Genomic DNA, 42,632 nt, shown 5'->3' with positions numbered 1-42,632 from the left:
CGTGCCGCCATCGGTGGTGCCGCCTCGATCGCTCATCGGACCTCCCGGTGCTGTGGCTACCCGCTACGAGTCAAGCAGGTACCCACCGCTGCCGCATGCCTACACCGGCAGCGGCGGCCCCGTTCCGGAGGCCGCCGCCGTGTCGTGGTTGTCAGACGCACTCGCGGCAGATCAGCTCGCCGTTGCGCTCGACCGCCAGCTGGCTACGGTGGTGGACCAGGAAGCAGCGGGCGCACCTGAACTCGTCCTGCTGCATCGGAAGCACCTTGACCGTGAGCTCCTCGTCGGCCAGATCGGCACCGGGCAGCTCGAAGCTCTCGGCCACCTCGGCCTCGTCGACATCCACCGCGCCCGACTGTGAGTCGACGCGCCGTGCCTTGAGCTCTTCCAGGCTGTCCTCGCCGAGGTCGACCTCGTCGCGACGCGGGGCGTCGTAGTCGGTGGCCATCGGTTTCACTCTCCCATATCGATGTTGTCGCTTCCGGTTGTAACGCCGGACGACGCTGTTTCGGTTCCGCTGGCCGGCCACCACTTGTGTCGGGCACCCGACCCGAGGACCGAACGGGTCGAGCTCGCTGGGGCGACTCCCCTGCGAGCGCGGAACCTTACCCCCCCTTGGGCGAGGCATGTATACCGCCCTTGCGGCTGAGATGTACGCCCCCGCACGCGAAGTTGTTCCCAATGTGATTCAGGCGACACGAAGATAGGGGTAGTAGTACCCGGTTCGCGGTCGCCGCGCCGGCATGTCGGGCTGTTTCCACGCGACGGCCGGACAACCGTTAACCTCAGCGGCGTATTCGACGGCCGGCGGCCTGAGCGATCGTTCCTGGCCGTCACCACCCACCTGAGGTCCGGGGAGTGCCCTGATGAGTTTTGCGCGCGTGCGAGCACTCGTCGTCGTCGGCCTGTTGGCGGTCACCGCCCTGGTCTTCGTCGTCGTCGCCGTGGTCCGCGACAGCCAGGGCAACGCGGGCACCGCGGCGGGTTGCCCCGAGGGTTGGCCGCTGGCGGATCTGACCCTGCGCGAGCGCAAGGACGTCAAGATCAACGTATTCAACGCCACGGATCAGCCCGGCCTCGCCCAATCCGTCGCCGACGAGTTCAGCAACCGACAGTTCCAGGTCAAGAAGACCGGGAACGAGAAGAAGGTCGACAGCGTCGCGGTGCTGCGGTTCGGCCCGAAGGGCGTCGGTTCCGCGCACCTGCTCCAGGCGTACTTCCTCAACAACGCCGTGCCGGGCTACGACCCGAAGCGCACCGACGACACCGTGGACGTGGTGCTGGGCAACCGCTTCCAGCAGCTCGCCACCACGACCGAGGTCAACCAGTCCCTTGGCGACTCGGGCCCGCCGGTGGCGCCCAAGGGTTCCTGCCCGTCCCCACCCGCCAAGTGACGGCGTAACCGCGCCGGCGTCAGGGACCGCCGGACGCGTCCAGGGCGGCCAGCCGATCGTGCAGCGGCGCGAAGAGCGCGGGCGGGGCCGCGACCACCAGGTCCGGCCCGGGCGGTCGACCGGCCAGGCCGGCGACCCTCACCCCCGCCTCGGCGGCCACCAGCCCGCCCGCCGCCAGGTCCCAGGCCGCAAGACCCTTCTCGAAGTACGCGTCGAGGCGCCCCTCGGCGACCAGGCAGAGGTCCAGCGCGGCGGCGCCGAGCCGACGGATGTCGCGCACGTGTGCGATCAGCCCGGCCACCACCTGCGCCTGGTGCGCCCGGCGGGCGGCGTCGTAGCCGAAGCCGGTGCCGACCAGCGCCTGCCCCAGGTCGACCTCAGCCGAGCAGCGCAACCGCACGCCGTCGCGCCAGGCTCCACCGCCGGCCGTGGCGGTCCACTCCTCGCCGGTGCTCACGTTGCGCACGACGCCGGCGACCACCACCCCGTCCACCTCGGCGGCCAGCGAGACCGCCGAGTGCGGCAGCCCGTACAGGTAGTTCACCGTGCCGTCGATCGGGTCGACGATCCAGCGCACCCCGCTGCGCCCCGCGTCGGAGGTTCCCTCGCCGTACTCCTCGCCGAGCACCGAGTCGTCCGGGCGGAGCGTGGCCAGCGCGTCGAGGATCTGCCGCTCGACCGCCCGGTCGGCGGCGGTGACCACGTCGGTGACGGTGCTCTTGGTGGCGGCCACGACCACCCCCTCGGCGCGCATCCGGTACGCGGTGTCCGCCGCGTCCCGGGCGACCTCCAGCGCGATGGCCAGCAGCTCCGACGGCGGCGTAGCCGAGTTGGTCATGATTCGCCTCTTTCCGCACGCCGGGTGCAGGTGGATGGAACGGGCGACCCGGCTTCCGAAGATCATCGTTCCCCACGCCGTACGACGGCACCAGACCGGGATGTTTGGTGCGGGGCGTCGCCCTGCGAGGTCACCTGCCCCCCGCAGGCGCGGATTGACCGGCCAACCTCAGCAAATATGCCCCTTTAGGTTGGTAATGTCGCTTAAGTGCCTACCGCCCCGTCCGTGCTTCGCGCACAACCGTTGCCCAACCGCGACCTGGTGGGGCCGCCACCGGTCGGACCGCCGGTGGCCCCGGTGATCCCCGCACGCACCCTCGCCACCACCGCACCGACCTCGTACCCGCTGCTCAGGCGGCGGTTCGGACACGATCTGCGCACCGCCGGGCTCGACGACGGGCACCCTTCGCCGGCCGCGCGGCTATCATTACCGCGAAGCCCACATCTCCGCCGCGCCGACGGTCCCCACCGGCGGTACGCGGTGCGGAGCAGGATGATCGCCGCAGACGGCGTTACAATTCACCCCTGCCCACGCGGCACGGACCGCCGATCACCGGCCGGACCGTGACACGGGGGTCCCTCAACCACATCGCCCGGCACGGTAACCCTCGCTGCGCTGGACGAACACGCCGTGCCCGCTCTTCGCCTCCGGAAGGTCATTCGTGACAGAACCCCGCCAGCCCGGCGCCGACGTTCGCTCGCTCACCGACACCCTGATCGCCCACGCGCAGAGCGCCGGTGGCCAGCTCACGTCGGCCCAGCTCGCGCGCACCGTCGAGTCCGCCGAGGTGACTCCGGCCCAGGCCAAGAAGATCCTGCGGGCGCTCTCCGAGGCGGGAGTGACCGTCGTGGTGGACGGCTCGGCGAGCACCCGTCGCCGCGTCGCCGCGGCCCGCTCGACCACGCCGGCGTCCCGGGCCACCACCGCCAAGACCACCAAGAAGGCAGCCGCGCCGGCCCCCAAGCAGGCGCCTGCCGCGGACGACGCCCCGTCGACGCAGGCCCCGCGCAAGGTGGCCGCCCGCAAGGCGACCGGCACCGCCGCCGAGGCCGCCGCGGCGACGCCGGCGAAGGCGACCCGGTCGACCCGAGCCACCAAGGCGACGGTGGCAGCGGCTGCCGGAGCCAAGCCGACCAAGGCCGCCGGCAAGGCCAAGGGCGAGGGCGCCGAGGGCGAGATCGACCCGGAGGAGCTGGCCGCCGCGATCGAGGATGTGGTGGTCGAGGAGCCGGCCGAGCTGGCCCAGGCCGCCGAGACCGACGCCGCCGCCTCGGCGACCGACAACGACTTCGAGTGGGACGACGAGGAGTCCGAGGCCCTCAAGCAGGCGCGACGTGACGCCGAGCTGACCGCCTCCGCCGACTCCGTGCGGGCGTACCTGAAGCAGATCGGCAAGGTTCCGCTGCTCAACGCCGAGCAGGAGGTGGAGCTGGCCAAGCGGATCGAGGCCGGGCTCTACGCCGCGGAGCGGCTGCGGGCCGCCGACGAGGGCGAGGAGAAGCTCGTCCGGGAGATGGTCCGTGACCTGGGCTGGATCTCCCGGGACGGCGAGCGGGCCAAGAACCACCTCCTGGAGGCGAACCTCCGACTGGTGGTGTCGCTGGCCAAGCGCTACACCGGCCGGGGCATGGCGTTCCTCGACCTGATCCAGGAGGGCAACCTCGGCCTGATCCGGGCGGTCGAGAAGTTCGACTACACCAAGGGCTACAAGTTCTCCACGTACGCCACCTGGTGGATCCGGCAGGCCATCACCCGTGCCATGGCCGACCAGGCCCGCACCATCCGCATCCCGGTGCACATGGTCGAGGTCATCAACAAGCTCGGCCGCATACAGCGTGAGCTGCTCCAGGATCTGGGCCGCGAGCCCACTCCGGAGGAGCTGGCCAAGGAGATGGACATCACACCCGAGAAGGTGCTGGAGATCCAGCAGTACGCTCGGGAGCCCATCTCACTGGACCAGACCATCGGCGACGAGGGCGACAGCCAGCTCGGCGACTTCATCGAGGATTCCGAGGCCGTGGTTGCGGTCGACGCGGTTTCCTTCTCGCTCCTGCAGGACCAGCTCCAGCAGGTGCTGCAGACGCTCTCCGAGCGTGAGGCGGGTGTGGTACGCCTGCGCTTCGGCCTGACCGACGGTCAACCTCGGACGCTCGACGAGATCGGCCAGGTCTACGGGGTGACCCGGGAGCGGATCCGGCAGATCGAGTCCAAGACGATGTCGAAGCTGCGTCACCCGTCCCGGTCACAGGTTCTCAGGGATTACCTGGACTGAGCGGGTTTCGTCAACCCAACGTGTCGTTTTGACCACCTGGTGTGCAACACCAGATGGTGATCGTCCGGATGCACGAATGTGATCGTTGACGTGGCACCCTGGGTGCACGGCACACTGTCCCTTCCAGGTGTGACCTCGGTCCCCCGCGGGCACACAGGGAAGGCAGTGCCTAGTAAGGGTGTTGCACGATAGGTGAGCAACGACCGAAGAGATTGTTCATCGGTGACGACCAGAGGAGGAAGGCGATGACCCCGACCCTCACGCCGCCGCCCGAGACGGTGGCGCCCCCAGCCGCCGATGAACGGTGCGACCGCTGCAATGCTGCCGGGAAGCTCCGGATCACTCTGGCGGGTGGGAGCGAGCTGGTGTTCTGCGGGCACCACGCGAACAAGTACGCGGAGGATCTCGTGAAGATCACCGAGCGGTTCGCAACGGAGCCCGATTTCAGCTGGCGTGGCGCCGATCTGATGGCGAACTAAATCCGCAAACCGACATAGCCGGCCGGAGGCACCCAGAGGGTGTCTCCGGCCGGCTTTTTGGTCCAAACGTCCGTCGGACATCCGCGCCGCCTCGGGCAGGCGATCCTCAGCGGCGGCCAGGGGCGGTGATCCACTCGGTTTCAACGGAAGTCGGGCTGTCCGCCTCGCGCGGACACCGCGTTTTCCAGGAAACCGAGTTGATCAAGCAGCCAGCCCGGCCCGCAGCCAGCCCGGCCCGGCCCGCCGCCAGCCCAGCCCAGCCCGGCCCGGCCCGCCGCCAGCCCGGCGGCCGGCGCGCGCTAGAGGGTCTGCACGGTGGCGATGCGTTCCTCGAGCTGCTCGATGGTGGCCTGGGCGCTCGGCGGGCCGCCGCAGAGCCGGCGCAGCTCAGCGTGGATCTTGCCGTGCGGCTGGCCGGTGCGGTGGTGTCGGGCGGCCACGAGGGCGTTCAGTTGCCGCCGGAGCGCCACCCGACGCTGGGCGGCGCTCATGGGTGCCGGTGGCGCCGCGGTGGGCGCAGCGGCCGGCTCAGCGGCCCTGTCGGCCGTACGACGGCGCTGGGCGGCCAGCTGTGCGGCCTGCCGCTTGGTCAGCAGCAGCGACACCTGGTCGGCGGTGAGCAGGCCGGGCAGGCCGAGGTACTCCTCCTCCTCAGGGGTGCCGGCCTGGGCCGCGGTACCGAAGGACGCGCCGTCGAAGATCACCTGGTCCAGCTCGGCGGTGGCCGAGAGCGCCGCGAACCGCTTCTCCAACTCCCCGCTGGCCTGGTCGTCGCGCTGCGCACGTTCCAGCAGGTCGTCGTCGAAACCGTCGGCTTCCTTGGGTTTACCGAGGACGTGGTCGCGCTCGGTCTCCATCTCGCTGGCCAACCCGAGCAGGTGCGGCACGCTGGGCAGGAACACCGACGCGGTCTCCCCCGGCCGGCGGGCCCGCACGAACCGGCCGATCGCCTGGGCGAAGTAGAGCGGCGTACTGGCGCTGGTGGCGTAGACCCCGACCGCCAGTCGCGGGATGTCGACCCCCTCGGACACCATCCGCACCGCGACCAACCAGCGCTGCTCGGACGCCGCGAACGTCGCGATCCGGGCGGACGCGCCCTGGTCGTCGGAGAGCACCACGGCGGCCTTCTCGCCGGTCACCTGCTCGATCAGCTTGGCGTACGAGCGTGCGGTCTGCTGGTCGGTGGCGATGATCAGACCACCGGCGTCGGCCATGCCGGCGTTTCGCAGCACGGTGAGTCGGGCGTCGGCGGCCCGCAGTACCTGCGGCATCCAGTCACCGGCCGGGTCCAGGGCGGTACGCCACGCCTGCGCCACCAGGTCCTGGGTCATCGGCTCACCCAGGCGCGCCGCCAACTCCTCCCCCGCGTTCGTCCGCCAGCGGGTCTCCCCGGAGTACGCCAGGAAGAGCACCGGCCGGACCACCCCGTCGCGCAGCGCGTCGGAGTAGCCGTACACCGAGTCGGCGCGGGAACGCAGCAGCCCGTCCCCGCCCCGCTCGTAGCTGACGAACGGGATCGGGTTGTCGTCGGAGCGGAACGGCGTCCCGGTGAGCATCAGCCGGCGTACGGCGGGTTCGAAGGCGGCCTTCACCCCGTCGCCCCAGGACCGGGAGTCGCCGGCGTGGTGGATCTCGTCGAGGATGACCAGGGTGCGCCGGGTCATGGTGCGCCGCCGGTGCACCTGCGGCGCCATGCCCACCTGGGCGTAGGTGACGACCGCGCCGTGGAAGTCGGCAGCGGAGTGCAGGTCGGCGTTGCGGAAGGCGGCGTCGAGTTGGATGCCCACCCGCGCCGCGGCCTCGGACCACTGGTTCTTCAGGTGCTCGGTCGGCGCGACCACGGTGACCGCCTCGACGGTGCCGTCGCCGAGCAGTTCCGCGGCGATCCGCAGGGCGAAGGTGGTCTTGCCGGCGCCCGGCGTGGCGACCGCTGTGAAATCCTCGCTCCGCCGCCGCAGGTACTCCACCAGGGCCTTGCGCTGCCAGGCGCGAAGTGCCGGGAACGTCTCAAGCACCGGCGTCCGGGCTGCCACGCGAAGCTCCTCTCCGACCGCACGACGGCGGACCCCGGGCGAGGGCCACGAGTATCCGCCGCCCATGAAAACGCCTCCGCGCAGAAGCTGCCGCGAAGGCCGACTCAGCATAACCAGCGCGGGCGGTGCGGCCCAGGCGACGCCACGCTGGTCACATCTGTCGACCGCTCACCACTCCCGGTCGGTACGCGGATCCGCCCCGTCGGAGCGCGGCGGGCGCAGCCGGGCCACCGGCGCGGACCAGCGTCGACGCAGCGCGATCAGGCGCAGCCCGAAGACCAGGACGGCGGCGGCGGTGAGCGGTGCGGGTCCGGTCTGCCCGGTGGCGTACAACAGCACCACCAGGATCGCGCCGGCCAGCGCGGCCAGCGCGTAGATCTCCCGGCGCAGCACGACCGGGATCTCGGCGGTGAGCAGGTCCCGGCCGAGCCCGCCGCCGATCGCGGCGAGCATGCCGATCAGGCAGGCCCCGACCGCCGGCACCCGGGCGTCGAGCGCCTTGAGCGTGCCGGTGACGGTGAACAGCGCCAGACCGGCCGCGTCCAGCACCAGCACTGTCGTCCGCAGTCGGGTCAGCTGGGGGTGCAGCCAGAAGACGGCGAGCGCGGTGATCGCGGCGGTGGCCGCGTACCGCCAGTCGGCGAAGGCCAGCGGCGGCACCTCGTCGATGACCAGGTCCCGCAGGATTCCCCCGCCGAGGGCGGCCACGAAACCGACGAACGCGATGCCGAACAGGTCCAGTCGCTTGGCCACCGCCGCCGAAGCCCCGGACGCGGCGAAGACCGCCACCCCGGTCAGGTCGGCGATGAGCAGGGCGGTGGAGGTGGTCACCGCCGCAGGCTACGTCGCCGGCCGGAGCGCCGGCCGAGGTTCACTCGCGGTACGAGTCGTAGATCTCCTTGCACTTCGGGCAGACCGGGGAACCCGGCTTGGCCGCCTTGGTGACCGGGAAGGTCTCGCCGCACAGAGCGACGACGAAAGTGCCCATGACGGCGCTCTCGGCGATCTTCTCCTTGCGGACGTAGTGGAACATCTCGGGACCGGTGTCGGCGTCCTTCAGCTCTGGACGCTCGAGAACCTCTGTGCTCACGTCTGCACCTCCGACCGTCAAGTTTGGCAGGTCATCACGGCCGGGTCCACTTGAGGCCGGCCGAGGCACCACCCCGTACGGTGCCCGTGTGACTGACTTTCGCATCAGCTACGGCACCCCCGTCGCCGAAGCCCTGCGCGACGGCCGGCCCGTCGTCGCCCTGGAGAGCACCATCGTCTCGCACGGCCTGCCCCGACCGGAGAATCTGCGGGTGGCCCGGGAGATCGAGCGGACCGTTCGGGACGCCGGGGCCGTTCCAGCCACGATCGGGATGATCGCCGGCGAGCTGGTGGTCGGCCTGGACGACGCGCAGCTGACCCGGCTGGCCACGGTCGACGGCGTGACCAAGCTCTCCGTCCGCGACCTCGCGGTGGCCGCCGCGACCGGCGCTGACGGCGCGACGACGGTGGCCGCGACCAGCGCGGTGGCCGCCGCCGCCGGCATCGGCGTGTTCGCCACCGGCGGGCTGGGTGGGGTGCACCGGGAGGCCGCGCACACCTTCGACGAGTCGGCGGACCTGGTCACCCTGGCGCAGACCCCGATCGCCGTGGTCTGCGCCGGGGTCAAGTCGATCCTCGACGTGGGCGCGACGCTGGAGCGCCTGGAGACCCTCGGGGTGGCGGTGGTCGGTTACCGCACCCGCCGGTTCCCCGGTTTCTACCTCACCGACGCCGGCTTCGACCTGGACTGGTCGGTGGACTCGCCGGAGCAGGTCGCCGCCGTGCTCGCCGCCCGCGACGGGCACGCCGTGCACACCGGCGGGCTGCTCATCGCCAACCCGCTGCCGGTCGATGAGCAGCTCGACCCGGAGCTGCACGACCGGACGCTCACCGAGGGTCTGGCCCTGTTGGAGCGCGACGGGATCACCGGCAAGGCGGTCACGCCGTACCTGCTCGCGCACTTCCACTCGTCGACCGAGGGCGCGAGCCTGGCGGTGAACGTGCGGATCATCCTGCGCAACGCCGACCTGGCCGCGCGGATCGCGGTCGCCTCGGCGGCCCGCAGCACCGCCGTCCCGGCATGACCCGACCGCCCCGGGTGGTCGTCGTCGGGGACGTGATCACCGATGTGGTCGCCGTGCTGTCCGGGCCGCTCGCGGCCGGTTCGGACACCGGGGCCGAGATCAGTTTCGGCGGCGGCGGACAGGCGGCCAACACCGCCGCCTGGGTCGCCGCGCAGCGGGTGGACGTCACGCTCGTCGGCGCGGTGGGCGACGACGACGCCGGGCGGGACCGGGTGGCCGAACTCGACCGGGCGGGCGTCGACTGCGCGATCGAGCGGGTCGAGGGTGTCCCGACCGGCACGGTCATCGTGTTGGCCGCCGACGACGAGCGCACCATGGTCAGCCAGCGGGGCGCGAACCTGCGGCTGAGCGCCGCGCACGTCGAGCGGGCCCTCGCGGCGGCGCCCGACGCCGGGCATCTGCACCTGTCCGCGTACACCCTGCTGGACGCCGAGTCGCGCGGCGCCGGGCTGCGGGCGTTGGCCGCCGCCCGCGAGCGCGGGCTCACCATCAGCGTCGACGCGGCCTCCGCGGCGCCGCTGCGGCGGGTCGGTGCGGCGGCGTTCCTGAGTTGGGTACGCGACATCGACCTGCTCCTGGTCAACGCGGACGAGGCCACCGTGCTGGCCGGCGGGCTGGACCCGGCGGCGCAGGGGCGGGTGCTGTCGGCGACGGCTCGGCGGGTGGTGGTGAAGGGCGGTGCGGCCGGCGCGGTCTGGGTCGACCGCACCACGCCGGTCTGTGTGGCTCCGGCCCGCCGGGTCGCGGTGGTGGACGTCACGGGCGCGGGCGACGCCTTCGCGGCCGGTCTGCTCACCGCGTGGCTCGCGGGCGCCACCCCGGCCGCGGCGTTGAGCCGTGCCACCGATCTGGGCGCGCTGGCCGTGTCCACGGCCGGCGCGCGACCACCGGCGTAGCGCGGCCCGGACCGGACGGACCCTGGCCCGCTCGCGGGTCAGGGTTCGACGTCGATGACCTTGTGCGGGCGCTCCTCGGCGGTGAGGCTCATCGGCGGGGTGTCGTCCTGTTGGCGGGGGTGGAACCGGTTGGCCAGCCGGTGCTGCTCCTTCGGCGGCCGGTCGTTGGCCAGCAACACGGCCAGCCAGGGGATGAGCACCATGCCGAGGCCGCACAGCGGTAGCCACAGCCAGAGCAGTGGGGCGTTCGCACCGACCAGGATCGCGCCGACGACGATGCACAGCACGCGGATGCCCATCATCAGGACGTAGCGGCGCTGGCGACTGTTGAGCTGATCGTCCTGGCTGCGCGAGGCGTCGGTGATCAGAATCGGCTGGTACGCCTGACGCTTCACCATGGACCTCCTCGAGGGGTTACGCCTCATCCTGTCACCGCAGGCCCGTGATCAGCGAACTTCAACTGATCCCGACGCGTGTTACGTGCGTGGTACGCTCCCGGCGTGGGCAGCAGGTTCAGCTTCACCGACGAGGCGTTGGCCAACCTGAGGGTCTACGACGTCACACCCGGGGAAGTCTGGGAGGCGCTGCACAGCGCCCGACGGGTCATCCGCCATCTGGGTGACGACGTGATGGTGGTCTACGCCGCCGCCCGCCGGGGCCGCCGACTGGCCGTGCTGCTCGCCGAAGCCGATGGCACCGACAACGACTGGGACATCCTCTCCGCCCGCGAGCTGAGCGACGTCGAGTCCAAGCGCTACGACGAGGCCGTACGGAGAGACCGCCGATGAGGGGGGCCGTGACGATGCACCGTAACGACGCGACCAAGCAGTTCCACGGCGGCGACGACCGGATCGCCGACCTGATCGACGAGAGCCCGGCGGTGGACCTGCCCACCCCCGACACCGACGTGCCGATGGTGAGCCGCTCGGTGCGGCTGCCGCTGGACACCTACGAGCGGGTCCGCGCCGCCGCCGACGCCCGGGGCATCGGGGTCACCACGCTGATGCGCCAGTGGATCGAGGCCGGCCTGGCCGACCTGGACGACTCGGCGACCGTCTCGCTGGCCGACGTCCGTCGCGCGCTGGCCTCGCTGGCGCACCCCACCGCCGCCTGAGCGGCAGCCGCTCGGGTCAGCCGCCGGTGGCCTTCGCCTTGGCCGCCGCCTTCATCTGCTGCTTGAACTCCCGCACCCGGCGCAGCGAGTCGGCGTCGGTGACGTCGGCCACCGACCGGTACGCGCCGGGGTCGCCGTAGTCCCCGGCCGCCTTCCGCCAGTCCTGCGGGGTCACCCCGAAACGCTTGCCCAGCAGGGCCACGAAGATCTGCGCCTTCTGCTTGCCGAAGCCGGGCAGCGCGGCGACCCGGCGCAGCAGCTCCGGCCCGTCCGCGACCTCGGCCCAGAGCAGCGCCGCGTCACCGTCGTAGCGCTCCACCAGCACCTGGCAGACCTCCTGCACCCGAGCCGCCATGGCCTTCGGGAACCGGTGCAGCGCGGGCGGCTGGGCGAAGATCGCGACCAGCGCCTCCGGGTCGTACCCGGCCAGCTCCGTCGCGTCCAGGTCGTGACCGAGCCGCTGCGCCAGCACGTACGGCGAGGAGAACGCCTTCTCCATCGAGACTTGTTGATCAAGGACCATGCCGACCAGCAGGGCCAGCGGGCTGCGCTCCAGCAGCCGGTTGGCCTCCGGGTCGATGGGCAGTACGAGCGTCATGCGGACCATCCTGCCCGGCGCGCCGATCCGGGTGGACACCGACGCTCCGACATCTACCGGCGGGTGACGCTGACCCGGGAGACACCGGGAGGCAGGATGTCGGGGTGGACGAACACGACATGCTGCTCTCCCCCGCCGGCGTCGACGCGCTGCGCAGCGCGCTGACCCGGACCGGTTTCACCAGCCACGGCATCGCCGAGCGGCTCGGCGCGCAGGCGACCGCCGCGGTCGCCCGCAACGACTACCGGGCTGCGCTGCGCGCCACCGAGGACGGCGACCCGCTGGACACCCTCATCCGGGTGTTCATCTGCGACCAGACCGAGCCGGAGGCGGCGGTGGCCGCCGCGCTGGCACCGCTGAGCGTGGCTGAGGCCCTCGCCGGCGGGCTGGTCGAGCGGTACGGCGCCGGCCTGCGCGCCGGTGTCGACCTGGAGCCGTACGGGGAGGACTGGTGGGTGCTCGCCGACGTCCCGGCCAGCGCCCGCCCGGGTCGCCCGCTGCACGCCGAGCACGTCCTCGGCATCGGCGGGGCCACCCACACCCTGATCGGCGCGACCATGCGCCGGCCGGTCGACACCGCACTGGACCTGGGCACCGGCTCCGGCGTCCAGGCCCTGCACCTGGCCACCCACGCCAGCTCGGTGACCGCCACCGATCTCTCCGAGCGGGCGCTACGCTTCGCCGCGACCACCGCCGCCCTCAACGGTCAGGACTGGGAGCTGCTCCGCGGCGACCTGGTCGCCCCGGTGGCCGGCCGACGGTTCGACCTGGTGGTGAGCAACCCACCGTTCGTGGTCGGCCCGGGCACGACCACGCACGTCTACCGCGACTCCGGGCGGGTCGGTGACGCGATCGGCGCCGAGCTGGCCGCCGCCGCCCCGGGCCTGCTCACCGAGGGCGGCACCATGCAGTACCTGGCGAACTGGGTACACGTCGCCGGCGAGGAGTGGGACGAGCGGGTGGCCGGCTGGTTCGCCGGGACCGGCCTGGACGCCTGGGTGATCCAGCGCGAGGTGGCCGACCCGATGGCGTACGTCGACCTGTGGCTCACCGACGCCGGCGAGACCGCCGACCCGCAGCGGATGGCCGCCTGGCTGGACTGGTTCGACACGCACAAGGTGGAGGGCATCGGCTTCGGCATCGTGTCCCTGCGCCGGGGCGGACACGCCGACCCGGTGGTCCGGGTGGAGGACCTGCGCCAGCGGGTGCAGCCACCGCTGGGCGACCAGATCGCCGCCTGGTTCGACCGCCAGGACTTCCTCCGGGTACGCGACACCGAGGCGTTGCTCGCCGAGCGCTACCGGGCCGCCGAGGGCCTCCAGCTGCGACAGGAGGCCACCATGGGCGACGAGGGTTGGGGGGTGGACCGGCAGGTCCTGGCGATGCCGCACGGCCTGCGCTGGACCGAGGAGATCGACCCGCTGGTGCTGGCGCTGGTGGGTGGCGCGGACGGCCGGCTGCCGCTGCGTGACCAGCTCGCCCTGCTCGCCGCCGCACACGACGTGGAGCCCGACGAGATGGCCGAGGCCGCCGGCCCGATCGTGGCGCACCTGGTGGAGCGGGGCTTCATCGAGCCGGTGAGCGCCTGATGCGGGCGACGGATTCGACCGCGGCGGGTGTTGGGGCGGGCCCGGCGGTGAGCGCCTGATGCGTGCCGTGGTGCAGACCGTCGGGCAGGCCAGCGTGACGGTGGACGGTGAGGTGGTCGGCGCGATCGAGAACGGTCTGCTGGTCCTGCTCGGGGTGACCCACACCGACAGCGAGCAGACCGCCCAGACGATGGCCCGCAAGGTACACGAGGTGCGCATCCTGGACGGTGAGCGCTCCGCCGCAGACACCGGCGCGCCGATCCTGGTGGTCAGCCAGTTCACCCTCTACGGCGACGCGCGCAAGGGACGCCGCCCGAGCTGGACCGCCGCCGCCCCCGCCGAGGTGGCCGAGCCGCTGGTCACGGCGGTCGTGGAGGCGTTGCGCCAACGCGGCGCCAAGGTGGAGACCGGACGCTTCCGCAGCCACATGCTGGTCGAAAGCGTCAACATAGGCCCCCAAACCCTCCTCCTAGACCTCTAACCCACCCCACCCCACCCACCCCACCCGGTTGATCATGAGGTTGACGGGCCTTTTGAAGATCGAATCGCCGGCCAACCTCATGATCGGCGGGGTGGGGGTGGGTGGGTGGGGGTTAGGAGAAGAGGCCTCGGCGGGTCAGGGACTGGCGGAGCCAGTTGTCGAGCTCGGCGGTCCAGTCGGTGCGGTCGGCGGTGGCGTGGTCGACGGTGAACCGGCCGAACGCGTCCCGGCCCTCGGTGAAGACACCGCCGCGCTTGTCGACCTCCAGCACCACCTGCATCTGCTGCGCGTCGGCGATGAAGGTGACCTCCAACTGGTTGATCGAGCGGGCGTACTGCGGCGCCGGATTGAACTCGATCTCCTGGTAGAACGGCAACGTCTGGCGTACGCCGTAGATGTGACCACGCTCCACATCGGCGCGGGCGAACCGGAAGCCCAGTCGCAGCAGCGCGTCCAGCAGCCGCTCCTGCGCCGGCAGCGGGTGCACCGCCACGGCGTCCAGGTCACCCTTGTCGACCGCGCGAGCGACCTCCAGCTCCGTACGCAGGCCCATCGTCATCCCGTGCAGGTGCTGCCCGTACAGCTCGGTGACCGGTGTCTCCCACGGCACGTCGAAGCGGAACGGGATGTCGTAGCGCTGCCCCGACTCCAGCCGGAACGCGCCGGTGACCTGCTGGCGGTGGAACTCCTGAGTCGTGTCGTAGTCGTTGTCGCCACTCTCGACCTCGACCCGGGTGACCAGGCCGAGGGTGACGTGGTCGATGTCGACCTGATGGTCACCGCCCAACACCTGGATGCGGCCCTCCAGCTGGCCGCCGGGGCGGCAGTTCGGGTTGGCCAGCACCGTCTCCACCGACGGACCGCCGACGCCCATCGCCTTCATGAGCCGCTTGAAGACCACACCGTCCTCCTCTGTCGTTCCCGGCCGACCAGAGGTGGCCGGCCGTCCGCAACGTAGCCGGGCCGGGCAACCACACAGCGGGACGACACACCGCACCGCCGATCCGACCCAATTCCTGTCGGGTGCCCGATCGCCTCACTCCCGTTTTACGCCCCGCCCGCCAAGCTGTTGTCACACCGGCACCACTGGGCCGGGAACACGGCACAGATGTGGAAACGGGGAGACAGAGATGGTCCTGCAGATGACGGAACACCGGACGCGCCCGAGCACCACGATCGACACTGACGGGGCCTCCGAGACCCTTGCCGATCTGGACGCCACCGACGAGCGCGGCATCTCCACCGACCTGGTCCGGGCCTACCTCAACGGGATCGGCCGGACCAAGCTGCTGACCGCCGCGCAGGAGGTCGACCTGGCCCGACGCATCGAGGCCGGCCTGTTCGCCGACGAGAAGCTCGCCACCTGCACCCCCGTCTCCGCGGAGCTGCGAGCCGACCTGGAGTTGATCGTCGCGGAGGGTCGGGCGGCCAAGGACCACCTGTTGGAGGCGAACCTGCGGCTGGTGGTCAGCATCGCCAAGCGCTACACCGGCCGGGGCATGGCGTTTCTCGACCTGATCCAGGAGGGCAACCTCGGCCTGATCCGGGCGGTGGAGAAGTTCGACTACGCCAAGGGCTACAAGTTCTCCACGTACGCCACCTGGTGGATCCGACAGGCCATCACCCGTGCCATGGCCGACCAGGCCCGCACCATCCGCATCCCGGTGCACATGGTCGAGCAGGTCAACCGGATGGTCCGGGCCCGCCGCGAACTGGCGGTGACGCTGGGCCGCGAACCGACGGTCGCCGAGGTCGCCCGGGCGCTGGAGATCCCCGAGATCCAGGTCATCGAGCTGATCTCCTACGACCGGGAGCCGGTCAGCCTGGACCAGGCCGTCGGCGACGACGGTGAGAGCGCCCTCGGCGACTTCGTGGCCTCGGTGGACCCGCGCACCGAGCCGGGCGACGCCGCCGCCCAGGGTGAGCTGCGCAACGAGGTCAGCATCGTGCTCTCCACCCTGTCCCAGCGGGAGCAGGCGGTCATCCGCCTCCGGTTCGGCCTGGACGACGGTCGCCAGCGCACCCTGGACGAGGTGGGCCGCGAGTTCGGCCTGTCCCGGGAGCGGATCCGTCAGATCGAGAAGGTCACGCTGCTGAAGCTGCGCGCCCCGGAGCGGGCCCAGCGCCTGGAGGCGTACGCCTGCTGACGCACCCGGTTCCCACGCAAGGCCCCGGCGGTTCGCCGGGGCCTTGCGTGCTGTCGGGGTGTTTGACTGGGACACCGATCCGCGGCCGACGAGACGAGGAGAGCAACGATGAACTGGACGTTGGAAGTGGTGATCGTGCCGGTCTCCGATGTGGACCGGGCGAAGAAGTTCTACGCCGACCAGCTCGGCTTCACCGTGGACCACGACACGGTGATCAGCGACGAGGCGCGCATCGTCCAGCTGACCCCGCCCGGCTCCGGCTGCTCGATCGTGATCGGTAAGGGTGTCGTCCCGGAGATGCCGCCCGGCTCACTCAAGGGCCTGCAACTGGTGGTGCCCGACCTGCGGCGGGCCCACCAGGAACTGCTCGGGCGCGGCGTGGAGGTCAGCGACATCCAGGTGGTCGGTCAGAACCCCCGGCCGGTCCCGGACCCACTGGACAATGTCGGCTTCGTCTTCTTCGCCGACCCGGACGGCAACACCTGGGGCGTCCAGCAGATCTCCAGCCGCGCCTGACCGGGCACGCTCACAGCCGGCGGGGGCCGGTGTCCGGGCGGGCGACCACGCCGCCCACCCCCAACTGGGCGTGCAGGACCGAGAGGCCGTCCGGGCGGGCGAGCACCGGATTGAGGGTCAGCGACCGCACCCGGGGCTGTTCGTCGGCGAGCTGACCCACCCGGAGCAGCAGGTCGACCAGTGCCTCCCGGTCGACCGGCGCGGCACCCCGGTGCCCGCGCAGCAGCGGCGCGGCCCGGGGTTCGTCGACCAGCTCGGCCGCGTCCCGGTCGGTCAGCGGCACCGCCCGCCAGGCCCGATCGCCGAGCAGTTCGGTGGCGATCCCGCCGAGGCCGAACCCGACCACCGGCCCGAACGCGGGGTCTTCCACCACCTCCACCACGCAGGCCACCCCGGGCGCGACCATCGGCTGCACCAACGCGTCCGCGCCGAAGGTCGCCGCCAGGTCGGCGTACGCGCGACGGAGGTTCGGCTCGTCGGGCAGGTCGAGCCGGACCGCGCCGAGGTCCAGCCGGTGCCGCAGCCCGGGGGCGGCCGCCTTGAGCGCCACCGGGAAGCCCAGCCGCGCCGCCGCGTCGACCGCCGCGTCGACCGAGTCGACGGGCACCGAGGCCACCACGTCGATGCCGTACGCAGCCAGCAGCGCGTCCGGGTCGGTGGCGTCGGCCCGCAGCGCGGCCTGCGCGGCGGCGCGGTCGAGGCCGGGCAGCTCCGGTGCCACCCCGGGCGGACGACGAAGCCACTCGGCGTACCGGTGCGCGCGGGCGAGCGCGCGGACCGCCTCCTCCACGCCCCCGTACGCCGGCACCCCCGGCGGCAGCCGCCCGACCAGGAACGTCGCCACTGTCGGCTTGCCCAGCGCGAGGGCGTCCGGCAGCGCGGCGGTCACGTCGGCGTCCACGGCGGTGAGCTGGCCGGGAAGCGGCGGGGCGAAGACCACGACCAGGGCGTCCACCCGGTCGTCGGCGGCCGTCTCGGCGAGCGCGGCGGCGAACTCGGCGGCACCCGCGCTCGGCCCCACGTCGCGAGGGTAGCCGTCGGCGACGGTGAGGCCCTGCCCGACACAGGCGGTCGCGGCCAGCCCGGTGAGGGCGGAGGAGTTGCCGACCACACCGACCCGGCCGCCGGCCGGCAACGGCTGGTTGGCGAGCAGCACACCCACGTCGAGCAGCTCCGGCACAGTGTCCACCCGGATCACCCCGGACTGGGCGAAGAGCGCTGCCACCGCCACCTCGTCCGGACCGGCGGCGTCGCCGACCCCGGGCGGGCGGGCCGGCGAGGCGAGCGCGACGACCGGTTTGGCGCGGCCGATCCGCCGGGCCAGCCGGGCGAACTTGCGGGGGTTTCCGAAGGTCTCCAGGTAGAGCATGATCACGTCGGTGCCGGGGTCGTCCTGCCAGTACTGCAGGAGGTCGTTGCCGGAGACGTCGGCCCGGTTGCCGGCCGAGACGAAGCTGGACAGCCCGAGGCCCCGCCGGTCCGCCTCGGCGAGCAACGCCACCCCGAACGCACCGGACTGACTGAAGATGCCGACCCGACCGGCCGGCGGCAACGCCGGGGCGAGAGTGGCGTTGAGGCGTACCGTCGGGTCGGTGTTGGCCACGCCCAGACAGTTCGGGCCGACGACCCGCATGCCGGCGGCGTGCGCCGCGCGGACCAGGGCCCGCTGCGTGGCCGCGCCCTCCGGGCCGGCCTCGGCGAAGCCGGCCGAGATGACCACCAGGCCGTGCACCCCGGCGGCGGCGGCGTCGGCGACCACCGCGGTCGCCGCCTCCGGCGGGACCGCCACCACCGCCAGGTCCACCGGGACGCCCGCGTCAACCGCCGAGGGGTACGCGGGAAGGCCCGCCACCGTCGACGCGCTCGGATGCACCGGCACCACCGCACCGGTGAACCCGCCGTCGCGCAGGTGCCCGAGCACCGCCGCGCCGACGCCCTGGCCGGTGGCGCTGGCCCCGTAGACGACGATCCCGCGCGGGGCGAGCAGCCGGGCGATCGAGCGGGCCTCGGTCCGGTGTTCCCGGCCGCGCTGCACCTCCAGACTGGCCTCGGTGGGCGCGATGGGGAAGCTCAGGTGGACCACGCCGTCGGCGTACTCGCGCTGGACCTGGTAGCCGAAGTCGGCGAAGACCCGCAGCATCGTCCCGTTGGCCGGCAGCACCTCCGCGACGAAGCTCATGATGTCGTTGCGGCGGGCCGCGTCGGCCAGGTGTTCCATCAGCACCGAGCCGATGCCGCGACCCTGGTAGGCGTCCTCCACCACGAAGGCCACCTCCGCCTCGGGGGCCTGCGGGCCGAGCCGCTCGTACCGGCCCACCGCGACGATCTGGTCGGCGGCCAGCACCACGAACGCCTCCCGGTCGTGGTGGTCGACGGTGACGAAGCGGATCAGATCCCGTTCCGGGATGCGCGGGTACGGCGAGAAGTATCGCAGGTAGCGGGTGCGCTCGGAGAACCGGCTGTGCATCGCCACGATGCCTGGCGCGTCAGCTGGCTCGATCGGTCGCAACTGGACGGTGCTGCCGTCGCTGAGCAGCACGTCGACCGGATGGCCCACGGTCGTCACCGGAACAGCCCTCCCCCGGCCCGGCTCAGTCCCGCGGATCGTGCGGGTCGAGCCCGAGCAACGGGAAGACCGTCTTGCGGGTGGCCGCGATCGCCCGGTCCACCGCGTTCGGCTCGCCGGTCGGCTGCCACGGCTCGTACGACGGATCGGCGTCGTCGGTCATCCGCAGCGGTACCTCCCGGCCCAGCCGCCGGGAGGCGACCAGGTCCCGCCACGCGGGTGGGGTGAGCGTGGCCGGGTCGATCGGATCACCGGTGGCCACCGCCAACAGGTGGGTCCAGGCCCGGGGCACCACCTCGACGAGGGCGTACCCGCCACCGCCGGTGGCCACCCACCGGCCGTCACACAACTCGTCGGCGAGTGCCCGCATCGCCAGGTAGGTGGCCCGTTGCCCGTCGACCGTCAGGTTCAGGTCGGCGAGCGGATCCAGTCGGTGCCCGTCGGCGCCGCACTGACTGACCAGCACCTGCGGGCGGAACGCGCGCAGCACCGACGGCACGATCGCGTGGAACGCCCGCTGCCACCCGCTGTCGTCGACACCCGGCGGCACCGGCATGTTGACGGCGGTGCCCTGCGCGCCCGGCCCACCGGTCTCGTCCGGGAAACCCGTGCCCGGGAACAGCGCCAACGGGGTCTCGTGCACGCTGACCGTGAGAACCCTGGGGTCGTCCCAGAAGATCTGCTGCACGCCGTCGCCGTGGTGCACGTCGACGTCCACGTACGCGACCCGCTCGGCGCCCAGGTCGAGCAGCCGGGCGATGGCCACCGCCGGGTCGTTGTAGACGCAGAAGCCGGCGGCGCGGGCGCGCATCGCGTGGTGCAGCCCCCCGGCCACGTTCACCGCCCGGCGGGCGTCGCCGCGCCAGACCGCCTCGGCGGCGGCCACCGTCGCGCCGGCGATGAGCGCGCTGGACTCGTGCATGCCCTCGAAGACCGGGTTGTCGGAGGTGCCCAGCCCGTAACCGGCGAAGAGCGGGTCACGCGGCGCGTTGCGTACCGCGGCGAGGTAGGCCGGGTCGTGCACCCGGGTGAGCAGGGCGTCGTCGGCGGGCTCCGGCTTGACCACCCGCACCCCGGGCCGAGTCAGGATGCCCAGCTCGCGGGCGAGCGCGAAGGTCAGCTCCACCCGGACCGGGTCGAGCGGATGGTCACCCATGTCGTAGGCGAGCAGCGACTCGTCCCACACCACCACCGTGTCGTCGGACATGAGCCCATCGTCGCACGAGGACGGGCGCCGGCCCACCGCACGCGCTGGTCAGTGGCCTGGTGTCGACCCGGAGGCGACCGGCCGGGCCGGGTCGGCAACCCAGTTGCTCCACGATCCAACGTAGAGCGCGGCGTCCGTTCGACCGGCCAGGTGCAACGCGAGCACCGCCTGCGCGGCGGTCACCCCCGAGCCGCAGTACGCCCCGACGGCCCGCCCCTCGGTCACCCCGGCGGCGGCGAACCGCTCGCTCAACACCTCGGCCGCCGGGAAGCGGCCGTCCGGCCCGACGTACTCCCCGGCGGGCAGGTTCGCCGCCCCCGGCACGTGCCCGGCCACCGGGTCGATCGGTTCGACCTCGCCCCGGTAACGCGGCGCCGCCCGTACGTCGAGCAGCACGGCGTCGTCAGCGGCGGCCAGCGCGGCGGCCTGCCCGGCGTCCAGCACCGGGAGCTCACCGGGGCGCACCACGACGTCACCGGGGTGTGGGGCGGGCGCGTCGGTGGAGACGGGCCGGCCGGCGGCGACCCAGGCCGGGTAGCCGCCGTGCAGCAGGCGCACCGGGCGGTGCCCCGCCCAGCGCAGCGTCCACCAGGCCCGCGCGGCCGCCAGGCCGTCGCCGCCGTCGTACACCACCACGGGGTGACCGGCGCGGACGCCGGCGGCCCGCAGCGCTGCCTGCAACGCGGCCGGGTCGGGTAGCGGGTGCCGACCGCCGGCGCCGGGGGCCCCGCAGAGCGCGGTGTCCAGGTCGACGAAGACCGCCCCGGGCAGGTGGCCGGCGAGGTAGTCGTCGCGGCCGGGTGGGCCGACGAGTCGCCAGCGCACGTCGAGCAGGGTGGGCGGATCGGCCTGGTCGAGCTCGGCGACGAGGTTGTCGACCTCGACCAACGGCTGCTGGGTACCGGACATGGCGACCATCCAACACCATTCGCGGAGACGGCACGCGGTTCGGCGGCGGTCGCCGGCCCCGCCCCCGAGGTAGCATCGTGCACCGGAGGGCCGCTGACCTTATGAAGTCTCACGACCTGGTCGACACGACCGAAATGTACCTGCGCACCATCCTTGAGCTGGAAGAGGAGGGGGTGCCGCCGCTGCGTGCCAGGATCGCCGAAAGGCTGCAGCAGAGTGGCCCCACCGTGAGCCAGACCGTCGCCCGGATGGAGCGTGACGGCCTGCTCACCGTCGAGGGAGACCGGCACCTGACGCTCACCGCCCAGGGGCGCGGCAGCGCGGTGTCGGTGATGCGCAAGCACCGCCTCGCCGAGCTGCTGCTGGTCAACGTCATCGGGATGCCGTACGAGGAGGCCCACGAAGAGGCCTGCCGCTGGGAGCACGTGATGAGCGACGCGGTGGAGAAGCGGGTGTACGACCTGCTCAACCGGCCGACCCGTTCCCCGTACGGCAACCCGATCCCCGGGCTTCAGGAGCTGGGTTCGCCGGCGGCGGAGACCACCGAGGCCGGCGAGGGCGAGCGCAACCTGGCCTTCCCGGGCCTCTCCGGGCCGGTCGTGGTGCGCCGGATCTGCGAGAGCGTGCAGAAGGACGCCGACGTGCTGCGCCAACTGCACGCCGCCGGTGTCGACCCGGGCGCCACGGTGACGGTGGCCCAGGAGCGTGACGGGGTGTCGATCGACCGCTCCGGTGACCGGGTGCGGCTGCCCCGCGAGGTCGCCTCCCGGGTCTTCGTCGCCGCCGGCTGATCGGGCGTGGGCCCGGGCGTCACAGCGCCCGGGTGTCCACCTTCTTGGCCAGTGCGACAAGGTCGCCGGTGAGCTTCTCCACCGCCGAGCGCTCACTGCCACGGGCCGCGGTCCAGCTCACCGTGGCGAGCCGTCCGTCGCTGGCCAGCCAGCCCACCTCGGCGACGGGGCCCCGCCCGCTGGCCGCGGCGGTGGTCCGCTTGTACGCCTGCTGACCCAGCCCGGTGATCTTCGCCGCCTTGTCCGGCACCAGGTCCGCGCCGAAGCTGGTCTTGTCGATAGTGGTCTCGGTCACGCTGAGGGTCAGCTCCGGCAGGGTCGCACCCGCCGCCCGGACCACACAACTGTGGGTGTCGCCCTGTTCGCTGGACGCCGCCACGTCGAAGCGCGTCTTCACCACCTGCTCGATCACCGTGAAGTCGAGCAGTCGGCAGGCGCCGCCCGAGGAGGCCGCCGCCACGTCCACAGCGATCGGCACCGGCGGGGGTGCCGTCACCGGTTGCGCCTCGTCGGCGCAGCCACTCAGCAGCAGCCCGGCCAACCCGGCGACCACGATCCGCCCGCGCACATCCCACCCTCTCGCCGACCGACGGCGGAAGGCGCCCGCCGGTTGTCCGTCGGACACCGTACGGGGTGTCCGTGTCGCGCGGAAGTCCCCGCAGGCGACTACCCGGACGGCGTGTCGTCCACGTACGGGCAGTGCCGGCAGCCGCGCCCGCAGCACGTGCCACGGCGGGCCAGGAAGTCGGCGCTCAGCACGAACAACCCGCTCGCCGGGTCGAGGTAACCGGCCTCCCCGGCGGCCAGCGCGGCGGCGTGCGCGGCGAGGATTCGGGCCCGGTCGGGGTGCTCCGGCGGCAGCCGGGACGGGTGCGGCTCGGTGAGCGGCCGGTCGGCCAGTGGTCGTCGCTCTCCGGTCACCGCAGCAGTCTAGGGACGGTTACCGCCCGGCCTCCGAGCTGGATACGCGACATGCCCGGCGTCGTCGCGCCTGTGGTTTCGTCGTACGGTCCGGGGACGATCGGTTCGACGCCCGTCGACGCATACGGAGGGGACGCGATGCGGAAGATCGTTGTGCAGATGAGCCTGTCGTTGGACGGGTTCTTCGAGGGTCCGGGGGGTGACATCGGCTGGCACCAGGTCGATGAGGAGTTGCACCAGCACTTCAACGATGTGATCGCCCCGATGGGCGGTTTCCTCAGTGGCCGGGTCAGCCACGAGTTGATGGCCGCCTACTGGCCGACCGCCGATCAGGACCCGAACGCCAGCGGCCCGGAACGCGAGTTCGCCCGGATCTGGCGGGACATGCCGAAGATCGTCTACTCGCGCACCCTCGACCACGCCGACTGGAACGCGACGGTGGTGCGCGAGGTCGACGTCGAGCAGGTCCGCAAGCTCAAAGCCGAACCGGGCGGCGACCTGGCACTCGGCGGGGCCGACCTGGCCGCGACGTTCGCCCGGCACGACCTGATCGACGAGTACCGGATCTACGTCCACCCGGTGCTGGTGGGTCGGGGCCGCCGGCTCTTCCCCGACGCCGAGACTCCGGCCGCGCTGCGGCTGGTGGAGAGCCGGGTCTTCGGCAACGGCGTGGTCCTCCTCCGCCACGAGCGGGCCCGCTGACCGATGATCACCACTTTCGCCGCGACCGACGGGACCACCCTCGCGTACCGGACGGTCGGGGTGGGCGACCCGCTGGTCTGCCTGCCGGGCGGGCCGATGCGTGACTCCGCGTACCTCGGTGACCTCGGCGGTCTGGGCGCGCACCGCTCGCTGGTCATCCTCGATCCGCGAGGCACCGGCCGCTCGGCGGTCCCGGCGGACGCCTCGACGTACCGCTGCGACCGGATGGTCGACGATGTGGAGGCGCTGCGCGCACACCTGGGCCTCGACCGGCTGGATCTGCTCGGGCACTCCGCCGGCGCCAACCTGGCAGTGCGATATCTGACCGGGCACCCCGACCGGGTGGGCCGGCTCGCGCTGGTCACTCCGAGCGTCCGAGCCGTCGGGCTGACGGTGACCGCCGCGCAGCGCCGAGAGGTCACCGAGGCCCGGGCCGGCGAGCAGTGGTTTCCGGTGGCGGCCGCGGCGATGGAGGCCGTTCTCTCCGGTCGGGCCGGGCCCGACGCGAGGCAGGAGATCGCGCCGTTCCTGTACGGCCGGTGGGACGCTGCCGCGCAGGCCCACCAGGCCGCTGAGGCCGGTCAGCACAACGAGGAGCCGGCGGCGATCTTCAGCTCGGACGGCGCTTTCGATCCGCCGGTCACCCGTCGTGCTCTCGCCGCGCACACCGGCCCGGTGCTGCTGCTCGCCGGTGATGTCGACCTGGCCGCGCCGCCGGGGCTGGTGGCCCGGTTCGCCGAACTGATTCCCCGCGCCACGCTGGTCGTCCAGCCGGACGCCGGGCACTATCCGTGGCTCGACGACGCCGAGGCGTTCACCGCGACGGTCGCGGCTTTCCTCGCCGGCTCGGACGGTGCTTGAGTCTCCAGCGGGGGGAGGCGCGAGGGTGGGGGCATGAGCGGGGAGACACGGCACACGATCGGCGAGCTGGCCCGCCGGACGGGCCTGAGCGTCAAGACCATCAGGTACTACGCCGACAGCGGAATCGTGCCGCCGACGGACCGCAGCCCGGCCGGCTACCGACGGTTCGGCCCGGCGGCCGTGGCCCGGTTGGAACTGGTCCGCACGCTGCGGGAGCTGGGCGTGGACCTGGCCACCATCCGGCGGGTGGTGAACCAGGAGGTGCCGCTGCCCGAGGTGGCCGCCGCGCACGCCGAGGCGTTGGCGGTGCAGATCCGGGTGCTGCGGCTGCGCCGGGCGGTGCTGACCGTGGCGGCGCGGCGCGGGTCCAGCCCGGCCGAGGTGGACGAGTTGCATCGGCTGGCCCAGCTCACCAGGCACGAGCGCGGACAGCTGGTGGCGGACTTCCTGGGCAGCGTCTTCGACGGCCTCGACGACTGGCCCGCGTACCCGGGGGTGATCGTCTCGATGACACCGGAGCTGCCCGACGACCCCACCAGCGAGCAGATCGAGGCGTGGCTGGAGCTGGCCGAGCTGTGCCGGGACCCCGGGTTCCGGGAGCGGATGCGGCTGCTGGCACGGCAGCACGCCGCCGATCATGACGTCCCGGGGCTGCCCCGCCCGGACGCCGTCGCGGTGGTCCGGGACGCGGTGGCCGCCGCCCTGACGGCCGGCCTCGACCCGACCAGCCCGGACGCCGACCCGGTGGTCACCGCCGTCACCGGTCGGTACGCGCGCCTGCACCGTCACCCGGACGACGCTGACCTGCGCCAGCGGTTGCTCGACCGGCTCGTTCCGGCCAACGACCCCCGCCGGGACCGCTACCTCGACCTGTTGGCAGTGCTCAACGGCTGGTCGACCGGCGCGGCGACAGCGCCGGCGGTGGACTGGTTCATCAGGGCTCTGCGCGCCCGGATGCCCGAGCCGGCTCGTTGACCCGGCCGGGGCGACCCGCCCGTCAGCCGAACCAGGTCATCGCCTGGCCGTGGCCTCTGGCCCAGGCCACCGGCTTCCCGTCGAGCGCGAGAACGTTGTGCAGCGCATCGTTCGGCGGCGCGGGCAACGCGTCGTACCGGAGCACCTCCGGCCCCTCGTTCGCCACCCAGTGCCCCGGCAGCTCGCGGACCAACCGGACGAACGCCTCCCGGCGCGGGGCCGGCACCTGGTAGAGCACTGACGTGTGGAAGACCACGAGCGTCGCGTCGGCCGGTGCCCGCGCGGCCAGCGCCGGCAGGTCGTCCACCAGGTCGCCGCGGACCAGCAGCGGCGGGTCGGCCGCGGCGATCGCCGCCGCGGCGCGCAGCCGGGCCCGCCGGTGGGCGTGTTCCGGCCAGATCAGGGCGTCCAACCAGGACACGTCGTCGGGGTCGGTCACGTCGAGCGGGTTGAGGTCCAGGCCGGCCCGCCACACCACCTGGGGTACGCGTGCCGGCGGCACCAACCCGGTGGCGGCGCAGTCGAGGACCGGCTCACCGGAGCCGACCTGATGATCGCCGTAGCGGTACCCGTACCGGTCGGGGTAGAGGCAGAGCCCGGCCGACGCGCCGACCTCCAGCAGGGCCACTGGCTGTGGCAGCGCGGCGAGCAGCGGCAGCAGGACCGCGCAGCGGCCCGCCTCGTTGGTCTGGGTGGCCCGGGTGAGCATCTGCGCCTCGATGGCCGGCCAGTGCGTCAGCACGTAGTCGTGGAAGGTGACCGGGTCGTCCACCGGGCCGCCGAGCCAGCGGACGACGCCGAACAGCAGGTTCGGCTGCCGTTTGGCCGGCGGTAGCCCGTCGACCAGGGCCAGCAGTGCCTCGTCGTGGGCGACCGCCTGCGACAGGCGCTCGTACGTGGGCGACACCCCGCGCGCCTCCCGGCTACCGAACGCGGCGTACACCTCAGCGGTCGTCATCGGCTCATCGTCGCAGCCCATTCCTCGGTATTTCAGCCCCCATTCCCGTGCTCTGACTCACCCACCTCGTAGAGTTCTGCCGCGTCCGGGCCGTTGATCATCAGCTCAGCGGGCAGGGGCAACGGGGAGGAACAGGTCGTGCGGGGTAAGGGTGTCCGGGTACTGATCGTCGGCGGAGGTGTCGCCGGACTGGCGACGGTGGCCGCGCTGCGCGAGTGGGGCGCGACGATCGACGTGGTCGAGCGGGCGCCCGGGCCGACCGACGCCGGCACCGGGATCTACCTCACCGGCAACGCGACCCGGATGCTCGACGTCCTCGGTCTGCGCGAGCCGGTCGCCGACGTCGCCGTGGAGATCACCCGGCAGCGCAGCACCAACCAGCGCGGGCGTCGCCTCTTCGACATCGACGTGGCAGCGCTCTGGCGGGGCGTCGGGCCGTGCGTGTCGTTGCCTCGGGCACAGCTGCATCGGGCGCTGCTCGACGGCGTCGGCGACGCCCCGATCCGCTGGGGCCGCCAGCCGGTGGCACTGCTGCCGGAGGGCGACCAGGTCGCCGTCGAGTTCGACGACACCAGCACCGACCGGTACGACCTGGTGCTCGGCGCGGACGGGGTGCACTCGACCGTCCGCCGGCTCGCCTTTGACGGCCACGCCGCCCGCGACCTCGGCCAGTACGCGTACCGGTGGGTCGCTCCCCGGATCGACGACGAGCCGGTCTGGTCGGTGCAGTTGGGGCGCGGGAGGCAGTTCCTGACGATCCCGATCAGCGCCGAGCAGACGTACTGCTACTACAACGACGGCCCGGTGGCCGAGCGGCCCGGCTGGCGCGACGACCTGGGTGCGACGTACAGCGAGCCGGTGGCCACCATGCTCAAGGCCCTGGACTACGACGACAGCACCCTGCACGCCGGGCCGAACCAGGAGGTGGTGCTCGACTCCTGGGCGCGGGGACCGGTGCTGCTGATCGGCGACGCCGCCCACGCCACCTCGCCGAACATGGCCCAGGGTGCGGCGATGGCGTTGGAGGACGCCGTCGTGCTCGCCTCGTCGTTGGCCGCCGCCGATGCCGTCGCCGACGCGCTGCGCGCTTTCGAGGCGCGACGCCGCCCGCGGACGAACTGGGTGCTCAGCCAGACGCACCGCCGCGACAAGGCCACCGGGCTCCCGCCCGCGCTGCGCGACCTGGTGATGCGCCGCCTCGGCGAGCAGATGTTCCGCTCGAACTACGGGCCGCTGTTCGCCCAGCCCTGACCGGCGCTGCTCACGGCACCTGGCCCGGCCGGTCGACGATGGCGACCCGCAGGACCGCGGCGGCCGACTCCAGTGACTCCTTGCCGTTGCGGATCACCGAGTTGCGGGTGCCGAGGTAGACGTGGGAGTCCCGATCGAAGATGAGGTCCACGTTTCCACCGATCACACCGGGCATCCGAATCGCCACCCCGTGCCGGCCGGCGGCGTCCACCACGTCGCCGGATATGACGACCGCCCCGGGCTCCCGTGCCAGCACTTCGTACAGCGCCGCCAGCGCTCGGGGCGGCACGTAACCGCGGAGCATCGACCGCGCGGTGGTGTACGCCATGCTCTCGTCCCCGTACACGGCGTCCTCGTCGGCGCCTTCGGGAAGGTGCAGGTCGACCGGGTGTTGCCGGAGGTATCGCAGCAGCGCGTCCGGCTCGGTGGGCAGGTCGCCGTGGTACGCGGGCGGCTGGAATGCGTCGAGCTCCTTCTCGGGATCGCCGGCATCGTTCATGCGAAGCTCCCTCAGCCCGCTCCACCCGTTCGGATCGGCCTCGGGTCGGTACCGCCCCTGCGTGTACGCGACTCCGCCGGCCGACTGCCACAGTTGGTTCCGGATGGTCTGGTATGGGCCGCTGTCCGGCAGATCCCGGACAGTCGCCAGGATTTCCGTGAAGACGTACTGATCGGGCCGGGCGGTCAGTTCCGGCTGCTGCCGGGCCGCGTCGGCAGCCAGATGGAAGATCTCCGACGCGCTGGCCGTCGGCGGCGGCTGATCGCCGAGCCTCATCGTCTGAACCGCCAGACCACCGGCGGTCAGCGCGACCGCCAGCCCGACCGCTCCGGCGAGGCGCCAACCGCTGAGGAACCGGGCGCGGCGTCCTTCGGGACGGGCCGCCGACGCCGCCTCGGACCGTTGGGCGACGTGTGCGGTCAGGTCCCGAAGGAGTTGCTCCTCGAAGCCCCGGGGTGACCGTTCGATCTCGTTCATCGTCATCTCCGTCTCATCAGGCGAGGGTGGCGGCAGGGTGGGCGAGCACGGCGCGGACGACGCGGCGGGCGCGATGCAGGCGGACCCGGGCGGCGACCGGCGAGACCCCGAGCACCGTCGCCGCCTCCGCGATGGTGAGGCCGTCCACGGCGACGAGTTCGACAAGGATCCGGGTGTCCTCGGGCAACTCGCTCAGCGCCCGATGGGTGCGGCGGGCCGCCGACTCGGCGTCGATGCGCTCCTCGATGCGGGCGATGTCATCGGGGCCCAGGTCCCGCCGTCCGGCCAGACGACCGGTGACCCGCAGCCGTTGAGCCGCCCGACGCCGCTCGTCGCCGATGACGTTGCGGGCCACCCCGTACAGCCAGCCGATCTGGCTACCCCGGTCCGGTCGGTAGCCGGCCGCCGACTCGATCACCGCCAGGAACACGTCAGCGGTGAGGTCGGCGGCGAGGTGCGGGTCGTCGACCCGCCGCGCCACGAACCTGCCCACCGCCTCCAGGTGCCGCCGGTAGAAGACCTCGAAGGCCACCGGATCGGCCCCGATGCCGGAAATGTCATCATCGGCTCGGCCGGGCTCACTCACGGGCCGTCCTCTCTCGCGCCTTCACACCCCTTCTTCGTACGGCGGAGCGCGGGTGTTACGCCGGACTGCTGCTTTTCGCCCGGCGGGAACTCGGCGCTGCCGGTCCAGTTGGGCAACCACCCTGGTGATGCGGCATTATCGAAGCACCGGCGACTGGCGGCACGGGGATGGTGAAACCATCGGGGAGCCTCTCGCGGGCGTCGACCGCCTGGGCGCCTGCGTCGGGGAACCATCATGACCACGACCAGCCCATCCGTCGACAACCACAACACGTCGGGCACGGCCCGACTCCTGCCGGGCGCACCCGTCGCCGCAGCCGTCCTGGCCGAAACCGCCGCTGCCGCCACCCGCCTGCGCGAGCGCGGCATCACACCGAGCCTCGCCACCATCCTCGTCGGCGACGACGACGCCAGCGCCGGTTACATCGCCATCAAGCAGCGTCAGGCCGCCGCGCTCGGGTTCGACTCCCCGCACGTGCACCTGCCGGCCACCGCCACCCAGGCCGAACTGCACCAGGCCATCGCCCGATTCAACACCGACCCGGCCGTGCACGGACTGCTCGTGCAGTACCCCGTACCGGGGCACCTGGACTACGACGCCGCGCTGCAGACCATCGACCCGGACAAGGACGTCGACGGCATGCACCCGCTCAACATGGGACGCCTCGCCGTCGGCCTGCCCGGCCCGCTGCCGTGCACCCCCGCGGGCATCGAAGCCCTCCTGGCGTACCACGAGATCCCCGTCTCCGGTCGCGAGGTCGTCATCCTCGGCCGGGGTGCCACCCTGGGCCGACCCCTGGCGATGCTGCTCGCCCAGAAGCGCCCGACCGCCAACGCCGCCGTCACCGTCGTCCACACCGGCGTGCCCGACTGGGACCGCTACACCCGCCGCGCCGACATCCTCGTCGCCGCCGCCGGCGTACCCGGGATCGTGCAGCCTGAGCACGTCAAGCCCGGCGCGGTCGTCATCGGCGCCGGCGTCCGCTACGACGGGCGGCGCCTCCTGCCCGATGTGGACGAAGCGTGCGCCGAGGTCGCCGGCGCGATCACGCCCCGGGTCGGCGGGGTCGGCCCGACCACCGTCGCGATGCTGTTCCGCAACGCGGTACGCGCCGCCGAACGCGCGAACCAGTAGCCCGGTCGCCGAGATCACTTGGTGCTGAGCAGCCCGGTCGTCCACAGCTACTCGGCATCAGGTGATCCCACCAGCTTTCTGGATCAGACTCACCGGACCCAGCCCAGGAAGCGGCGGTGCAGCAGCCCGGCGGGCACCCAGGTCAGATCCTCGGCAGCCCAGACCAGGTAGGACCCCATGTAGAGGGCCAACGACACGGGCGCGCCCTCGAACTCGGCAGCCAGTTCGGTGCGCCGGGTCCGACAGGGCCAGGGCGCGGCGCAGCCGCCGCAGGTCCACACCGGAAGGACCGGGCCATGGGTGGTCACGACAGACCATCCAGGAAGCGCCGGGTGACCGACCGGGCGTGCCAGCGAGCCGCCCATTCCGCCTGATAACAGGGGTACGGGGACAGCCGCGCCCACCACCAGCGACAGCCGGCGCAGAGCCCGTCGACGCCGGGCAGGTGCACAGACAAGATTCGTCCGACCTGATCCTCGGTCACTCCTGCTCCTCCCCTGGCCAGTGGCCTCGCCGGATCGGGATGCGGTGCCGGGCACGACACGGCAGGTCGGCCCCGCATCGACAGATCCGCCGCCACCGCTGCCACGACCAGACCGGCCGATGCCGCCGAGCCAAGGTCAGCGCCACCGCCAGCAGGTAGTCGTCGTACGGCACCCGCGATCCCATAAGGCTCCAAAGTTGGACTCCTGTTTTGGAAGTGCAATCAGGCTAAAGTTGGACTCCTAAATTGGGAACCTCTTCGCGGCGTGTCGCGGTGACCGGCTACGGCCGGGCCATAATCAGCCGGTGGTGAACCCGACGATCCAGCGGCGGCGTCTCGGCCTTGCCCTCAAACGGGCTCGTGAAGGTGCAGGCAAGACGCAGGACGAGGCGGCCGGCGTCATCGATGCGGCAGCAAGCAAGATCAGCAGAGTTGAACTTGGACAGTCGGGCATCAAGCTCACCGACCTGAACCTGCTACTCGACCTCTACGGGGTCCGGGGTGATGACGCCGAGCCGCTACGCGACCTCGCACGAGCAGGGCGGCAACGCGGGCGCTGGAGCACCTACCGAAACGCCGTGCCGGATTGGTTCCGCCAGTACCTGGACCTCGAAGGCGATGCATCAGAGATCCGCTGGTATCAGCCTGAAGTCATCCCCGGAGTCCTTCAGATCGAGCCGTACATCCGCGCCATGAACGCGATCGCCCACCCACGCCCGCCGACCGACGAGGTCGACCGGCAGGTTGCCGTACGCAAGGAACGGCAGTCGATTCTGCGGCAGGACGACGGGCCTGACCTGAGCTTCATCCTCAGTGAGTCGGCGCTGCGCCGAAGCATCGGTGACGCGACGACGATGCGCAACCAACTCCTGCACCTGGCAGAGGTCAGCGAGCAGCCCAACGTCGCGCTTCAGGTGTTCCCGTTCAACGCACAGACCTACGAGACGGCCTCGTTCAGCTTCATCATTCTGCGCTTCGGGGACGACGCGGCAACGGACGTGATCTACGTCGAGACGTTCACCGACGCCGACTACCTTGACCGGCCGGACGCCGTACGGGCCTACACTCGACTGTGGGACCGACTCCGGGCAGCCGCTCTCGGGCCGGTAGAGTCGCGCAAGCTCATCCTGAGGATGGCTGACGACGTGGAGCGGCAACAGACCTGAGAGAGTGATCATGGAGACTTCGGATCGCCTGGTCTGGCGCAAGTCGAGCTACAGCGACAACAACGGCGGCGCTTGTGTCGAGGTCGCCGCACTGGATACGAGCATCGCGGTGCGCGACAGCAAGGATCCCAACGGGTCGACCCTTCGCTTCACGAGAGGCGCCTGGGCGGGGTTCGTACGTAGCATCCGGTAGCTCCCCGGCCGCAATACCTAGGGCAGCAGGCATGCCGTGCCCTCGGCCGGCCCCTAGCAGTGGAGGCCCCACGGTCAGGGGCAGCGGCGTGCCGTGCACTCGGGGTGGCGCAAGAGCCTCCAGCGGCGGCAACGGCGCCCATGTCGAGATCGGATGCGTTCACCGGCCCGACAAGGGTTCATAACGACGGGGCCGCGCCGATCACGCTCTGCGGTTCGATCACCGCCCTGAAACGTCCAACTAAGACTGGCGACGGCCGCCCTCCTCGCTGCTGTCGGCGTTCCAGTCCGACCGGCGGCCCAGTGCGCACCTAGGATCAGGCTGTGAGGCGACCGCGCTTGTACGGACCTGGCGAGTTGGCCGCCCTGTTCAACGTGTCGCGGCAGCGGGTACTGCAGATCACACGCCGACCTGGCTTCCCTGAGCCAATCGCCCGCCTCATCGGGACGACCATCTGGGACGCGGACGAGGTGGACGAGTGGGCCAAGCACAACCGCCCACCACGCCCAACCGAGGGCGACGAAGAGGGCTGATCCGGCGGCGCCTATCGGCACGCCACGCCGGACCGGTTCCGCCAGTGACGTTCCGTTACAGCCAGCAAGCCAGAACCGGGTGTAGGGCACATCCGCTTCTGCCGATAAGCGGATGTTCGCGGCGGCCGCGATGATCAAAGATGTTGGCCATGAGCCACGAGCACCACACCTTTCATAACCCTCCGTCGGCAACGCCCGCCGATGTGCGGAGGGCTCTCGACCGCAACGACATCGTCGGGGCTTCGGATGCCATGGTCGGATGCGCGTTGTACGGCGACGGCGACTGGAGGGTGTCGCAGGAGCTCTACCTGAACCTGCTCGATCACCATGACCACCAGGTGCAGGCGCTTGCAGCCACTTGCCTCGGGCACCTCGCGAGGGTCTACGGTCAACTCGACGAAGATCGTGTAGTCCCCGCACTCCGCCACGTGCGCGCCAGGCCTCACGTCAGGGGGACTGCCGGCAACGCCCTAGAGGACATAGAGGTCTTCTTGCATCCTCGGCGTGGGCACCTGTGGCGACTGATACGACCGTGGACCTGGTTCTAACGCAGTTTGGCGCGCAAAAAGTCTTCAGTGGTCACGGACCCGGATGCAGGCGGGACGTCCACGTTCACTGATCTGCCGCTCCCGGCGTGCTGGCGTTCTTTACCGCAGGTGACGCACAGTGACGTATGACTACCTCTCCTGCTTCGGCTTATCGTGTCGTACCTGCCGATCAACTCGTTCTACGAGCCGCGGTGTCGGCCTTCCTGGGCCGCTATCGCGGCCAGACGCGCGCCCATACCGAGTCCGACCTGCACGTTTTCCTCCGCTGGTGCAGCGACCACGGCCTTGGCCCGCTGACGGCGGTGCGGGTGGACATCGAACGGTACGTGCGCTGGCTGCAGGACGTACGCCGGTATCAACCCTCGACAGTGTCCCGCCGGCTGTCGGTCGTGGTCGGGTTCTACCGGGTCTGCGTCATCGACGCCATCCTGGAGCACTCGCCTGCCGACTATGTCCGCCGGCCCACGGTGCCGGCTGAGTCGCCGACCCTCGGACTGGGTCACCTGCAGTTCGAGGCCCTGATCACCACCGCCCGTAAGTCCTCGAATCCGAACGACTTCGCCCTGGTCGCGCTTCTGGGCCTGCTCGGGCTGCGGATCTTTGAAGCCTGCGGTTCGAATGTCGCCGATTTGGGCGAGGAACACGGCCACCGGGTCCTACGGGTGCGCGGCAAGGGCGGCAAGGTCGTACTGGTCCCGCTGCCACCCGCGGTGGCTCGGGCCATCGACCGGGCTGTCGATGAGCGCACCAGCGGGCCGATCCTGCGGAACACCCACGGTCGACGGATAGACCGGCACGCCGCCACCCGCCGACTCAAGCACCTCGCCGACACGGCGGGGATCCGGATGCCGAGGATGCACCCCCACATGCTGCGCCACACCTTCGTGACCACCATGCTCGACGCCGGCGTCAGCCTCCGAGACGTGCAGATCGCCGCCCGCCACGCCGACCCCCGAACCACCATGCGCTACGACCGAGCCCGCAAGAACCTCGACCGCCACCCCAACTACATCCTCGCCGCGTACATGGCCTCCGGGACGTAGCAAACGCTCGCGGCTCTGCCGATGAGCGGGCACCCCGACTAGCGTGCACACATGGCCGAGTCTTTGGACCTCTCGAGTCCGGCTTCGCGTCGGGAAGCGCTCCGGATGGTTGACGTAGATGATCCCGGCCCTTACCACGCGATGCTCCGAGAGATCTTCGACCTCGAAAGGGCGTGGCGCGAAGGCCCGGACGTGGGCGAGAGCGACGAGTACGAGCAGGTCTACGTAACGGCCTTTCTGCTGTTCCTAATCGGCGATCCCGCGGACTCACCCCGCCTGTATGGGGCGAAGTTCCGCACGGGCGACATGGACCTAGGCATCGGCTTCGACGCCCAGGCCATCTTCGGAGCGGGCCGGGGCGACACGCTTCAGTGGCTCTTGGAGAACGGATACACCGACGAGCACGCGCGTCTGTCTGAGTGGTTGTCGCAGTCGGAAGACCCGTAGATTGAAGACTGGGCTCGGCACGTGCGCGATTACTTCTACTCACCGGACGGCGTGCTGCTCCTGGATCCGCTCTAGACACGCCCTGGCCAGCAGGATCCGTCCGCTCATGCCGCTGACCATCTTGCCTGGTCGAGTTCGGAGGATCGCGGCTCAGTTCAACCGGTGTCGGCGGTACTGCGGGGAGAGCTCGCCGACCTCGATCCCATTCTCGTCGAGCGCGTTGTAGATCGTCAGCCAGCCATCGGCGAATCGCAGGCCCAGCGCCACGGTGCCGTCCGCCAGGTCGCCCCCGGTGTACTCCAGGAGCTCCACCGCCTCAAGGCGCTGCCCGCGTCGAGCAGCCAACGGCGCGGGAGCATCGTCGCGCCACCGCAGGCGGAAGCCATCCGATGTCGGCCATATCGGCGCCCGGGTCACGTCGATTGCGCACCAGGTGATCGACAGATCGTCGAACTTCTGATGGTTGGTCTCCAGGCGCTCCTCATCGAAGTCGAGCACCACCGGGCAGTCGGCGAACCACGAATCGTCGTCGTCATCCCAGACCACCCAGGTAGACGTCAACCTGCGGCCGACAAGGCCCCGCAGTCGCTGAGCGTCACGACTGGTGACGTCAGCGATTCCGTGGCGCCAGTCTGGCTGGTAGCCGGGGATACCGAAGTTGAACGTCATCGAGGCAAGGTAGTCCTGATCCGGACAATCCGCGACGGGGTATCCGGGTCTGCCGCGAGGTGTTCACGGGCAGATCAGTCGAACCAGTTGAACAGCAGGTCACCAAGACGGCCCGGACAGTGGTAGGCGACATCCCGACGTTCGTCGTCGGTAAGCACCCGGAGGTGCCGATCTTCGATCGGTTGCTCCAGCTCCGCCGCGGTGGCAACCCGCAACCCCGCTCGGCGATAGATCTCCCCGCCCGGGACCTCAGCGAACACCAAGTTGATCAGATGACGATCTCGCTGTTGAGCCGCAGCAACCAGGGCGGCTGCGGAGTTGAGAAGAATCCACAACGGCTTGCCGCCACCGAGTCGCGCACTGATCCGGTAATAGTTTTGGCCAACCGTTGGTTCCTCGGCCGAGGTGGTGACCGCACCACCGGCTCCTCTGATGCTCTCGTGCACCGACGCGAGCCATGCGGCACACGCCACCGGGTCAGGGCGCGGTGTGGTCACTCCAGCTCGAAGCAGATCGACTATGGGCACGCAGGGCATCATCCTCGATCGCAGCGGTGTCTCTACGGCCGGAGCCTGGGAGCGAGCGCTTCCGACTGAATTTCATTACCTGGCATCCTGATCTGCCGCCGAGTGGTCGCTACGACGACTGGTTCTGCCGAAGCGGCTGGCAGGCCGCGGCCGCGAGTATCGACGATTTTCACCGCATGCTATGGACTGCGCAGGCGATCTCCTGCCGCAGCAGCGTCGCCTCCTCGTCGCGGTCGCACAGCAGCAGCACCTTGAACGGGACGCCCTTGCCGTCCGGCTGGCCGAGCGGGCGCGCCCAGTGATGAACGGCCCGCGACAGGATCCGGAACAGCGTGTGCTGATCGTCGGCACTGCTCGACAGCAACCGGGGCGCGTTGTCGACAACGATCAGATACCCGTCCGCAGGCAACCAGTTCAGATCACGGAGACAGTCGGACAACGCGTCCCAGTTCCAGCCGAAGTAGCCGGGAAAGAGCAGGGCGTCGGAGAACTCGTAGAAGGCGTGGTCCGCATCCGTCATCCTCGTTCCGTCAAGCCGGGCAACGACGAATCTGCCCGTTGCCGGTAGCACCGCCGCCAGCTCGACCAGGGCACTACGCGAGCAGGCCGCGAGCTGATCAGTGGAGCCGTTCCACCAGTTGTTTATCATTCAGCCCCACGGTCGACATAGTTCCACGAGCTCAGCGGCCTCGCGCACGCCTTGTCTCCCATGGTCTTCAGTGTGCCCGGGAGGCAGCACCGCACGACGGGCAGGCCTCGACCGTATGACCGGATCTGCCGCTGGCCGGGCGTCGCGGCGCCCGGTCGTGCCGATGAGCGGATTATGCCAGGAAACGGTGGCAACGTCTCCGGCCTACAGGTGAGCTATCCACGGGTGGCCCGGGTGAGCGACACCCAACGCCGAGCGGAGCCACGCCCGAGGGGCCGGTTCAAGGAGGGGCAGGCAGGCTTCGAAATCTGCTTGGTCCTTCGGTCTGAGGCCCGGGGCCTTGTGGAGTAATTGAACCTCCGGCCGAAGGTAGGAGATGTCTTCTCGGGTCCAGAGGATCTCGTCGGCCGGGAGGTTGATTCGGGCATCGCGCTTGTACGTCCACCTCGTCGAGGTGATGTCCATGAGGATGACGTCGTATTCCCACGGGTCCGCGCCGCTGGTCCGCAGCCATAGATTGCCGCACGTCGCAGGGAGCAGGTCGTCCTGGCCGAAGAGTGGGCGGAGGGCGCCATCGTCTGCCGCCCACACGTCGAGCCGCCCGGAAAGGTGCTGGCGCAACGCTGCGACGTCGGAACGCGGGATGCTGGGATCTAGGTCGTCGTGCTGACGCGGAGAGTTCGTGAACGCCTCGATGGCCCAGCCGCCGGCGACCCACCAACGGCCGCAGTAACCCTCGAACAGCTTGGCAGCGTCCCGTGGGGTGCGGACCTCCCACGGCCCGTACAGCCGAACGATCTCGTCGTGGTCGAACACTCGGTGCAGAGTAAACGAGAAAGGTGCTGCCGACGAGCGCACTCTCATGCCGCGATCCGCGTGGCCCGGCTGACCAGCCGGAACGGTGAGCGAGCAGCATTCAGCCGAAGCGATCCGGGTTTGCGCTTCGTGTCACGCTGCCCCGATCGGATATCCCATCGCGGCGATGTCCGCGTAGAGCCCGGCAACGGTTGCCTTCGGGTTAACAGCTTGCACGACGACGTCAGTAAGCGGACGGTGCGCGACGACGTGCTCGACCACCGCCGGGGCGACCTCGATCTCGTAGTAGTCCTCGGCGAACGCGACGTACCGGTCGACGATGTCGTCGAGCAGGATCTCCAGCAGGTCAGAGCCGTCCGGGGCGTTGCTGTCGTACGGTCCGCGGAGCGCAGGGAACGTGATGGCTTCGCCGGCGTGCCAGCGGTCGTCACCGGAGAGCCGCCACAGGACAGCAGTGGCGACGAACTGGCCTTCCTCATCGCCGAACGCTGGTTCCTCGATCTGCGGACGAAACTCCGCCGGGAGACCGTCAAGCAGTCCGGGCCACAGCTCGTGGTCCGGATCGCGATAGGGCGTCATCGCCGACTCATGGTCAAACACGCGGATGAACGCGCCATCGGCGGTGAACACCGCTGTCCACTCGTCGCCGCTGCCGTTGTTCATCAGTGCCGCCTCGTCGTCACCCCAAGATCGGGTGTAGGCGTAGTAGGGCTCGCCCTCGTCGACGATGCACTCCAGCACGGCGAGTGCCTTGCAGCGGTCCCGCAGCACGTCTATGGAGGGCAGTCTGGCGGCGATGTCGTACACAGTCACCCGCTGAACCTACGCCCAAGCACCGACACCCGAGACTCGGTGAGAATGCACGCGCATAGCCGCTGGCCGAGCGCTTACCTCTGCACGCTTCCGAGGATGGAAAAGCCTGGAAACGGCGCTGCCCCGGCCTCCCAGAAGGGGAGCCGGGGCAGCGCTTATTGCGTACGTCAGCTGCAGCCGCTGGTGGAGCCGCAGCCCTCGCAGACGTAGCAGCTACCGGCCGGGCGCATCTTCGTACCGCAGGTGAAGCAGAGCGGTGCGTCGGCGGCCTTGCCGATGACGGCCTCCAGCAGTTCGGTGCTGGAACCCACGCTCGGGGCCGGCTTGGCGGCGGCCACGTCGGCCATCTCCTGGGCCGGCTGGGCGACCGCCTCGGTCTTGGCCGGAGCCTCCACCGGCGCGGACGACACCGGCGCGGACGACGCCATCGCGGTGAGGTCCGCACCGGTGACGGCGGCGGCCTCCGCGTCGGCTTCGGCCCGCAGCTGGGCGGCCCGCTCGCTGGCGGTGAAAATGCCCAGCTCGGCGCGGCGCTCGTAGGGCAGGAAGTCCAGTGCCAGGCGACGGAAGATGTAGTCCATCACCGAGGCGGCCATCCGCACGTCCGGGTCGTCGGTCATGCCGGCCGGCTCGAAGCGCATGTTGGTGAACTTGCTGACGAACGTCTCCAGCGGCACGCCATACTGGAGGCCGATGCTGATGGCCACCGAGAAGGCGTCCATCACGCCGGCCAGGGTGGAGCCCTGCTTGGACATCTTGAGGAAGACCTCACCGAGGCCGTCGTCCGGGTAGGACGACGCGGTCAGGTAACCCTCGGCGCCACCGACGGAGAAGCTGACCGTCTCGGACGGGCGCTTCTTCGGCAGGCGCTTACGCACCGGCCGGTACTCGATGACCTTCTCGACCGCGGCGGGCGCGGCCGTCGCGGTCTCGACGGCGGCCGGCTCGGTGGCCTTGTTGTTCTTGGCCACCGAAAGCGGCTGGCCGACCTTGCAGTTGTCGCGGTAGATCGCCAGCGCCTTCAGGCCGAGCTTCCAGCCCTCGAAGTAGATCTTCTCGACGTCCTCGACGGTGGCCGCCTCCGGCATGTTGACCGTCTTGGAGATCGCGCCGGAGACGAACGGCTGGATGGCCGCCATCATCCGCACGTGGCCCATCGGGGCGATCGTCCGCTCGCCCATGGCGCAGTCGAAGACCGCGTAGTGCTCCGGCTTGAGGCCGGGGGCATCCACCACGTGGCCGTGGTCGGCGATGTGCTCGACGATCGCCTCGACCTGCTCCTCGGGGTAGCCGAGGCTGCGCAGGGCCCGCGGAACCGTCTGGTTGACGATCTGCATCGAGCCGCCGCCGACCAGCTTCTTGAACTTGACCAGCGCCAGGTCCGGCTCCACGCCGGTCGTGTCGCAGTCCATCATGAAGCCGATGGTGCCGGTCGGGGCCAGGACGCTGGCCTGCGCGTTGCGCCAGCCGTTCTTATCACCGATCTTGTTGCCCTGGGTCCACTGCTTGGTCGCCTCGCGGACGATCGCGGTGGCCACCGGGCTCGTCGGCTTGATCTCGTCGTTGGCCGCCGCGTGCTTGCGCATGACCCGCTTGTGCGGCTCGGCGTTGCGGGCGTAGCCGTCGTACGGGCCGACGACGCCGGCCAGCTCGGCCGAGCGGCGGTAGGCGGTGCCGGTCATCAGCGAGGTGATCGCCGCGGCGACCGAGCGGCCCTGGTCCGAGTCGTACGGCAGGCCGGTGGCCATCAGCAGGGCGCCCAGGTTGGCGTAGCCGATGCCGAGCTGCCGGTAGGCGCGGGACGTCTCGCCGATCTTGTCGGTCGGGAAGTCCGCGAAGCAGATCGAGATGTCCATCGCGGTGATGACGAACTCGACGGACTTGACGAACTTCTCCACCTCGAAGCCGCCGTCGGCGCGGAGGAACTTCATCAGGTTGAGCGAGGCGAGGTTGCACGAGGAGTTGTCCAGGTGCAGGTACTCCGAGCACGGGTTCGACGCGGTGATCCGGCCGGTCTCCGGGCAGGTGTGCCAGTCGTTGATCGTGTCGTCGTACTGCAGGCCCGGGTCGGCGCACTCCCAGGCGGCCTGCGAGATGGAGCGGAACAGGTTCTTGGCGTCGACGGTCTCGATCACCGAGCCGTCCAGCCGGCCGCGCAGGTCGAAGCCCTTGCCGTTCTCCACCGCCGACATGAACTCGTCCGAGACGCGGACCGAGTTGTTGGCGTTCTGGTACTGCACGCTGACGATGTCGGAGCCACCGAGGTCCATGTCGAACCCGGCGTCGCGCAGCGCGCGGATCTTGTCCTCCTCGCGCGCCTTGGTGACCACGAACTCCTGGATGTCCGGGTGGTCCACGTCGAGGATGACCATCTTGGCCGCCCGGCGGGTCGCGCCACCGGACTTGATGGTGCCGGCCGAGGCGTCCGCGCCGCGCATGAAGCTGACCGGGCCAGAGGCGTTGCCACCGGAGGAGAGCAGCTCACGGGACGAACGGATGCGCGACAGGTTGACCCCGGAGCCGGAGCCACCCTTGAAGATCAGCCCCTCCTCCTTGTACCAGTCGAGGATCGAGTCCATCGAGTCGTCGACGGCCAGGATGAAGCAGGCGCTGACCTGCTGCGGCGACGGCGTGCCGACGTTGAACCAGACCGGCGAGTTGAAGCTGAACACCTGGTGCAGCAGCATCCAGGTCAGCTCGTGCGCGAAGACCTCGGCGTCGGCCGGGCTGGCGAAGTAGCCGTACTCCTCACCGGCGGTGCGGTAGGTGCTGACCACCCGGTCGATCAGCTGCCGCAGCGACCACTCCCGCTCCGGGGTCCCCACCGCGCCCCGGAAGTACTTGGTGGTGACGATGTTCGCCGCGTTGACGCTCCACGACTCCGGGAACTCGACCCCCCGCTGCTCGAAGTTGATCGAGCCGTCCCGCCAGTTCGTCATCACGACGTCCCGGCGCTCCCAGGAGACCTCGTCGTACGGGTGGACCCCCTCCGTCGTCCACACCCGGTCGATCTTCAGCCCCGCGCCTGCCTTGCTTCGTGAACGGCTAGTTGTCACGCCGTCGCCCCCCTCGTCTGCGCGGTGCCCCACCGCGCGTCCCAATCTCTCGAAAAACCGTGAAGACTCAGCTGGTACGGCCGGCGGCCTCAACCGCATCGGCCCGGCCCTGCTCCCGGGCTCGCGCCGCGGCCCGCAACGTCTCGATCTCGCGCTCGAAGTCGGCGAGCGAGTCGAACGAGCGGTAGACGCTGGCGAACCGCAGGTAGGCGATCTCGTCCAGGTCGCGCAGCGGACCCAGGATCGCCAGGCCCACCTCGTGACTGGGGATCTCGGCGGCTCCCTTGGCCCGGACCGTCTCCTCCACCCGCTGCGCGAGCAGCGCGAGGGAGTCGTCGTCCACCGGCCGGCCCTGGCACGCCTTACGCACCCCGCCGATGATCTTGGTGCGGCTGAACGGCTCGGTCACCCCGCTGCGCTTGACGACCGCGAGGACCGCCTCCTCGACGGTGGTGAACCGCTTGCCGCACTCCGGGCAGGAACGCCGCCGTCGGATGAGCTGGCCGTCGTCGGCCTCCCGCGAGTCGACCACCCGGGAGTCAGCGTGCCGGCAGTACGGACACCGCATCGCCCACCTCCTAATAATGATCAACTGCGAGCACACCGGACACTCCCGGGCACGACTCACCGCGACGGTGCCATCCTCGGATGACGCCCGCCGTGATCGACGTTACGGGAGTGCGGTCGGTAGTCGAACCCAACCTGTAGGCAACTTACGCCCGTGTCACTACTACATCTAGGGGTCGACCGTATGTCGCCGAGGAAGCCGGGTCAAGTTGGCCGGCGTGTCCGGCGCGTCACGGACCATCCGGCCATCCACGCCCAGCAACGCGCCCGAAGACCCAACGCCACGACCCCGCCACGGTTATCGGCCGGGGAGCCAGAACCGGGCCGAAAAACAGCCGATGATCGAACACCAGTTCTACCTGACGTACCATTTATCAGAACATCCGTACGAGCGGAGCGCTTTTTCACCCCGACACGCCGGTGAGAGGTCGTACAGATGTTTGAAAATGACTGATCTCACCTATACGGTCATGAACAACGTGGCACCACCGCACGCACCACGAGCCGACGAGGCACCCAGCGCCGACCAGGGAGGACGGACGTGACCGAGGACCGGGCCAGCCGGCCGAAGAGCCCGCAGCAGATCACCGAGGCGGGCCCGCCGGCCACCCGACGCCGCAGCGCCGCGCGCAGCCGGACGGGCCAGCCCGCCGTGCGCCCGGTCACCCCGGTGGTCAGCGCCTTCCCCGACCCGGCGACGGTCGACCTGACCGCCCGCCAGCGTCGCATCCTGGAGTTCATCCGCACCTGGGTGGAACGACACGGCTACCCGCCGAGCGTCCGCGAGATCGGCGAGGCGGTCGGCCTGGTGTC

At 70.9% G+C, this 42,632-nt stretch carries 48 protein-coding genes, 1 pseudogene and 1 riboswitch (1 of these 50 cut by a window edge); of the genes and pseudogenes, 24 read left to right on the top strand and 25 right to left on the bottom strand.

All coding sequences use genetic code 11. The features are described 5' to 3' along the window. Positions 1–151: 151 nt before the first annotated feature. Positions 152–448, bottom strand: coding sequence for a DUF4193 domain-containing protein (locus QSK15_RS08780; RefSeq protein WP_007075406.1), 297 nt, complete (start codon positions 446–448; stop codon positions 152–154). A 433-nt stretch (positions 449–881) separates the two neighbouring features. On the opposite strand from QSK15_RS08780, the gene QSK15_RS08775 reads away from it, so the two are divergent. Beyond that, complete coding sequence (locus QSK15_RS08775) at positions 882–1,394, top strand: LytR C-terminal domain-containing protein (RefSeq protein WP_285794362.1); 513 nt, start codon at positions 882–884, stop codon at positions 1,392–1,394. Between the two features lie 19 nt (positions 1,395–1,413). On the opposite strand, the gene QSK15_RS08770 is transcribed toward QSK15_RS08775, so the two are convergent. Then, positions 1,414–2,232 carry an inositol monophosphatase family protein gene (locus QSK15_RS08770; protein ID WP_285793686.1) on the bottom strand — a complete coding sequence of 273 codons (819 nt, stop codon included), beginning with the start codon at positions 2,230–2,232 and terminating at the stop codon, positions 1,414–1,416. 661 nt (positions 2,233–2,893) lie between these two features. On the opposite strand from QSK15_RS08770, the gene QSK15_RS08765 reads away from it, so the two are divergent. Both QSK15_RS08765 and QSK15_RS08760 read left to right on the top strand, forming a co-directional pair. Then, positions 2,894–4,504 (top strand): RNA polymerase sigma factor, encoded by a 1,611-nt coding sequence (locus QSK15_RS08765; RefSeq protein WP_285793685.1) that lies wholly within the window; start codon positions 2,894–2,896, stop codon positions 4,502–4,504. A 245-nt stretch (positions 4,505–4,749) separates the two neighbouring features. Then, positions 4,750–4,983: a DUF7455 domain-containing protein gene (locus QSK15_RS08760; RefSeq protein WP_030337431.1), complete on the top strand. Its 234-nt coding sequence runs from the start codon at positions 4,750–4,752 to the stop codon at positions 4,981–4,983. A 299-nt stretch (positions 4,984–5,282) separates the two neighbouring features. Here the strand turns inward: QSK15_RS08760 and QSK15_RS08755 are convergent, their stop codons facing one another. The 3 genes from QSK15_RS08755 to QSK15_RS08745 all read right to left on the bottom strand — a co-directional run bounded on the left by QSK15_RS08755 (position 5,283) and on the right by QSK15_RS08745 (position 8,106). Beyond that, complete coding sequence (locus QSK15_RS08755) at positions 5,283–7,016, bottom strand: DEAD/DEAH box helicase (protein ID WP_279519397.1); 1,734 nt, start codon at positions 7,014–7,016, stop codon at positions 5,283–5,285. A 168-nt stretch (positions 7,017–7,184) separates the two neighbouring features. After that, positions 7,185–7,847: a trimeric intracellular cation channel family protein gene (locus QSK15_RS08750; protein ID WP_285793684.1), complete on the bottom strand. Its 663-nt coding sequence runs from the start codon at positions 7,845–7,847 to the stop codon at positions 7,185–7,187. A gap of 40 nt (positions 7,848–7,887) precedes the next feature. Further along, positions 7,888–8,106, bottom strand: a complete 219-nt coding sequence (locus QSK15_RS08745; protein WP_007456912.1) for a DUF3039 domain-containing protein — start codon at positions 8,104–8,106, stop codon at positions 7,888–7,890. 88 nt (positions 8,107–8,194) lie between these two features. On the opposite strand from QSK15_RS08745, the gene QSK15_RS08740 reads away from it, so the two are divergent. Both QSK15_RS08740 and QSK15_RS08735 read left to right on the top strand, forming a co-directional pair. After that, positions 8,195–9,130, top strand: coding sequence for a pseudouridine-5'-phosphate glycosidase (locus QSK15_RS08740; protein ID WP_030337427.1), 936 nt, complete (start codon positions 8,195–8,197; stop codon positions 9,128–9,130). After that, the gene (locus QSK15_RS08735; RefSeq protein WP_285793683.1) at positions 9,127–10,026 is read left to right on the top strand and encodes a carbohydrate kinase family protein; all 900 of its coding nucleotides are present in this window, start codon (positions 9,127–9,129) and stop codon (positions 10,024–10,026) included. Before QSK15_RS08740 ends, QSK15_RS08735 begins: the two co-directional genes overlap by 4 nt. A gap of 38 nt (positions 10,027–10,064) precedes the next feature. Here QSK15_RS08735 and QSK15_RS08730 read toward each other — a convergent pair whose 3' ends face one another. Then, positions 10,065–10,424: a DUF3099 domain-containing protein gene (locus tag QSK15_RS08730; protein ID WP_285793682.1), complete on the bottom strand. Its 360-nt coding sequence runs from the start codon at positions 10,422–10,424 to the stop codon at positions 10,065–10,067. Between the two features lie 102 nt (positions 10,425–10,526). On the opposite strand from QSK15_RS08730, the gene QSK15_RS08725 reads away from it, so the two are divergent. Both QSK15_RS08725 and QSK15_RS08720 read left to right on the top strand, forming a co-directional pair. Further along, positions 10,527–10,814 carry a hypothetical protein gene (locus QSK15_RS08725; protein ID WP_124771959.1) on the top strand — a complete coding sequence of 96 codons (288 nt, stop codon included), beginning with the start codon at positions 10,527–10,529 and terminating at the stop codon, positions 10,812–10,814. Positions 10,815–10,828: 14 nt separating this feature from the next. Next, positions 10,829–11,140, top strand: a complete 312-nt coding sequence (locus QSK15_RS08720) for a YlcI/YnfO family protein (protein ID WP_030337420.1) — start codon at positions 10,829–10,831, stop codon at positions 11,138–11,140. A gap of 16 nt (positions 11,141–11,156) precedes the next feature. On the opposite strand, the gene QSK15_RS08715 is transcribed toward QSK15_RS08720, so the two are convergent. Beyond that, a complete protein-coding gene (locus QSK15_RS08715; protein WP_285794361.1) occupies positions 11,157–11,747 on the bottom strand; it encodes an HhH-GPD-type base excision DNA repair protein in 591 nt (196 codons plus the stop codon). A 95-nt stretch (positions 11,748–11,842) separates the two neighbouring features. On the opposite strand from QSK15_RS08715, the gene QSK15_RS08710 reads away from it, so the two are divergent. Both QSK15_RS08710 and dtd read left to right on the top strand, forming a co-directional pair. Beyond that, positions 11,843–13,327 carry a DUF7782 domain-containing protein gene (locus tag QSK15_RS08710; RefSeq protein ID WP_285793681.1) on the top strand — a complete coding sequence of 495 codons (1,485 nt, stop codon included), beginning with the start codon at positions 11,843–11,845 and terminating at the stop codon, positions 13,325–13,327. Between the two features lie 58 nt (positions 13,328–13,385). Then, complete coding sequence (gene dtd / locus QSK15_RS08705) at positions 13,386–13,808, top strand: D-aminoacyl-tRNA deacylase (protein ID WP_285793680.1); 423 nt, start codon at positions 13,386–13,388, stop codon at positions 13,806–13,808. A gap of 112 nt (positions 13,809–13,920) precedes the next feature. Here the strand turns inward: dtd and QSK15_RS08700 are convergent, their stop codons facing one another. Beyond that, positions 13,921–14,709 carry a sporulation protein gene (locus QSK15_RS08700; RefSeq protein WP_285793679.1) on the bottom strand — a complete coding sequence of 263 codons (789 nt, stop codon included), beginning with the start codon at positions 14,707–14,709 and terminating at the stop codon, positions 13,921–13,923. A gap of 229 nt (positions 14,710–14,938) precedes the next feature. On the opposite strand from QSK15_RS08700, the gene sigB reads away from it, so the two are divergent. After that, positions 14,939–15,955 (top strand): RNA polymerase sigma factor SigB, encoded by a 1,017-nt coding sequence (sigB, locus tag QSK15_RS08695; RefSeq protein ID WP_285793678.1) that lies wholly within the window; start codon positions 14,939–14,941, stop codon positions 15,953–15,955. Between the two features lie 108 nt (positions 15,956–16,063). After that, complete coding sequence (locus QSK15_RS08690) at positions 16,064–16,471, top strand: VOC family protein (RefSeq protein WP_285793677.1); 408 nt, start codon at positions 16,064–16,066, stop codon at positions 16,469–16,471. A gap of 10 nt (positions 16,472–16,481) precedes the next feature. Here QSK15_RS08690 and QSK15_RS08685 read toward each other — a convergent pair. The 3 genes and pseudogenes from QSK15_RS08685 to QSK15_RS08675 form a co-directional block, all read right to left on the bottom strand. Continuing rightward, a pseudogene (locus tag QSK15_RS08685) lies at positions 16,482–19,066 on the bottom strand (bifunctional acetate--CoA ligase family protein/GNAT family N-acetyltransferase). Beyond that, entirely contained in the window at positions 19,063–20,244 is a 1,182-nt protein-coding gene (locus QSK15_RS08680) for an acetoin utilization protein AcuC (protein WP_285793675.1), read from the bottom strand. Before QSK15_RS08680 ends, QSK15_RS08685 begins: the two are co-directional and overlap by 4 nt. A gap of 48 nt (positions 20,245–20,292) precedes the next feature. Then, positions 20,293–21,153 carry a sulfurtransferase gene (locus QSK15_RS08675; RefSeq protein WP_285793674.1) on the bottom strand — a complete coding sequence of 287 codons (861 nt, stop codon included), beginning with the start codon at positions 21,151–21,153 and terminating at the stop codon, positions 20,293–20,295. A 101-nt stretch (positions 21,154–21,254) separates the two neighbouring features. On the opposite strand from QSK15_RS08675, the gene QSK15_RS08670 reads away from it, so the two are divergent. Continuing rightward, positions 21,255–21,944: an iron-dependent transcriptional repressor DtxR gene (locus QSK15_RS08670; protein WP_285793673.1), complete on the top strand. Its 690-nt coding sequence runs from the start codon at positions 21,255–21,257 to the stop codon at positions 21,942–21,944. 19 nt (positions 21,945–21,963) lie between these two features. Here QSK15_RS08670 and QSK15_RS08665 read toward each other — a convergent pair whose 3' ends face one another. Both QSK15_RS08665 and QSK15_RS08660 read right to left on the bottom strand, forming a co-directional pair. Continuing rightward, a complete protein-coding gene (locus QSK15_RS08665; protein ID WP_285793672.1) occupies positions 21,964–22,512 on the bottom strand; it encodes a hypothetical protein in 549 nt (182 codons plus the stop codon). Positions 22,513–22,610: 98 nt separating this feature from the next. Further along, a complete protein-coding gene (locus QSK15_RS08660; protein WP_285793671.1) occupies positions 22,611–22,865 on the bottom strand; it encodes a DUF5522 domain-containing protein in 255 nt (84 codons plus the stop codon). A gap of 138 nt (positions 22,866–23,003) precedes the next feature. Between QSK15_RS08660 and QSK15_RS08655 the strand changes: the two genes are divergently transcribed. The 3 genes from QSK15_RS08655 to QSK15_RS08645 are packed head-to-tail and all read left to right on the top strand — an operon-like array spanning position 23,004 to position 25,403. Continuing rightward, entirely contained in the window at positions 23,004–23,567 is a 564-nt protein-coding gene (locus tag QSK15_RS08655) for a dihydrofolate reductase family protein (RefSeq protein WP_285793670.1), read from the top strand. Between the two features lie 3 nt (positions 23,568–23,570). Continuing rightward, positions 23,571–24,428: an alpha/beta fold hydrolase gene (locus tag QSK15_RS08650; protein WP_285793669.1), complete on the top strand. Its 858-nt coding sequence runs from the start codon at positions 23,571–23,573 to the stop codon at positions 24,426–24,428. Positions 24,429–24,461: 33 nt separating this feature from the next. Further along, complete coding sequence (locus tag QSK15_RS08645) at positions 24,462–25,403, top strand: MerR family transcriptional regulator (protein WP_285793668.1); 942 nt, start codon at positions 24,462–24,464, stop codon at positions 25,401–25,403. A 22-nt stretch (positions 25,404–25,425) separates the two neighbouring features. On the opposite strand, the gene QSK15_RS08640 is transcribed toward QSK15_RS08645, so the two are convergent. Further along, the gene (locus QSK15_RS08640) at positions 25,426–26,361 is read right to left on the bottom strand and encodes a DUF2332 domain-containing protein (RefSeq protein ID WP_285793667.1); all 936 of its coding nucleotides are present in this window, start codon (positions 26,359–26,361) and stop codon (positions 25,426–25,428) included. A gap of 138 nt (positions 26,362–26,499) precedes the next feature. Between QSK15_RS08640 and QSK15_RS08635 the strand changes: the two genes are divergently transcribed. Continuing rightward, the gene (locus QSK15_RS08635; protein WP_285793666.1) at positions 26,500–27,612 is read left to right on the top strand and encodes an FAD-dependent monooxygenase; all 1,113 of its coding nucleotides are present in this window, start codon (positions 26,500–26,502) and stop codon (positions 27,610–27,612) included. Between the two features lie 10 nt (positions 27,613–27,622). On the opposite strand, the gene QSK15_RS08630 is transcribed toward QSK15_RS08635, so the two are convergent. Then, the gene (locus tag QSK15_RS08630; protein ID WP_285793665.1) at positions 27,623–28,588 is read right to left on the bottom strand and encodes a CU044_5270 family protein; all 966 of its coding nucleotides are present in this window, start codon (positions 28,586–28,588) and stop codon (positions 27,623–27,625) included. Between the two features lie 16 nt (positions 28,589–28,604). After that, entirely contained in the window at positions 28,605–29,174 is a 570-nt protein-coding gene (locus QSK15_RS08625; protein ID WP_285793664.1) for an RNA polymerase sigma factor, read from the bottom strand. A gap of 139 nt (positions 29,175–29,313) precedes the next feature. Continuing rightward, positions 29,314–29,395, top strand: a riboswitch (ZMP/ZTP riboswitch). A gap of 13 nt (positions 29,396–29,408) precedes the next feature. On the opposite strand from QSK15_RS08625, the gene QSK15_RS08620 reads away from it, so the two are divergent. Next, complete coding sequence (locus QSK15_RS08620) at positions 29,409–30,308, top strand: bifunctional 5,10-methylenetetrahydrofolate dehydrogenase/5,10-methenyltetrahydrofolate cyclohydrolase (RefSeq protein ID WP_285793663.1); 900 nt, start codon at positions 29,409–29,411, stop codon at positions 30,306–30,308. A gap of 89 nt (positions 30,309–30,397) precedes the next feature. Here the strand turns inward: QSK15_RS08620 and QSK15_RS08615 are convergent, their stop codons facing one another. Together QSK15_RS08615 and QSK15_RS08610 are read right to left on the bottom strand one after the other, a co-directional pair. Next, on the bottom strand, positions 30,398–30,616 hold the full coding sequence (locus QSK15_RS08615) for a hypothetical protein (protein WP_285793662.1): 219 nt from the start codon (positions 30,614–30,616) through the stop codon (positions 30,398–30,400). After that, positions 30,613–30,792 carry a hypothetical protein gene (locus QSK15_RS08610; RefSeq protein ID WP_285793661.1) on the bottom strand — a complete coding sequence of 60 codons (180 nt, stop codon included), beginning with the start codon at positions 30,790–30,792 and terminating at the stop codon, positions 30,613–30,615. Before QSK15_RS08610 ends, QSK15_RS08615 begins: the two co-directional genes overlap by 4 nt. A gap of 305 nt (positions 30,793–31,097) precedes the next feature. Between QSK15_RS08610 and QSK15_RS08605 the strand changes: the two genes are divergently transcribed. The 6 genes from QSK15_RS08605 (at position 31,098) to QSK15_RS08580 (ending at position 34,722) form a co-directional block, all read left to right on the top strand. Next, positions 31,098–31,958 carry a helix-turn-helix domain-containing protein gene (locus tag QSK15_RS08605; RefSeq protein WP_285793660.1) on the top strand — a complete coding sequence of 287 codons (861 nt, stop codon included), beginning with the start codon at positions 31,098–31,100 and terminating at the stop codon, positions 31,956–31,958. Between the two features lie 10 nt (positions 31,959–31,968). After that, positions 31,969–32,151 carry a DUF397 domain-containing protein gene (locus QSK15_RS08600; protein WP_285793659.1) on the top strand — a complete coding sequence of 61 codons (183 nt, stop codon included), beginning with the start codon at positions 31,969–31,971 and terminating at the stop codon, positions 32,149–32,151. A gap of 323 nt (positions 32,152–32,474) precedes the next feature. Beyond that, positions 32,475–32,684, top strand: coding sequence for a helix-turn-helix transcriptional regulator (locus QSK15_RS08595; protein ID WP_285793658.1), 210 nt, complete (start codon positions 32,475–32,477; stop codon positions 32,682–32,684). A gap of 149 nt (positions 32,685–32,833) precedes the next feature. Then, a complete protein-coding gene (locus tag QSK15_RS08590) occupies positions 32,834–33,232 on the top strand; it encodes a hypothetical protein (protein ID WP_285793657.1) in 399 nt (132 codons plus the stop codon). A gap of 191 nt (positions 33,233–33,423) precedes the next feature. Continuing rightward, complete coding sequence (locus QSK15_RS08585; RefSeq protein ID WP_285793656.1) at positions 33,424–34,275, top strand: tyrosine-type recombinase/integrase; 852 nt, start codon at positions 33,424–33,426, stop codon at positions 34,273–34,275. 51 nt (positions 34,276–34,326) lie between these two features. Further along, complete coding sequence (locus tag QSK15_RS08580; RefSeq protein ID WP_285793655.1) at positions 34,327–34,722, top strand: hypothetical protein; 396 nt, start codon at positions 34,327–34,329, stop codon at positions 34,720–34,722. Positions 34,723–34,872: 150 nt separating this feature from the next. Here the strand turns inward: QSK15_RS08580 and QSK15_RS08575 are convergent, their stop codons facing one another. The 7 genes from QSK15_RS08575 to nrdR all read right to left on the bottom strand — a co-directional run bounded on the left by QSK15_RS08575 (position 34,873) and on the right by nrdR (position 41,820). Further along, on the bottom strand, positions 34,873–35,391 hold the full coding sequence (locus tag QSK15_RS08575) for a hypothetical protein (protein WP_285793654.1): 519 nt from the start codon (positions 35,389–35,391) through the stop codon (positions 34,873–34,875). A 74-nt stretch (positions 35,392–35,465) separates the two neighbouring features. After that, positions 35,466–35,837: a hypothetical protein gene (locus QSK15_RS08570; protein WP_285793653.1), complete on the bottom strand. Its 372-nt coding sequence runs from the start codon at positions 35,835–35,837 to the stop codon at positions 35,466–35,468. 250 nt (positions 35,838–36,087) lie between these two features. Next, on the bottom strand, positions 36,088–36,567 hold the full coding sequence (locus QSK15_RS08565) for a barstar family protein (RefSeq protein WP_285793652.1): 480 nt from the start codon (positions 36,565–36,567) through the stop codon (positions 36,088–36,090). A gap of 204 nt (positions 36,568–36,771) precedes the next feature. Next, a complete protein-coding gene (locus tag QSK15_RS08560; protein ID WP_285793651.1) occupies positions 36,772–37,383 on the bottom strand; it encodes a hypothetical protein in 612 nt (203 codons plus the stop codon). A gap of 132 nt (positions 37,384–37,515) precedes the next feature. Next, positions 37,516–38,196: a hypothetical protein gene (locus QSK15_RS08555; protein WP_285793650.1), complete on the bottom strand. Its 681-nt coding sequence runs from the start codon at positions 38,194–38,196 to the stop codon at positions 37,516–37,518. 167 nt (positions 38,197–38,363) lie between these two features. Continuing rightward, entirely contained in the window at positions 38,364–41,252 is a 2,889-nt protein-coding gene (locus QSK15_RS08550; RefSeq protein ID WP_502889517.1) for a vitamin B12-dependent ribonucleotide reductase, read from the bottom strand. Positions 41,253–41,319: 67 nt separating this feature from the next. Next, positions 41,320–41,820, bottom strand: coding sequence for a transcriptional regulator NrdR (gene nrdR / locus QSK15_RS08545; RefSeq protein WP_210858234.1), 501 nt, complete (start codon positions 41,818–41,820; stop codon positions 41,320–41,322). 540 nt (positions 41,821–42,360) lie between these two features. On the opposite strand from nrdR, the gene lexA reads away from it, so the two are divergent. Then, positions 42,361–42,632, top strand: partial view of a transcriptional repressor LexA gene (gene lexA, locus QSK15_RS08540; protein WP_091400540.1) — the 5' end (the start) only. Its footprint extends 514 nt past the window's final position; 272 of the gene's 786 nt are visible here — the first part of the coding sequence; it begins with the start codon at positions 42,361–42,363; the stop codon falls past the right edge of the window.

This window comes from Micromonospora sp. NBRC 107095, from assembly GCF_030269705.1.
Lineage (GTDB): Bacteria > Actinomycetota > Actinomycetes > Mycobacteriales > Micromonosporaceae > Micromonospora > Micromonospora parva.
Note: the sequence above shows the minus strand (reverse complement) of the source record. Positions and strands in the feature narration are given on the sequence as shown.

Coding starts and splice junctions, on each gene's coding strand:
- QSK15_RS08690 (WP_285793677.1), top strand. CDS start 16,064: ATGAACTGGACGTTGGAAGTGGTGATCGTGCCGGTCTCCGATGTGGAC.
- QSK15_RS08675 (WP_285793674.1), bottom strand. CDS start 21,153: ATGTCCGGTACCCAGCAGCCGTTGGTCGAGGTCGACAACCTCGTCGCC.
- QSK15_RS08640 (WP_285793667.1), bottom strand. CDS start 26,361: ATGACGACCGCTGAGGTGTACGCCGCGTTCGGTAGCCGGGAGGCGCGC.
- QSK15_RS08760 (WP_030337431.1), top strand. CDS start 4,750: ATGACCCCGACCCTCACGCCGCCGCCCGAGACGGTGGCGCCCCCAGCC.
- QSK15_RS08670 (WP_285793673.1), top strand. CDS start 21,255: ATGAAGTCTCACGACCTGGTCGACACGACCGAAATGTACCTGCGCACC.
- QSK15_RS08590 (WP_285793657.1), top strand. CDS start 32,834: ATGAGCCACGAGCACCACACCTTTCATAACCCTCCGTCGGCAACGCCC.
- QSK15_RS08600 (WP_285793659.1), top strand. CDS start 31,969: ATGGAGACTTCGGATCGCCTGGTCTGGCGCAAGTCGAGCTACAGCGAC.
- QSK15_RS08720 (WP_030337420.1), top strand. CDS start 10,829: ATGCACCGTAACGACGCGACCAAGCAGTTCCACGGCGGCGACGACCGG.
- dtd (WP_285793680.1), top strand. CDS start 13,386: ATGCGTGCCGTGGTGCAGACCGTCGGGCAGGCCAGCGTGACGGTGGAC.
- QSK15_RS08650 (WP_285793669.1), top strand. CDS start 23,571: ATGATCACCACTTTCGCCGCGACCGACGGGACCACCCTCGCGTACCGG.
- QSK15_RS08580 (WP_285793655.1), top strand. CDS start 34,327: ATGGCCGAGTCTTTGGACCTCTCGAGTCCGGCTTCGCGTCGGGAAGCG.
- QSK15_RS08780 (WP_007075406.1), bottom strand. CDS start 448: ATGGCCACCGACTACGACGCCCCGCGTCGCGACGAGGTCGACCTCGGC.
- QSK15_RS08565 (WP_285793652.1), bottom strand. CDS start 36,567: ATGATAAACAACTGGTGGAACGGCTCCACTGATCAGCTCGCGGCCTGC.
- QSK15_RS08655 (WP_285793670.1), top strand. CDS start 23,004: ATGCGGAAGATCGTTGTGCAGATGAGCCTGTCGTTGGACGGGTTCTTC.
- QSK15_RS08715 (WP_285794361.1), bottom strand. CDS start 11,747: ATGGTCCGCATGACGCTCGTACTGCCCATCGACCCGGAGGCCAACCGG.
- QSK15_RS08730 (WP_285793682.1), bottom strand. CDS start 10,424: ATGGTGAAGCGTCAGGCGTACCAGCCGATTCTGATCACCGACGCCTCG.
- QSK15_RS08620 (WP_285793663.1), top strand. CDS start 29,409: ATGACCACGACCAGCCCATCCGTCGACAACCACAACACGTCGGGCACG.
- QSK15_RS08735 (WP_285793683.1), top strand. CDS start 9,127: ATGACCCGACCGCCCCGGGTGGTCGTCGTCGGGGACGTGATCACCGAT.
- QSK15_RS08630 (WP_285793665.1), bottom strand. CDS start 28,588: ATGAACGAGATCGAACGGTCACCCCGGGGCTTCGAGGAGCAACTCCTT.
- QSK15_RS08770 (WP_285793686.1), bottom strand. CDS start 2,232: ATGACCAACTCGGCTACGCCGCCGTCGGAGCTGCTGGCCATCGCGCTG.
- QSK15_RS08645 (WP_285793668.1), top strand. CDS start 24,462: ATGAGCGGGGAGACACGGCACACGATCGGCGAGCTGGCCCGCCGGACG.
- QSK15_RS08680 (WP_285793675.1), bottom strand. CDS start 20,244: ATGTCCGACGACACGGTGGTGGTGTGGGACGAGTCGCTGCTCGCCTAC.
- QSK15_RS08575 (WP_285793654.1), bottom strand. CDS start 35,391: ATGACGTTCAACTTCGGTATCCCCGGCTACCAGCCAGACTGGCGCCAC.
- nrdR (WP_210858234.1), bottom strand. CDS start 41,820: ATGCGGTGTCCGTACTGCCGGCACGCTGACTCCCGGGTGGTCGACTCG.
- sigB (WP_285793678.1), top strand. CDS start 14,939: ATGGTCCTGCAGATGACGGAACACCGGACGCGCCCGAGCACCACGATC.